Annotated in this window: 52 protein-coding genes and 9 pseudogenes (2 of these 61 cut by a window edge); 39 read left to right on the top strand and 22 right to left on the bottom strand. The window is 63.2% G+C overall.

Annotated elements, in window-relative coordinates; translation table 11 throughout:
- The 3 genes in view from OKW40_RS20480 to OKW40_RS20470 are tightly spaced (at most 21 nt apart) and all read right to left on the bottom strand, a layout consistent with a single transcriptional unit that may run on beyond the window.
- Window positions 1-538, bottom strand: the 5' portion of a protein-coding gene (locus tag OKW40_RS20480; protein WP_184059665.1) for a phosphoadenylyl-sulfate reductase. The gene continues 209 nt to the left of window position 1, outside the view; the window shows 538 of its 747 coding nt (coding positions 1-538); it begins with the start codon at window positions 536-538; the stop codon falls past the left edge of the window.
- Window positions 535-1,077: a DUF934 domain-containing protein gene (locus tag OKW40_RS20475; protein WP_429491246.1), complete on the bottom strand. Its 543-nt coding sequence runs from the start codon at window positions 1,075-1,077 to the stop codon at window positions 535-537. Before OKW40_RS20475 ends, OKW40_RS20480 begins: the two co-directional genes overlap by 4 nt.
- A 21-nt stretch (window positions 1,078-1,098) precedes the next feature.
- Window positions 1,099-2,778 carry a nitrite/sulfite reductase gene (locus tag OKW40_RS20470; RefSeq protein ID WP_429356746.1) on the bottom strand — a complete coding sequence of 560 codons (1,680 nt, stop codon included), beginning with the start codon at window positions 2,776-2,778 and terminating at the stop codon, window positions 1,099-1,101.
- A 226-nt stretch (window positions 2,779-3,004) separates the two neighbouring features.
- Between OKW40_RS20470 and OKW40_RS20465 the strand changes: the two genes are divergently transcribed.
- The 6 genes from OKW40_RS20465 to OKW40_RS20440 all read left to right on the top strand — a co-directional run bounded on the left by OKW40_RS20465 (window position 3,005) and on the right by OKW40_RS20440 (window position 8,162).
- On the top strand, window positions 3,005-3,946 hold the full coding sequence (locus OKW40_RS20465; RefSeq protein WP_429491243.1) for a CysB family HTH-type transcriptional regulator: 942 nt from the start codon (window positions 3,005-3,007) through the stop codon (window positions 3,944-3,946).
- Window positions 3,947-3,985: 39 nt separating this feature from the next.
- On the top strand, window positions 3,986-5,155 hold the full coding sequence (locus tag OKW40_RS20460) for an ABC transporter substrate-binding protein (protein ID WP_429491241.1): 1,170 nt from the start codon (window positions 3,986-3,988) through the stop codon (window positions 5,153-5,155).
- Window positions 5,156-5,356: 201 nt separating this feature from the next.
- The gene (locus tag OKW40_RS20455; protein ID WP_429491239.1) at window positions 5,357-5,863 is read left to right on the top strand and encodes a DUF302 domain-containing protein; all 507 of its coding nucleotides are present in this window, start codon (window positions 5,357-5,359) and stop codon (window positions 5,861-5,863) included.
- 23 nt (window positions 5,864-5,886) lie between these two features.
- Window positions 5,887-6,885, top strand: a complete 999-nt coding sequence (locus OKW40_RS20450) for a zinc-dependent alcohol dehydrogenase family protein (RefSeq protein WP_429491237.1) — start codon at window positions 5,887-5,889, stop codon at window positions 6,883-6,885.
- Window positions 6,886-6,975: 90 nt separating this feature from the next.
- Entirely contained in the window at window positions 6,976-7,740 is a 765-nt protein-coding gene (locus OKW40_RS20445) for a ParA family protein (RefSeq protein ID WP_090803391.1), read from the top strand.
- 161 nt (window positions 7,741-7,901) lie between these two features.
- A complete protein-coding gene (locus OKW40_RS20440) occupies window positions 7,902-8,162 on the top strand; it encodes a hypothetical protein (RefSeq protein ID WP_062127059.1) in 261 nt (86 codons plus the stop codon).
- Between the two features lie 42 nt (window positions 8,163-8,204).
- Here OKW40_RS20440 and OKW40_RS20435 read toward each other — a convergent pair whose 3' ends face one another.
- The 6 genes from OKW40_RS20435 to OKW40_RS20410 form a co-directional block, all read right to left on the bottom strand.
- Window positions 8,205-9,356: a Gfo/Idh/MocA family protein gene (locus OKW40_RS20435; protein WP_184059680.1), complete on the bottom strand. Its 1,152-nt coding sequence runs from the start codon at window positions 9,354-9,356 to the stop codon at window positions 8,205-8,207.
- 44 nt (window positions 9,357-9,400) lie between these two features.
- Complete coding sequence (locus tag OKW40_RS20430; RefSeq protein ID WP_429491234.1) at window positions 9,401-10,450, bottom strand: sugar phosphate isomerase/epimerase family protein; 1,050 nt, start codon at window positions 10,448-10,450, stop codon at window positions 9,401-9,403.
- A 67-nt stretch (window positions 10,451-10,517) separates the two neighbouring features.
- Window positions 10,518-11,480 carry a substrate-binding domain-containing protein gene (locus tag OKW40_RS20425; protein ID WP_018419664.1) on the bottom strand — a complete coding sequence of 321 codons (963 nt, stop codon included), beginning with the start codon at window positions 11,478-11,480 and terminating at the stop codon, window positions 10,518-10,520.
- Window positions 11,481-11,627: 147 nt separating this feature from the next.
- Window positions 11,628-12,641 carry an ABC transporter permease gene (locus OKW40_RS20420; protein WP_429491232.1) on the bottom strand — a complete coding sequence of 338 codons (1,014 nt, stop codon included), beginning with the start codon at window positions 12,639-12,641 and terminating at the stop codon, window positions 11,628-11,630.
- On the bottom strand, window positions 12,622-14,109 hold the full coding sequence (locus tag OKW40_RS20415) for a sugar ABC transporter ATP-binding protein (RefSeq protein WP_429491230.1): 1,488 nt from the start codon (window positions 14,107-14,109) through the stop codon (window positions 12,622-12,624). Before OKW40_RS20415 ends, OKW40_RS20420 begins: the two co-directional genes overlap by 20 nt.
- Window positions 14,110-14,112: 3 nt before the next feature.
- A complete protein-coding gene (locus OKW40_RS20410) occupies window positions 14,113-15,201 on the bottom strand; it encodes a LacI family DNA-binding transcriptional regulator (protein ID WP_184059686.1) in 1,089 nt (362 codons plus the stop codon).
- Between the two features lie 289 nt (window positions 15,202-15,490).
- Here OKW40_RS20410 and OKW40_RS20405 point away from each other — a divergent pair, with 289 nt between their 5' ends.
- The 19 genes from OKW40_RS20405 to ureG all read left to right on the top strand — a co-directional run bounded on the left by OKW40_RS20405 (window position 15,491) and on the right by ureG (window position 31,799).
- On the top strand, window positions 15,491-16,144 hold the full coding sequence (locus tag OKW40_RS20405; protein WP_090805605.1) for a protein-L-isoaspartate O-methyltransferase family protein: 654 nt from the start codon (window positions 15,491-15,493) through the stop codon (window positions 16,142-16,144).
- A gap of 89 nt (window positions 16,145-16,233) precedes the next feature.
- Window positions 16,234-16,557, top strand: a complete 324-nt coding sequence (locus OKW40_RS20400; protein ID WP_429491229.1) for a rhodanese-like domain-containing protein — start codon at window positions 16,234-16,236, stop codon at window positions 16,555-16,557.
- A gap of 48 nt (window positions 16,558-16,605) precedes the next feature.
- A complete protein-coding gene (locus tag OKW40_RS20395) occupies window positions 16,606-17,472 on the top strand; it encodes a hypothetical protein (RefSeq protein ID WP_429491227.1) in 867 nt (288 codons plus the stop codon).
- Window positions 17,473-17,619: 147 nt separating this feature from the next.
- Complete coding sequence (locus OKW40_RS20390; RefSeq protein WP_429491225.1) at window positions 17,620-17,991, top strand: hypothetical protein; 372 nt, start codon at window positions 17,620-17,622, stop codon at window positions 17,989-17,991.
- A 533-nt stretch (window positions 17,992-18,524) separates the two neighbouring features.
- Window positions 18,525-19,823, top strand: coding sequence for an urea ABC transporter substrate-binding protein (gene urtA, locus OKW40_RS20385; protein WP_184020929.1), 1,299 nt, complete (start codon window positions 18,525-18,527; stop codon window positions 19,821-19,823).
- Window positions 19,824-20,114: 291 nt separating this feature from the next.
- Window positions 20,115-21,749 carry an urea ABC transporter permease subunit UrtB gene (gene urtB / locus OKW40_RS20380; protein WP_429407176.1) on the top strand — a complete coding sequence of 545 codons (1,635 nt, stop codon included), beginning with the start codon at window positions 20,115-20,117 and terminating at the stop codon, window positions 21,747-21,749.
- A gap of 1 nt (window position 21,750) precedes the next feature.
- Window positions 21,751-22,950: an urea ABC transporter permease subunit UrtC gene (urtC, locus tag OKW40_RS20375; RefSeq protein ID WP_184059694.1), complete on the top strand. Its 1,200-nt coding sequence runs from the start codon at window positions 21,751-21,753 to the stop codon at window positions 22,948-22,950.
- Window positions 22,950-23,813, top strand: coding sequence for an urea ABC transporter ATP-binding protein UrtD (gene urtD, locus OKW40_RS20370; RefSeq protein WP_187611808.1), 864 nt, complete (start codon window positions 22,950-22,952; stop codon window positions 23,811-23,813). The genes urtC and urtD overlap by 1 nt, the downstream gene beginning before the upstream one ends.
- A gap of 50 nt (window positions 23,814-23,863) precedes the next feature.
- Window positions 23,864-24,556, top strand: coding sequence for an urea ABC transporter ATP-binding subunit UrtE (gene urtE, locus OKW40_RS20365; RefSeq protein ID WP_429407179.1), 693 nt, complete (start codon window positions 23,864-23,866; stop codon window positions 24,554-24,556).
- Window positions 24,557-24,629: 73 nt separating this feature from the next.
- The gene (locus tag OKW40_RS20360) at window positions 24,630-24,989 is read left to right on the top strand and encodes a hypothetical protein (protein ID WP_429407181.1); all 360 of its coding nucleotides are present in this window, start codon (window positions 24,630-24,632) and stop codon (window positions 24,987-24,989) included.
- 58 nt (window positions 24,990-25,047) lie between these two features.
- On the top strand, window positions 25,048-25,245 hold the full coding sequence (locus tag OKW40_RS20355) for a hypothetical protein (RefSeq protein ID WP_184059700.1): 198 nt from the start codon (window positions 25,048-25,050) through the stop codon (window positions 25,243-25,245).
- A gap of 80 nt (window positions 25,246-25,325) precedes the next feature.
- Window positions 25,326-26,195, top strand: coding sequence for an urease accessory protein UreD (locus tag OKW40_RS20350; RefSeq protein ID WP_429491223.1), 870 nt, complete (start codon window positions 25,326-25,328; stop codon window positions 26,193-26,195).
- A gap of 214 nt (window positions 26,196-26,409) precedes the next feature.
- Window positions 26,410-27,222 carry a transporter substrate-binding domain-containing protein gene (locus tag OKW40_RS20345; RefSeq protein WP_090803364.1) on the top strand — a complete coding sequence of 271 codons (813 nt, stop codon included), beginning with the start codon at window positions 26,410-26,412 and terminating at the stop codon, window positions 27,220-27,222.
- 161 nt (window positions 27,223-27,383) lie between these two features.
- A complete protein-coding gene (gene ureA / locus OKW40_RS20340) occupies window positions 27,384-27,686 on the top strand; it encodes an urease subunit gamma (RefSeq protein WP_008923043.1) in 303 nt (100 codons plus the stop codon).
- A 25-nt stretch (window positions 27,687-27,711) separates the two neighbouring features.
- Window positions 27,712-28,017 (top strand): urease subunit beta, encoded by a 306-nt coding sequence (locus OKW40_RS20335; protein WP_018419648.1) that lies wholly within the window; start codon window positions 27,712-27,714, stop codon window positions 28,015-28,017.
- 87 nt (window positions 28,018-28,104) lie between these two features.
- Complete coding sequence (gene ureC / locus OKW40_RS20330; RefSeq protein ID WP_429491221.1) at window positions 28,105-29,811, top strand: urease subunit alpha; 1,707 nt, start codon at window positions 28,105-28,107, stop codon at window positions 29,809-29,811.
- Between the two features lie 2 nt (window positions 29,812-29,813).
- Complete coding sequence (gene ureE / locus OKW40_RS20325; RefSeq protein WP_429407189.1) at window positions 29,814-30,449, top strand: urease accessory protein UreE; 636 nt, start codon at window positions 29,814-29,816, stop codon at window positions 30,447-30,449.
- Window positions 30,436-31,116, top strand: a complete 681-nt coding sequence (locus tag OKW40_RS20320; protein ID WP_429492008.1) for an urease accessory protein UreF — start codon at window positions 30,436-30,438, stop codon at window positions 31,114-31,116. The genes ureE and OKW40_RS20320 overlap by 14 nt, the downstream gene beginning before the upstream one ends.
- Before the next feature lie 20 nt (window positions 31,117-31,136).
- Entirely contained in the window at window positions 31,137-31,799 is a 663-nt protein-coding gene (gene ureG, locus OKW40_RS20315) for an urease accessory protein UreG (RefSeq protein WP_184020910.1), read from the top strand.
- A gap of 168 nt (window positions 31,800-31,967) precedes the next feature.
- Here the strand turns inward: ureG and OKW40_RS20310 are convergent.
- A pseudogene (locus OKW40_RS20310) lies at window positions 31,968-32,033 on the bottom strand (4Fe-4S binding protein); the annotation flags it as partial.
- Between the two features lie 186 nt (window positions 32,034-32,219).
- On the opposite strand from OKW40_RS20310, the pseudogene OKW40_RS20305 reads away from it, so the two are divergent.
- Window positions 32,220-32,530, top strand: a pseudogene (locus OKW40_RS20305) (DUF4148 domain-containing protein).
- Between the two features lie 260 nt (window positions 32,531-32,790).
- Window positions 32,791-34,722: an acyltransferase family protein gene (locus OKW40_RS20300; protein WP_184059711.1), complete on the top strand. Its 1,932-nt coding sequence runs from the start codon at window positions 32,791-32,793 to the stop codon at window positions 34,720-34,722.
- 239 nt (window positions 34,723-34,961) lie between these two features.
- On the opposite strand, the gene OKW40_RS20295 is transcribed toward OKW40_RS20300, so the two are convergent.
- From OKW40_RS20295 to OKW40_RS20285, 3 genes are read right to left on the bottom strand one after another with little or no spacing between them, the layout of a single operon-like run.
- Window positions 34,962-35,312 (bottom strand): VOC family protein, encoded by a 351-nt coding sequence (locus OKW40_RS20295; RefSeq protein WP_184059713.1) that lies wholly within the window; start codon window positions 35,310-35,312, stop codon window positions 34,962-34,964.
- Window positions 35,309-35,524 (bottom strand): hypothetical protein, encoded by a 216-nt coding sequence (locus tag OKW40_RS20290; RefSeq protein WP_184059715.1) that lies wholly within the window; start codon window positions 35,522-35,524, stop codon window positions 35,309-35,311. Before OKW40_RS20290 ends, OKW40_RS20295 begins: the two co-directional genes overlap by 4 nt.
- Before the next feature lie 58 nt (window positions 35,525-35,582).
- Window positions 35,583-36,935 carry a serine hydrolase gene (locus tag OKW40_RS20285; RefSeq protein WP_429491218.1) on the bottom strand — a complete coding sequence of 451 codons (1,353 nt, stop codon included), beginning with the start codon at window positions 36,933-36,935 and terminating at the stop codon, window positions 35,583-35,585.
- A 240-nt stretch (window positions 36,936-37,175) separates the two neighbouring features.
- Between OKW40_RS20285 and OKW40_RS20280 the strand changes: the two genes are divergently transcribed.
- On the top strand, window positions 37,176-37,730 hold the full coding sequence (locus OKW40_RS20280) for a chloramphenicol phosphotransferase CPT family protein (protein WP_429491216.1): 555 nt from the start codon (window positions 37,176-37,178) through the stop codon (window positions 37,728-37,730).
- 332 nt (window positions 37,731-38,062) lie between these two features.
- On the opposite strand, the gene waaA is transcribed toward OKW40_RS20280, so the two are convergent.
- From waaA to OKW40_RS20260, 4 genes are all read right to left on the bottom strand, one after another.
- Window positions 38,063-39,376, bottom strand: a complete 1,314-nt coding sequence (gene waaA, locus OKW40_RS20275) for a lipid IV(A) 3-deoxy-D-manno-octulosonic acid transferase (RefSeq protein ID WP_187611817.1) — start codon at window positions 39,374-39,376, stop codon at window positions 38,063-38,065.
- An 88-nt stretch (window positions 39,377-39,464) separates the two neighbouring features.
- Window positions 39,465-40,349 carry a Kdo hydroxylase family protein gene (locus tag OKW40_RS20270; RefSeq protein ID WP_184020906.1) on the bottom strand — a complete coding sequence of 295 codons (885 nt, stop codon included), beginning with the start codon at window positions 40,347-40,349 and terminating at the stop codon, window positions 39,465-39,467.
- 80 nt (window positions 40,350-40,429) lie between these two features.
- Complete coding sequence (gene waaC, locus OKW40_RS20265; RefSeq protein WP_187611818.1) at window positions 40,430-41,431, bottom strand: lipopolysaccharide heptosyltransferase I; 1,002 nt, start codon at window positions 41,429-41,431, stop codon at window positions 40,430-40,432.
- A 175-nt stretch (window positions 41,432-41,606) separates the two neighbouring features.
- Window positions 41,607-43,001: a phosphomannomutase/phosphoglucomutase gene (locus OKW40_RS20260; protein ID WP_184045478.1), complete on the bottom strand. Its 1,395-nt coding sequence runs from the start codon at window positions 42,999-43,001 to the stop codon at window positions 41,607-41,609.
- Window positions 43,002-43,343: 342 nt separating this feature from the next.
- Here OKW40_RS20260 and OKW40_RS20255 point away from each other — a divergent pair, with 342 nt between their 5' ends.
- From OKW40_RS20255 to OKW40_RS20235, 5 genes and pseudogenes are all read left to right on the top strand, one after another.
- On the top strand, window positions 43,344-44,606 hold the full coding sequence (locus tag OKW40_RS20255) for an oligosaccharide flippase family protein (protein ID WP_429491213.1): 1,263 nt from the start codon (window positions 43,344-43,346) through the stop codon (window positions 44,604-44,606).
- A pseudogene (locus OKW40_RS20250) lies at window positions 44,603-45,434 on the top strand (glycosyltransferase). The gene OKW40_RS20255 and the pseudogene OKW40_RS20250 overlap by 4 nt, the downstream one beginning before the upstream one ends.
- A 137-nt stretch (window positions 45,435-45,571) precedes the next feature.
- Window positions 45,572-46,720: a glycosyltransferase family 4 protein gene (locus tag OKW40_RS20245; protein ID WP_184059731.1), complete on the top strand. Its 1,149-nt coding sequence runs from the start codon at window positions 45,572-45,574 to the stop codon at window positions 46,718-46,720.
- A 13-nt stretch (window positions 46,721-46,733) separates the two neighbouring features.
- Window positions 46,734-47,756 (top strand): UDP-glucose 4-epimerase GalE, encoded by a 1,023-nt coding sequence (gene galE, locus OKW40_RS20240; RefSeq protein WP_429491211.1) that lies wholly within the window; start codon window positions 46,734-46,736, stop codon window positions 47,754-47,756.
- Window positions 47,757-48,070: 314 nt separating this feature from the next.
- A complete protein-coding gene (locus OKW40_RS20235; protein ID WP_429491209.1) occupies window positions 48,071-49,108 on the top strand; it encodes a GSU2403 family nucleotidyltransferase fold protein in 1,038 nt (345 codons plus the stop codon).
- A 320-nt stretch (window positions 49,109-49,428) separates the two neighbouring features.
- On the opposite strand, the gene OKW40_RS20230 is transcribed toward OKW40_RS20235, so the two are convergent.
- Both OKW40_RS20230 and OKW40_RS20225 read right to left on the bottom strand, forming a co-directional pair.
- Window positions 49,429-49,890 carry a GNAT family N-acetyltransferase gene (locus OKW40_RS20230; RefSeq protein ID WP_429491207.1) on the bottom strand — a complete coding sequence of 154 codons (462 nt, stop codon included), beginning with the start codon at window positions 49,888-49,890 and terminating at the stop codon, window positions 49,429-49,431.
- A gap of 340 nt (window positions 49,891-50,230) precedes the next feature.
- Window positions 50,231-50,410 (bottom strand): annotated as a pseudogene (locus OKW40_RS20225) (ATP-binding protein); the annotation flags it as partial.
- A gap of 3 nt (window positions 50,411-50,413) precedes the next feature.
- Between OKW40_RS20225 and OKW40_RS20220 the strand changes: the two are divergent.
- Window positions 50,414-50,587, top strand: a pseudogene (locus OKW40_RS20220) (ATP-binding protein); the annotation flags it as partial.
- Window positions 50,588-50,697: 110 nt separating this feature from the next.
- Here OKW40_RS20220 and OKW40_RS20215 read toward each other — a convergent pair.
- Window positions 50,698-50,865, bottom strand: a pseudogene (locus tag OKW40_RS20215) (RNA-guided endonuclease InsQ/TnpB family protein); the annotation flags it as partial.
- Between OKW40_RS20215 and OKW40_RS20210 the strand changes: the two are divergent.
- Window positions 50,859-51,312 (top strand): annotated as a pseudogene (locus OKW40_RS20210) (ABC transporter ATP-binding protein); the annotation flags it as partial. The pseudogenes OKW40_RS20215 and OKW40_RS20210 overlap by 7 nt on opposite strands.
- 86 nt (window positions 51,313-51,398) lie before the next feature.
- Here the strand turns inward: OKW40_RS20210 and OKW40_RS20205 are convergent.
- Window positions 51,399-51,749 (bottom strand): annotated as a pseudogene (locus OKW40_RS20205) (methyl-accepting chemotaxis protein); the annotation flags it as partial.
- A 215-nt stretch (window positions 51,750-51,964) separates the two neighbouring features.
- Window positions 51,965-52,180, bottom strand: a complete 216-nt coding sequence (locus OKW40_RS20200; protein WP_429491206.1) for a hypothetical protein — start codon at window positions 52,178-52,180, stop codon at window positions 51,965-51,967.
- A 164-nt stretch (window positions 52,181-52,344) separates the two neighbouring features.
- Here OKW40_RS20200 and OKW40_RS20195 point away from each other — a divergent pair.
- The 4 genes and pseudogenes from OKW40_RS20195 to OKW40_RS20180 form a co-directional block, all read left to right on the top strand.
- Window positions 52,345-52,595, top strand: a pseudogene (locus OKW40_RS20195) (IS481 family transposase); the annotation flags it as partial.
- A 933-nt stretch (window positions 52,596-53,528) separates the two neighbouring features.
- Window positions 53,529-54,347 (top strand): integrase domain-containing protein, encoded by an 819-nt coding sequence (locus OKW40_RS20190; RefSeq protein ID WP_429491205.1) that lies wholly within the window; start codon window positions 53,529-53,531, stop codon window positions 54,345-54,347.
- 311 nt (window positions 54,348-54,658) lie between these two features.
- Complete coding sequence (locus OKW40_RS20185; RefSeq protein WP_429491203.1) at window positions 54,659-55,099, top strand: hypothetical protein; 441 nt, start codon at window positions 54,659-54,661, stop codon at window positions 55,097-55,099.
- A 106-nt stretch (window positions 55,100-55,205) separates the two neighbouring features.
- On the top strand, window positions 55,206-55,819 hold the 5' portion of the coding sequence (locus OKW40_RS20180) for a hypothetical protein (protein WP_429491201.1). 169 nt of this gene lie beyond the right edge of the window; the window shows 614 of its 783 coding nt (coding positions 1-614); it begins with the start codon at window positions 55,206-55,208; the stop codon falls past the right edge of the window.

Here is a 55,819-nt window from a genome sequence, read left to right as displayed (position 1 = left end):
GATAATCCCAGACTTCGGCTTCGGTCCAGTCCGCGAGTGGATTGAACTTGGCGATGTTGCGCGCGTCGTCGTGCTCTTCCTCGTGCAGCTCGGCACGCGTGACCGATTGCTCGCGACGCTGCCCGGTCACCCAGGCGCTGACCTCGGCAAGCGCGCGATTGAGCGGCTCGACCTTGCGGATCTCGCAGCAGCGCTTGCGCAGCTCGACGCTTTCATAGAATGCGTTCAGGCCGTGCCCGTTCACATACTGCTCGACCGCGGCCGCCTGCGGATGAAACTGCTCGATGTCGTAGCCGTAGCGCTCTTTCACGCGGTCGAGCATGCCGAGCGTTTCCGCATGCAGACGCCCCGTGTTCAGCGAAAAGATGCCGATCTTCACGCCGCGCGACAGGATCGCATGCGTGAGCAGCATGTCTTCGGCCGCGAGGCTGCTCGCGAGCTTCACGTTCGCGTGACGCGCGGCGATCGAGTCGAGCAGCGCGTCGAGACGCTCGACCTTCGCTGCGAGCTCCGGGCTCAACGATTGGGCGGCGCTCATGCCGGGACCTTGGCGGCGCCAGCCTGCGCGGCACGGCGGCGGAACAGCGGCGACGTGTCCACGGCGCCCTGGTACTGCACGCTAAAGTCGTCGAACGCTTTCAACGCGTCGTTGATGTCCTTGTCGGCGCGCAGTGCATACGCGTCGAAGCCGCAGCGGAACATGAACGTGATCTGGTCGCGCAGCACGTCGCCGATCGCGCGCAGTTCGCCCTTGTAGCCATAGCGCTCGCGCAGCAGACGGCCGATGCTGTAGCCACGGCCGTCGCGGAACACCGGGAAGTCCACGGCGATCAGCGCGAGCTTGTCGAAGTCGCCGACGATGTCCGCCGGTTCGTTATCCGGCGCGAGCCACACGCCGATGTCGGCGGCTTGACGCGCGGCCACGAGCGCTTCACGCTCGGCCTGCCACAGCGCCAGCGGCACGATGACCTTGCCGGCCGGCAGTTCGGCCACTGCCGGCAAAGCGCCGTCTTCCGCGGCACGCACGACGCTCCAGTCGTCGTTGACGATCGCGCGGTTCTTGATGATAGAAGCCATCTGTTCAGTATCCTTTCGCGCTTACGCGTGAGCCGGTTGACGCGCGGCGTACACGCGCTCCTTGAACGGCGCGATGCCGATGCGGGTGTACGTGTCGATGAAACGCTCGCCTTCCTGGCGGTTTTCCACGAACGTATCGATCACCTTCGTCATCACGTCGGGCATTTCCTCGGCCGAGAACGACGGGCCGATCACACGGCCAAGGTGAGCGCCGGTCGCGCCGGTGCCCTGCTCGCCGCCGAGCGTCACCTGGTACCACTCGGAGCCGTCCTTGTCGACGCCCAGAATGCCGATGTTGCCGACGTGATGGTGACCGCACGCGTTGATGCAGCCCGAGATGTTCAGCGACACGTCGCCGAGGTCGTACACGTAGTCGAGATCGTTGAAACGTTCCTGGATCGCGAGCGCGATCGGAATCGACTTCGCATTCGCGAGCGAGCAGAAGTCACCGCCCGGGCACGAGATGATGTCGGTCAACAAGCCGATGTTCGGCGTCGCGAAACCCTGCGCCCTGGCCTTTTCCCACAGCGCGAACAGGTCGCGCTTCTTGACGTCGGCGAGGATCAGGTTCTGTTCGTGCGACACGCGGACCTTGCCGAACGAGTATTCGTCGGCCCAGTCGGCGACCGCGTCCATCTGCACGTCCGTCGCGTCGCCCGGCGCAACCGTGGTCGGCTTCAGCGACAGCGTGACCGACGCGTAGCCCGACACCTTGTGCGGACGCACGTTACGCTCGACCCAGCGCGCGAACGCGCGGTTTTCCAGCAGATGCTTTTCGAACGACGTATCGGTGTCCGGCAGCTTGTCGTAAGCGGGCGGCGCGAAGTATTGCGTCACGCGATCGACTTCGGCCTGCGTGAGCGTCGACGGGCCGTCCTTCAGGTGCTGCCACTCTTCTTCGACCTGCGCGGCGAACTTCTCCGGCGAGAGCGCCTTCACCAGAATCTTGATACGCGCCTTGTACATGTTGTCGCGGCGGCCGTAGCGGTTGTACACACGCAACACGGCTTCGCTATAGGTCAGCAGGTGCTGCCACGGCAGATCGCGGCGGATCACCGCGCCGACGATCGGCGTGCGGCCCAGACCACCACCGGCGAGGATGTCGGCCACCAGTTCGCCCTGTTCGTTCTTGCGCAGATACACGCCCATGTCGTGGATCTGCACAGCCGCGCGGTCTTCCTTCGAACCCGACACCGCGATCTTGAACTTGCGCGGCAGCCACGCGAATTCGGGGTGGAACGTCGACCATTGACGCAGGATTTCGGCCCACGGACGCGGATCGACGACTTCGTCGGGCGCGACGCCGGCGAATTGATCGGCGGTGATGTTGCGGATGCAGTTGCCCGAGGTCTGAATGCCGTGCATCTGCACGGCGGCGAGCTTGCGCAGAATCTCCGGCGTTTCTTCGAGCTTGATCCAGTTGTACTGGATGTTCGAACGCGTCGAGAAATGGCCGTAGCCGCGGTCGTGTTCGCGCGCGATCTGCGCGAGCACGCGCATCTGGTCGCTGCGCAAGTTGCCGTACGGAATCGCGATGCGGTGCATGTACGCGTGGCGCTGGTAATACAGACCGTTCTGCAGGCGCAGCGGACGGAATTCCTCTTCGCTCAATTCGCCCGACAAGCGGCGGCGAACCTGATCGGCGTACTGCGCGACCCGTTCATCGACGATGGTCTGGTCGTACTGATCGTATTGGTACATTCGGGGCCCCAATTTTTTCGAAACTTGCGTGACACGCGACCGTCCCGGATCGGCCGCGGCTTGAATACCGGCTTTGTCAGCTATCGCAAGCGAGCGTTTAGACCCATCGCTCATTTGCTTATAACAAATACAGATATCCATATTGAAAAAGATGGACAGATCGTAATAAACTCGCCTTATATTTCAAACGACTAAAAAATTCTTTTTATATGCGGCGAGGTTATATATGAACCTGCACCAATTCCGCTTCGTCCGCGAGGCTGTGCGGCAGAACTTCAACCTCACCGAAGCGGCCAAGGCGTTGTTTACCAGCCAGCCGGGCGTCTCGAAGGCGATCATCGAGCTGGAGGACGAACTTGGCGTCGAAATCTTCACCCGCCACGGCAAGCGCGTGCGCTCGCTGACCGAGCCGGGCCGCATCATATTGCAATCGGTCGAAAAAATCCTGCAGGAAGTGGAAAGCCTGAGGCGGGTCGGCAAGGACTTCGCGGCGCAGGACCAGGGCAATCTGACGATCGCCGCCACCCACACGCAGGCGCGCTACTCGCTGCCCGCGGCGATCGCGGAGTTCAAGAAGCGCTTTCCGAAGGTTCACCTTTCAATTCTGCAAGGCAGCCCGACCCAGGTCGCCGAAATGGTGCTGCACGACCAGGCCGACCTCGCGATCGCGACCGAGGCGATCTCGAACTACAAGGATCTGGTGTCGCTGCCCTGCTTCCAGTGGCACCACGTCGCGGTGATGCAGCCCGACCATCCGCTGCTCGAGCGCAAGCTGCTGTCGCTCGACGACCTGACCCAGTACCCGCTGATTACGTACGACAACGCGTTCGCCGGCCGCACCAAGATCAACGAAGCGTTCCGCCTGCGCGGGGTGCATCCGGACATCGTGCTCGAGGCGATCGACGCCGACGTGATCAAGACCTACGTCGAGCTGGGCCTCGGCGTCGGCATCATGGCCGACATCGCGTTCAACGCCGAGCGCGACCGCCATTTGCGCGCGATGCCGGTCGGCCATCTGTTCGGCAGCAACGTGACGCGCGTCGCGCTGAAACAGGGCGCGTATCTGCGCAGCTACGTGTACACGCTCGTCGAGCTGCTGTCGCCGAGCCTGAACCGCAAGCTGATCGAGCAGGCGCTGACGGGCGAACACGAAACCTATGAGCTTTGAACCGCGTCCATACCGCTCTCTCGCTACGGAGACCTTCCGATGAAGTTGCATAACAATAAAGTACGCAACACCCTGCGCGGCCTCGCGGCCGCGGCGCTGCTCGTCGCCGGCGCGGCGCACGCCGACCTGAAAGTCGGCATCGATCTGTCGTACACCGGACCGGCCGCCGTGATCGGCATCACGAGCAAGAACGCGATGCTGATGTGGCCGCAGACGATCGCCGGCCAGAAAGCCGACTACATCTTCCTCGACGACGCGTCCGACCCCGGCAACGCCGTGCGCAACATCCGCAAGCTGATCGACGAGGACCACGTCGACGTGATCGTCGGCCCGAACATCACGCCGGCCGCGATGGCCGCGCTCGATCCGGTCGCCGACAGCCAGACGCCGATGATCACGCTGATCGGCTCGGCCATCGTCGTCGAGCCGCAGGAAGGCAAAAAAATCTGGGCCTACAAGATGGCGCAGACCGATAGCGCGATGGCCGACGTGATGACGCGCTACATGTCGAACCACGGCGTGAGGACGGTCGGTTTCATCGGTTTCACGGACGGCTACGGCGAAAGCTGGCTCAACGAGTTCAGCAAGTTCGCTGCGCTGCGCCATATCCAGCTGGCCGCGACCGAGCGCTACAACCGCACCGACGCGAGCGTGACCGGCCAGATCCTGAAGCTGATGGCCGCGAAGCCCGACGCGATCCTGATCGCCGGCGCGGGCACCCCAACGGTACTGCCGCAGCGCACGCTGATCGAGCGCGGCTACAAGGGCCCGATCTATCAGACGCATGGCATCGCGACGCCGGAGTTCATCAAGCTCGGCGGTAAAGACGTGGAAGGCACGCTGTTCCCGACGCAACCGGTCGTCGTCGCGCGCACGCTGCCGGCCGATCATCCGTCGAAGAAGGCGGCGCTCGCGTTCGTCGACGCGTACGAGGCGAAGTACGGCCCCGGCAGCGTCACGCAGTTCGCGGGCGACGCGGCCGGCGTGTACCCGCGCCTGCAGGACGCCGTCGCGCGTGCGTTGAAGACCGCGCAGCCGGGTACGCCGGCGTTTCGCGTCGCATTGCGCGACGAGCTCGAACACGCGCATGAGCTGGTGGTGCCGAACGGGGTCGTCAATACGAGCCCGAAGGATCACGTCGGCCTCGATCAGCGGGCGAGCGTGATGGGCACCATCAAGAATGGCAAATTTGTTTACCTGAGCCAGTAATCTGGCATCGGGGCGCCGATCAGGCGCCCCTGACGGCGGCTTCGCGAATGTGGAAGCCGCCGTTCGTTCAGCGGGCACCCCATCCGCTTTCATTCGCCTTTCGGCAGAACGTCCCTCACAGCGCGTCCGCACGTTCGGCCACACCGCACCAGCGAACGCCTACACTGCATGGATCCGCTTCTCCGTTGGCGCATTGCACGCATGCGACGCATGCTGCGTCACGGTCAACGCGTTGCCCGTCCGGCAGACCTGATCACGCGAACGCTGCCGGAGCACAACATCCGCACGGGAGCCATGATGGCCACCGCTTCGATCGCAGAGAACGCCAGCGCTGGCATCGTCACCGTTGCAAGCACCCGTGCGGGCGACGCGACCGCCGAGCGTCTTCAAACCTTGATTCTGGAGCGCGGGCTGACGGTTTTCGCGTGCATCGATTTCAGCGGTGACGCTGGGCGCGAGGGACTGGCGATGCCGTTCAGCCGGCTCCTGATCTTCGGCAATCCCAAAGCCGGTACACCGCTGATGCAACTCGCGCCGACCGCCGCGCTCGATCTTCCTTTGAAAGTGCTCGTCTGGGAGGACGCGGACGGCCGTGCGTGGCTATCGTTCAACTCGACGGCCTATCTTCGTGAGCGGCATGGTCTGCCGGACGACTTGATGAAGCCGGTGAGCGGTGTGGCCGCCCTCGTCGATGCGGCCGCGCGGTAACGCGTCGAACCAAGGAGACCGCCATGTCCATGCACGCTCTGATCCTCAGCCAATACAACGGCCCGCTCGAATACACGCCGCTGCCCCGCCCGGAACCCGCTGCCGGCCAGGTCCTGGTGCGCGTCGCCGCGAGCGGCCTCAATCCGCTCGACATCAAGATTCGCGCGGGCGAGGCCGCGCACGCGCAACACCCGTTGCCGCTCGTCCTCGGTATCGACCTCGCGGGCACGGTGGAGGCGCTCGGCGATGGCGTCGGCGGGTTCGCTGTCGGCGACAACGTGTATGGCATGACCGGCGGCGTCGGCGGCATCCAGGGGTCACTCGCCGAGTACGCTGCGGTCGATGCCGCCCTGCTCGCCCATGCGCCGCGCAGTCTGTCGATGCGCGAGGCCGCCGCGTTGCCGCTCGCGTTCATCACGTCGTATGCGGGTATCGTCGATCGCGCGCATCTGCAAGGCGGAGCCAAGGTGCTGGTCCAGGGTGGCGCCGGAGGGGTCGGCCACATCGCCGTGCAACTGGCGCGCGCGCTCGGCGCCGACGTCTATGCAACCGCAAGCGCACACAATGCCGAGCTGGTGCGGCGGCTCGGCGCGACACCGATCGACTACCGCGCGCAGACGGTCGAACAGTATGTGGCGAGTTTGACCGATGGCGAAGGCTTCGATCTGGTCGTCGATACGGTAGGGGGGGCCTCGCTCGATGCGTCGTTCGCCGCGGTCCGGCATTTTGGGCACGTGGTCAGTGCGCTTGGCTGGGGGACGCATGCGCTTGCGCCGCTGTCGTTTCGTGAAGCCAGCTATTCAGGGATCTTTACCCTGTATCCGTTGCTGACCGGTCGATATCGCGCGCACCTCGGCGAGATGATGCGCGAAGCGACGCGGCTCGTGGAAAGCGGCGCGCTCGCGCCCGTGGTCGATCAGACACGGTTCGATTTGCGCAGCGCGGACGAGGCCTATCAGCTCGTTGCCAGTGGGACTGGACGTGTGAAGGTGGTGGTCGACGTGGATACCGCGCAACGCTGACCCGGTCACGAACAACCCATCGAAATCAGCGCCGTCACCCGACTCAGGTATGCTGGGCCCTTTGTAACCGCTTCCGTTCAAGGGGAGACCATGCGGCGCGTTGTATTCAATCAGAAAGGTGGCGTAGGCAAATCGACCATCGTCTGCAACCTGGCGGCCATCAGCGCGAGCGAAGGGCTGCGTACGCTGGTGATCGACCTCGACGCTCAGGCGAATTCGACCCAGTACCTGCTCGGCGCCCAGGCGAGCGAGGTCAACCCCACCGTCGCAGGCTTCTTCGAAACCGCGCTCGGCTTCAGCTTCAAACCCGTGGAAGCGACCTCGTTCATCCATCCGACGCGCTTCGAGAATCTCGACGTGATGCCCGCCCATCCCGACCTCGACACGCTGCACGGCAAGCTCGAATCGCGCTACAAGATCTACAAGCTGCGCGACGCGCTGAACGAACTCGACATGTACGACGCGATTTACATCGACACGCCGCCCGCGCTGAACTTCTACACGCGCTCGGCGCTGATCGCCGTCGAGCGTTGTCTGATTCCGTTCGACTGCGACGACTTCTCGCGTCGCGCGCTCTACACGCTGCTCGAAAACGTCAAGGAGATCCAGCAGGATCACAACGACGCACTGCAGGTGGAGGGCATCGTCATCAACCAGTTCCAGCCTCGCGCGAGCCTGCCGCAAAAGCTCGTCGACGAACTGATCGGCGAAGGCTTGCCGGTGCTGGGGTCGCGCTTGTCATCGTCGGTGAAGATCCGTGAGTCGCATCAGCTGGCGACACCCGTCATTCATCTCGATCCGGGGCATAAGCTGGCGCAGGAGTATCGGGCGTTGCATCGGGAGCTGAGCGAGTAAGCCGGAGCGCGGCGCCGAAGCGCGAGCGCGAGCCACCCTTCTCCGCTGTCGCTGAGCGGGTCGTGGTTCATCGCGTGTTTTCGTGCTTAGTCCCCAACCGCATACCGTCAGCATAATTGTTAAAGTAACGCTCTCGTCAATCAGCCGCCGCAGTCCCCATCATGCGCACCACCCGAGCCATCCACGCCGTCGAGCGCCTGAAAACGCGCAGCGGCAACCCGCGCTTCGCCGCGATCAGTCTGTCCGGCGGCCTGTTCTATCTGGTCGACAAATCGAGCGGAGTCGACAAGAAAGTGTCCGACCCGCTGACGCTCGACGACTTCGTCAAGTTCGTCGACGCGTACGGCCCGCAGAAGCCGCGCAAGGCCAGCAAGCTCGATATCGCGTTCGAAGCGCAGATCAAGAAAAGCAAGGGCGGTTGACGCTTCGGCAGCTTCGCCGACCTGGCGTTTTGTTGCAACGCTTCACGCCTCTTCGATCTCCACCCACCGCCCATCCGCCGCACTGCTTTTCAGCACCGCGTCGATAAACCGCAAACCGTCGACGCCATCATCGACCGTCGTCAATAGCAGGCTCTCGGCTGGCGGCGCGCGACCATCGTTCAACGCATCGATCTGCAACGCCGCATCCTGGTATAACTGCGCGAACGCTTCCAGATAGCCTTCCGGATGCCCGGCCGGCACGCGGGTCGCATGCGCGGCAACCTGACTATTCACCCGAGCGCGCGTCAATCGTTCGGCAGCGCCGCCCAACGGCGTGAACCACAAGGCGTTCGGCTCCTCCTGATCGAACGCGAGTCCCGCCTTCGTGCCATACACGCGCAAGCGCAGCGCGTTCTCCGCGCCGCTCGCCACCTGGCTCGCCCACAACATGCCGCGCGCGCCGTTCGCATAACGCAGCATCGCCTGCACGTGATCGTCGACACGACGCCCCGCTACGAACGTGTGCAACTCGGCCGACAGCGCGCGCGGCATCATCCCCGTCACGAAAGCGGCCAGTTGATACGCGTGCGTGCCGATATCGCCGAGGCACCCGGCCGGTCCCGCCAACGCCGGATCGGTGCGCCAGCTTGCCTGCCTGTTCGCGCCGCCTGTTTCGACCGGCTCGGCGAGCCAGTCCTGCGCATACTCGACCTGCACGACGCGAATCTCGCCCAGTTCGCCACGTTCGACCAGCTCGCGCGCATGCCGCACGAGCGGGTAGCCCGAATAGGTATGCGTCAATGCAAACAGCCGCTTTTTTGACTGCGCGAGCTTCGCGAGCGCTTCGCCTTCGGCGAGCGAAACCGCGAGCGGCTTGTCGCAGATCACGTGGATGCCGGCTTCGAGAAACGCCGTCGCGACCGGCGCGTGCAGATGATTCGGCGTGACGATCGCGACCGCGTCGATGCCGTCCTCGCGCGCGGCCTCGGCGCGCGCCATCTCGCGCCAATCCGCGTAGCTGCGCGCGATGCCCGCTTCGACGGCGCTCGCCCGCGCCCGCTCGGAATCGGACGACAACGCGCCCGCCACCAGTTCGAAACGATCGTCGAGCCGCGCGGCGATCCGATGCACGGCGCCAATGAACGCGCCCTGCCCGCCGCCGACCATCCCCAGCCTGAGCCTTCTTCGCTGCATTGTTTGCGCTCCCATGTGTTGCGTCGGCTGTCACCGCCCGGCCGTCAGATGCCGAGCACGCTTTTTAACTGCGCGGTATCGACACCGCTTCCCGCGAAGTCATCGAACGCACGCTCGGCCACGCGGATGATGTGCCGGCGAATGAACTCCGCGCCTTCGCGCGCGCCGTCGTGCGGATGCTTCAATGCGCATTCCCATTCGAGCACGGCCCAGCCCGGAAAATCGAACTGCGCCAGCTTCGAGAAGATCGCGCCGAAGTCGATCTGCCCATCGCCGAGCGAGCGAAACCGCCCCGCGCGTTCGACCCAGCCGCTGTAGCCGCCGTACACGCCCTGCTTGCCGGTCGGACGAAACTCCGCGTCCTTCACATGAAACGCCTTGATGCGCTCGTGGTAGATATCGATGAACGCGAGATAGTCGAGCTGTTGCAGCACGAAGTGGCTCGGGTCGTACAGGATGTTCGCGCGCGGATGCTGATCGACCGCCGCGAGAAAGCGCTCGAACGTCACGCCGTCGTGCAGGTCTTCGCCCGGATGCAGTTCGTAGCAGACATCGACGCCGGCCGCGTCGAACGCATCGAGAATCGGCGTCCAGCGGCGCGCGAGCTCTTCGAACGCGGCTTCGACGAGACCGGCCGGCCGCTGCGGCCACGGGTACAGATACGGCCACGCGAGCGCGCCCGAAAACGACACGTGCGTGCTCAGGCCCAAACGACGCGACGCCTGCGCCGCGAGCTTCATCTGCGCGATCGCCCATTCGGTGCGCGCCGCCGGATTGCCGCGCACCTGCGGCGCGGCGAAGCCGTCGAACAGCGTGTCGTAAGCCGGATGCACGGCGACCAGTTGCCCTTGCAGATGGGTCGATAGTTCGGTGATCGCGACGCCCGCGTTGTCGACGCTCTCGCGCAGTTCGTCGCAATACGCGTCGCTCGCGGCCGCCTTGTCGAGATCGATCAGGCGCGGATCGCACGGCACCTGGATGCCCTTGAAGCCGAGACCCGCGGCCCAATCCGCGAGATGCGCGAGGTTGTCGAACGGCACGTCGTCGCCCACGAACTGCGCGAGAAAAATCGCCGGCCCTTTGATGGTTTTCATCGTACGGTTCCTCGAACTTTGCGCGCGGGCCGCGCCCGCGCGTGCTAGACGATGCTCGGCGCGCCGCTCAGAACGGCGAGTCGGGGAAATAGAACTGCTGGGCGTTTTCCTTCGTGATCAGCACCGACGGAATGATCGTGGTGGCCGGCAGCTTGTCGCCCTTCAGCCGCGCTTCGGCCGTCAGCTTGATCGCGTCGTAGATGAATTTCGGCGAGTACGACACGTCGGCCTTGATCATCGGCGCGCCGTCCATCACGTTCTTCACCATGCCCTTCGAGCCCGCGCCGCCGAACACGATCTTGATGTCGTTGCGCTTCGCCTGATCGATCGCCTTCAGCACGCCGACCGCCATGTCGTCGTCGGCGGCCCATACGGCGTCGATATGCTTGAAGCGCGTCAGGTAGTCCTGCATCACCTTGAACGCGTCGTCGCGATTCCAGTTCGCGTACTTGGCGTCGAGAATCTTGATGTCCGGATAGTTTTTCATCACGCCGGTGAAGGCGGTCCAGCGCTCGTTGTCGAGCGTGGTCGGAATGCCGCGCAGCGCGACGACGTTGCCCTTGCCGTCGAGTGCCTTCGCCAAGTACTCGGCCGGAATCTTGCCGAACGCGGTGTTGTCGCCGGCCACGTAGGCGTCCTGCGCGCTCGTGTTCGTCAGGCCGCGATCGACCACCGTCACGTACACGCCTTTCTTCTTCACCTGCTCGACCGGCTGTGTCAGCGTCGCCGATTCGTACGGGAAGATCACGAGCGCGTTGATCTTGTTGACCGTCACGAGATCCTGCAACTGGTTCGCCTGCTCGGGCGCGTTGGCGGCCGTTTTCACGATCACTTTCAGATCGGGATGCGCCTTCTCGAGATCCGCCTTCGCCTTGTTCGCCCACCAGACGATGCCGCCGGTGAAGCCGTGATCGGCCGTCGGAATCGCGACGCCCAGCGTGACCTTGTCGTCGGCGCGCGCCGCGCCGCTCGTGCCCAGTATCCCCAACGCCAGCACGCCGGCGCCGATCGCTCGAATGACTTGCTTCATGGTGTGTGTCTCCAATCATGAGGCGTTCGCTCGCCTCGATTTTTCGGACCTGCCGTTGGTTTACCGCGCCTGCCTTGCTACGCCTGCTTCGCTGCGATTTGTTCAGCGCGCTTTGTTCACTGCGCTCGCGCCGCTGGAAGTGCGCGGCTAGCGCCGCCCACGCTGCACGAACGCGACGAAAATAATCACGACGCCCTGCACCGCCGCGTTCAGATACACGCTGATGATGCTGGTCAGGTTCAGGATGTTCGCGATCACCGACAGCAGGATCGCGCCGATCACGGTGCCGATCACGCGCCCCTCGCCGCCCTTGAGCGCGGTGCCGCCGACCACCACCGACGCAATCGCTTCGAGCTCCCACAACAGGCCCGTGGTCGGCGTGGCGGAGCCGAGGCGCGGCACGTAGAGCACGGTGGCCACGCCCACGCAAATCCCCAGCAGCACATAAGTGACGATCTTCACCTTATCGACGCGAATCGCCGCATAACGCGCGACCTGTTCGTTCGAGCCGATCGCCTGCACGTGCCGGCCGAACGCGGTGCGATTGAGGATCAGCGCGCCGCCGGCCGCGACCACGAGAAACACCCAGATCGGCACCGGCACGCCGAACAGGCTCGCGTAATAGACGGGACCGTAGAGGTCCGATAGCGAATCATTGAGCGTCAGCGCGCCGCCATCGGCGAGCCATGTCAGCACCGCGCGAAAAATCCCGAGCGTGCCCAGGGTGACGATGAACGGCTCGATGCGCCCTTTGGTGATCAGCAGCCCATGCGCGCAGCCGAACAGCGCGCCGAGCACGAACGCCGCGACGATGCCGATCGTCACGATCACGAGCGGCGGCAACGCATGACCGGCGGCGCCCGCCGCGAGCCCGTTCATCAGCCAGATCATGATGCCCGCGATCAGCGCGGCCATCGAGCCGACCGACAGATCGATGCCGCCCGAGATGATCACGAAGGTCATGCCGACCGCGATGATGCCGATGAACGACGTGCGCGTGAGCACGTTCATCAGGTTGTCGAGCGTCGCGAAGTCGCGATTGAGCAGCGTGCCGACGATGCACAGCACGATCAGCCCGGCGAGCGGCCCGAGCGTGTAGAGCCGCTGCGCGACGCGCAGCGCGCGCCGTGATTGCACGGCTTCAGTGGGTGCCGGTCGCATGAGCGATCAACTCCTGTTCAGTCAGACGCTCGAGCGTCAGCGTCGCTTGCAGATGTCCCGCGCGCATGACGGCGACGCGATGGCACAAGCCGATCAGCTCGACCAGTTCGGATGAAATGACGATCACCGCGCGGCCCTGCGCGGCGAGACGATGAATCAGGAAGTAGATGTCGCGTTTCGCGCCGACGTCGACGCCGCGCGTCGGCTCGTCGAGCACGATCACGTTCGGGTCGGGCTGCAGGAACTTCGCAAGCGCGAGCTTCTGCTGGTTGCCGCCCGACAGCATGCGCGCGCGGCTCGACAGGTCGCCGGTACGAATGCCGAATTCGCCGACGGCCTTCTGCAAGGCCGCGCGCCCCGCTTTCATGTCGAGCAGCGGATGCGCGTAGCGTTCGAGCGTCATCAGCGTGACGTTGTCCTGCAGGCTCAGGTCGACGTGCAGACCCTTGCCCTTACGGTCCTCGCTCAGATACGTGAGACCGTGGCGCATCGCGTCGCGCGGGTTCTTCAGATCGACTGCCCGGCCGGCGATTTCAATCGTGCCGCCCGTGCGTTTGCGCAAGCCGATGATCGCCTCGAACGCCTCGGTGCGGCCCGCGCCGACGAGGCCCGCGAAGCCGAGCACTTCGCCCGCGCGCACCTCGAAGCTCAGATCCTCGACCCAGGCGGGCACCGTCAGGCCGTTCACACGCAACGCGATCGGCGTGTCGGCGGGCACCGTCTGCTTGTCGGGGAACATGTCGGACACGTCGCGCCCGACCATCAGGTTCGCCATCTGCTGACGCGCGAGCCCCGCGGTTTCACCGCGCGCGACGAAGCGGCCATCGCGCATCACGATCACTTCGTCGGTGATGCGCTCCACTTCATCGAGCTTGTGCGAGATGTAGACGATCGTCACGCCATCGGCCTTGAGCTTCAGCATCAGCGCGAAGAGCCGTTCGGTCTCGGCGGGCGTCAGCGTCGCGGTCGGCTCGTCCATGATCAGGAGACGCGCGCGGCGCGACAGCGCCTTCGCGATCTCGACCATCTGCTTTTCCGCGACGATCAGCTCGCGCACCTTCGTGTCCGGCGCGCGCTCGAGCCCGACCTGCGCGAGATAGCGCGCGGCGTCGCTGCGCATCGCGGCATCGTCGACTAACCAGCCGCGGCGCTTCTCGTGACCGAGGTACATGTTCTGCGCGATCGTCAGATGCTCGGCGAGGTTGAACTCCTGGTGGATCAGCACGATGCCCTGCGCCTCGGCGTCGCGTGAGCCGGCGAAGCGCTGCGCGTGGCCATCGACCAGCACGCTGCCTGACGTTGCCGTTTCATAGCCGGCGAGGATTTTCATCAGCGTCGACTTGCCCGCGCCGTTCTCGCCGAGCAGACCGTAGATGCGGCCGGGTGCGAGTTCGAAGCTCACGCCGTGCAGCACGCGCACGGGCCCGAAGTCCTTGCGGATGTCGTCGAAACGGATCGCGAGGCTCATGGCTCACGCACTCCCGCGGATCACGAGGCGATGCGGCAGCAGCACGCCCGGCACGTTGGCCTGCGGATTCGCGAGGCGCTGCAGCAGCAGACGCGCGGCGGTCTCGCCGAGCTCGCGCATCGGCTGCGCGATCGTCGTGAGCGGCGGATCGATCTGCGCGGCGAGCGAGATGTCGTCGAAGCCGGCCACGGCGACGTCGTCGGGCACGCGCTTGCCGACGCTGCGCAAGCCGTGGATCACGCCGATCGCGAGCGTGTCCGACACCGCGAAAATCGCGCTCGGCGCGTCGGGCTGCCGCATCAAGCCAGCCGCGGCCGAGGCACCCGCCTCGTAATCGAGGCTGTTCAGATTCATGCGCCAGCGCGGGTCGGGCGCGATACCCGCGTCGCTCAATGCGTCGAGGTAGCCCTGCTGACGCTGGCGCGCATACAGATAGTCGACGTCGGAATTGATCAAGCCGATGCGCCGGTGGCCGCGCGTGAGCAGGTGGCGCACCGCGTCGCCGGCCGCGCGGTAGTTGTCGATGCCGACGTAGGGCACGCCCATCTGCGGATCGAACTCGCAGCACGCGACCCACGGCAGCGCCTGCGACGCCTCGCCGAGCGCCTGCTGGATGGTCGCCGGATCGAGGCAGATCGCGCCGTCCGCGCGGCGCCGCCGCAGCATGTCGAAGTAGCTGCGCTCACGCCCCGGGTCCGCGCCGGTGTCGCATAGCAGCATGAAATAGCCGTGCCGACGCGCGACGCTGTCGATACCGCGCACGATCTCCGCGTAAAACGGATTGCCGAAGTCCGGCACCATCGTCAGCAGCAGGCGGCTTTCGGCGGTGCGCAGATTGCGCGCAAGTTCGTTGACGCGGTAGCCGCTCGCGTCGATCGCGGCGAGCACCCTGTCGCGGGTAGCGGTCCGCACGTTCTCGTGGCCGTTCAGCACGCGCGACACCGTCGCGACCGACACGCCCGCCTGCTCGGCCACGCCGGCGATCGACGGCCCGTCGGCCGCGCGCGGCGAGCGCCTCTGCGGCTGAGGTTGCGGTTGACTGCTCGCGCCTGACACCACGGCCGGCGACGATCGGGACGGCGTTCGGGACACACGACCTCGCAGCAAAAATGTAATCGATTACATTTTGTGGCGATGGCGATGCGAATCGCAAGGACGGATCGCTAGGGATTAACACGGGGGCCGCCCGGCCTGGCGCTTGCCCGCGAGCGGCCGGCGCGAGTCCGCCATTTGATACAATCCCGCCGTTCCCCTGACGCGGCTTGCGATGCGAATGCCTTGCTCCGAAGCCGCGGCCGCCGGCAATCCGCCGGGGCCGGGTCAGGACAAAAGTCTGCGGCAGCCGCCGCCCGCTCGCCAAACCAAAACCGCCGAATCCACCATGAACATCGAGCAAGCGCGTTTCAACATGATCGAACAGCAGATCCGCCCCTGGGAAGTGCTCGACCAGGACGTGCTGAATCTGCTGTCGATCGTCAAACGTGAGAATTTCGTGCCCGCCGCTTACCGCGACCTGGCTTTTGCGGACTTCGAAGTGCCGCTGCCGGCCGGCCAGCACATGCTGGCGCCGCGCGTCGAGGCGCGCGTGCTGCAGGAACTCGCGGTGAAGAAGCACGAAAGCGTGCTGGAAATCGGCGCGGGCTCGGGTTACATGGCGGCGCTGCTCGCGCATCGCGCGCAACACGTGTTGAGCGTCGACATCGAACCGGAACTGGCCGAGTTCGCGAAGAGCAACCTGATCGCCAACGGCGTGCTGAACGTCGAAGTCGCGACCGGCGACGCCGCGCGCGGCTGGACCGGCGCGGCACCGTACGACGTGATCTGCGTGTCGGGCGGTCTGCCGGTGCTGCCGCAGGAAATCCTCGAACAGCTGAAGGTCGGCGGCCGTCTCGCGGCGTTCGTCGGCAGCGCGCCGGTGATGAAGGCGCAAATCATCACGCGCATCGACGAGAAGCAATACCGCATCTCCGACGTGTTCGAAACCTATGTCGAGCCGCTCGCCAACGCGGTGCAGCCGGCGCGGTTCAGGTTCTAAGCGGCACTTTTTCGCTGCGCTTCGCGCTGTATTATTGATCTGGACGGGCGGCGAGTAAGCCGCCGTCCCACGAACTGGATGTCTCGCTGATGCAAAACCTGACCGCTCCCGCACTCGCCGAATGGCTCGCCGATACCTCGCGCCCCGCACCCGTGCTGCTCGACGTACGCGAGCCGTGGGAACTGCAAACGGCGTCGATCGCCGGCATCGTGTCGATTCCGATGCGCGAGATTCCCGCGCGCAGCGAAGAACTCGATGACGACGCGCCGATCGTCTGCATCTGCCATCACGGTGCGCGCAGCGCGCAGGTCGCGATGTTCCTCGAATCGCGCGGACACACCAACGTGTTCAATCTGCAAGGCGGGATCGACGCGTGGTCGCGTCAGGTCGATCCGTCGGTTCCGACTTATTGAGATTTACCGCGCGGTAGCGCATTGAAGCGGCGCAAGGGCTGATGGTCCTTGCGCCGTTTGTCTTTGGTGCTGCGCACGCTCGCTAGAGCAGCCAAAATTTTGGGCCGTCGCCCATGTACGGACAACCTGTCGCACGGTGATTATCTGATCGCTGCCGATCCGGGCAGCGACTTCGTATCGATCGTCGACATACCTATGTCCTTGTCCGTGTTTGAGATGCACTCCGTGGAGCTGCGCTGTCAGAGGCCCTTGGGTGCTTGTTATGTAATCTGTGATGAGTGGCATTTCAAGGCGTGCCTGAGGAAGGCCGCCGACCTCGAGAGGGCCAAAGCAGATACCAGGGAATTTCTCGGTATCGCCGGACTGAACCATAGCGAGTGGGAACGGGACCAGGATCTGATCAAAAGCATTGGGCGGCGTCTGTCCCTACCGTTTCAAGCTTTCCGAGACCGTGACCCTGACACCGATGGCTGGTGGGTCATCAATGCGCTTCTCGCAGAGGTGCGGCGGGGAGGCCTGCTTGCCGTCAAAGGCCGTCGTGCTGACCTGTTTCCGCAAACCCATAGCACGCCGCTGACGAATTTTGCGGTGAGGGCAGCCGATCTCCCGAACGACAGACTCATACGGTCCGGCCCGTACGAGCAGGTCACGCGGCAAGTCCGGTTGTTTGCCGCACCTGCCGCCGCGTCTGGTCGCAGTAGCGACGGCAGTCTGCTCGATGTCGCTGTCGCCGTGATCGGTGCGCGAGCCGGCGATGGAGACGCATCGACGCTGCTTGGTGACGCGCAGCCGTTCGAATACCAGTCGGGTATCGCTGATGTTGACTCATTCGACATTGCCAAAACTCCAAACGAGGGCGAGCCGGGAACGTGGTACGAATCCGGGCAGTGGGCAGATGCGGCTATTCGGAGATGATGGGAAACCTGTTGTAGACCTGGATTTCGACCATTTTCACAATGGCATGAAACCGCACGCACATAACTGGAATGGCAGCGCGCGAGACGGTGGGGGCTTGGTTGTACCCTTCAGTCCTTGGAACCCCTGATGGATGGATGACCCAAGATGAAAATCATTGAACAGTACGTATCATTTCACGACTGGTACCTGCTCGGTATAGCAGCGGACATGGACAAGGAGGTTGTCGAACTTCGTCTGATGTTCGATAACAAGAAAGACCGAGTACGGCTGTTGTTCGGCGGGGCCACCCGATGTTGGGCCAACGACTTTCTGATACAGAACATCGTCTACTCAATCAAGGTGCTAACCGATTTCAATTCGGATGAGTACCGGAAGGCACTAGCCTCGCTGGACAAAGCTTACTCGTGGGGGACAGGGAAGCCGTTGAAAAACATTGCGGTTCTTGAGGCCTCACTAGGCGCTGAATTACTTATAGAGTTTGATTCCCTTGAAGTAGAACCCGAATCATCGGTTTAGGACACTGGCACGATAGCAGGCACTGGCATCGTGCTTACAAGGCAACTATCCGCTTCCTATAAAGAATGCCGGCTTGTCTATGGCCCCGGTGGAATCGTCAAGCAGATTAGCTGCGACTAGCAAGTCCCCCTGAAGGCTGACATATCGGATGGGCTGTCGGGGGCGCGTTCTGTCGTCATGCACAAAGACGCGGCGCCCCGATGCCGCCGATGCACCGCCCATGCACCGCCGATGCCCCACGCGCGCCAGCGGCGCTTCGCTGGCGGCAAAGTGCGCTTCGTCGCGGCGCGACACGCACCCGAACGAGGCGCGGCGCGCGCGACTGCACCACTTTCGCGCCGCGGCATCGATGGCTCGACGCGCCGCCCTCGCGCCGATAGCCGCGCCGCAACGGGCATCGCACGCGCATCGCACCGAATATGTCACATGGCATGTGCCTTGCAGTAGACGATCGGCTAGTCGTGCGAGCTCAGCCAGGCTGGCTGAAATCGACGCTCATAAAACAGTGACCATCAATGACAAGGGGAAAGCACATGAAACGTCGCAGTCTGTTGAAGTTCGGCTCCATGTCCGGCGCGCTCGCGCTCGCGGGCCGCGTGCCGTTCGCGCACGCGCAGTCCGATAGCGGCCCGATCAAGGTGGGCATCCTGCATTCGCTGTCCGGCACGATGGCGATCTCCGAAACGTCGCTGAAAGACACCGCGTTGATGACGATCGCCGACATCAACAAGAACGGCGGTGTGATGGGCCGTCAGATCCAGCCGGTGGTCGTCGACCCCGCGTCGAACTGGCCGCTGTTCGCCGAGAAAGCGCGCCAGCTTCTGACGCAGGACAAGTGCGCGGTCGTGTTCGGCTGCTGGACCTCGGTGTCGCGCAAGTCGGTGCTGCCGGTGTTCGAGGAGCTGAACGGCCTGCTGTTCTATCCGGTGCAGTACGAAGGCGAGGAAATGTCGCGCAACGTGTTCTATACGGGCGCCGCGCCGAACCAGCAGGCGATTCCCGCGACCGAATACCTGATGAGCGCCGAAGGCGGCGGCGCGAAGCGCTTCTTCCTGCTCGGCACCGACTATGTGTATCCGCGCACGACCAACAAGATCCTGCGCGCGTTCCTCAAATCGAAGGGCGTGCAGGAAGCCGACATTCAGGAGGTCTATACACCGTTCGGTCACAGCGACTATCAGACCATCGTCGCGAACATCAAGACCTTCTCGCAAGGCGGCAAGACCGCGGTGATTTCGACCGTGAACGGCGATTCGAACGTGCCGTTCTACAAGGAGCTCGGCAACCAGGGGCTGAAGGCGTCGGATGTGCCGGTCGTCGCGTTCTCGGTCGGCGAAGAGGAGCTGCGCGGCATCGATACGAAGCCGCTCGTCGGCAATCTCGCGGCCTGGAACTACTTCATGTCGTTGCGCAACCCGACCAACGAGAAGTTCAAGAAGCAATGGGCCACGTGGGTCAAGGACAACAACCTGCCGGGCGGCACGAAGCGCGTGACCAACGATCCGATGGAAGCGACCTTCGTCGGCATGCATATGTGGAAGCAGGCGGTCGAGAAAGCAAAGAGCACCGAGGTCGACAAGGTGCGCGTCGCGATGGTCGGCCAGACTTTCGCCGCACCGTCGGGCTTCACGCTGGAGATGGACGGCAACCACCATCTGCACAAGCCGGTGATGATCGGCGAGGTACGCGCGGATGGCCAGTTCAACGTCGTGTGGCACACCAAGGGACCGATTCGCGCGCAACCGTGGAGCCCGTTCATCGCCGGCAATGCTGGCAAGCCGGATGTGGTCAGCTCGATTCCGGCGTTCCTGCGGCGCTCGCGCGTCGCATGACGTGTCGGCTTGAGCCTCGTTGCGGCTCGCGACGGCGGTGGGGCGCGCGGGTCACCGCGCGGGTATCGCCGCTCCGGTCGCGACGCGCGACCTGCGTGCCGACGCGCGCGCGGCTCGCGCGTGACCCGGACGCCCTGCGCTTCGCGCCGCCGCCGCGCGTTCGCTGCGTCGCGCGGCGTGACCGCGCACGCCAATGCGCGGCAACGTCCCGCTGAAGCGGCGGCGACGTCTGACGCGACGCCCTCGCGCTCTCGAGCGGCTCATCGATTCAACCCAGTGCAAAAGGCCATCATGGCGTTTTCATTTCCGACTTCCGTACGACGACGCGGCGCGACGCTCCTGCTGCCGCTCGCGGTCCTTCTCGCCGCCGCGCCGGGCGCCGCATTCGCGCTGACCCAGGCCGACGTCGCGCCGCTCGCGGGCGACGACTTCGAGGCGAAGTCCGCCGCGATCGACAAGCTGATCTCGACGCACGATGCCGCGTCGCTCGCGGTGCTCAAGGCGCTCGCCGACGACAACGCGCTCGCCACCGACGCAGGCGCGGTACTGCTGCAGGACGGCGACGCCACCCGCGATGCCGTCACCGGCCAGCCCGTCGCCACGAGCGACGCGCAACCGGTCACGCTGAACAACCTGCTGCGCTCGAAAGTGGCGGGCGCGCTGTCGGGTCTGCAACTCGCCTCGCCCGATCAGGCGACGCGCGCAGCCGCCGTCGATGCGCTGCTGCAAAACCCCGATCCGTCGATCAAGCCACTCGTCGACGCGGCGCGCGCAAAAGAAACCGATCCCGCTCTGAAGAAACGTCTCGACACGCTGTGGGCGATGAGCGCATTGCACGACCCGGATCCGGCCAAGCGCCTCGATGCGGTGCAACTGGTCGCCGCGCGCCACGACCTCGACATGAACGAACTGCTGCGCCCGTTGGTCGCGAAGAAAGCCGACGGCACGTTTGCCGAAGCCGACGAACGCGTGCGCGCGGCCGCGCAAAGCGGCATCGATGAGCTCGATGCGATCCAGCGCCGCAGCCAGATCGCGGGCACGCTGTTCGCGGGGCTGTCGCTCGGCAGCGTGCTGCTGCTCGCCGCGCTCGGCCTCGCCATCACATATGGCCTGATCGGCGTGATCAACATGGCGCACGGCGAATTCCTGATGATCGGCGCGTACGCGACCTATGTCGTGCAGAACCTCGTTCAGCGCTTCGCGCCTAACGCGTTCGACTGGTATCCGCTACTCGCGATACCGGCCGCGTTCGTCGCGGCGGCGCTGGTCGGCATCGTGCTCGAACGGCTCGTGCTGAAGCACCTGTACGGCCGCCCGCTCGAAACGCTGCTGACCACCTTCGGCGTGAGCCTGATCCTGATTCAGGCCACCCGCATGCTGTTCGGCGCGCAGAACGTCCAGGTCGTCAATCCGTCGTGGATGAGCGGCGGCGTCACCGTGCTGCCGAATCTGATCCTGCCGTACAACCGGCTCGCGATTCTCGCGTTCTCGCTGATCGTCGTCGCGATCGCGTGGGCCGTGCTCACGCGCACGCGGCTGGGTCTGTTCGTGCGCGCAGTCACGCAGAACCGTCGCATGGCCGCGTGCGTCGGCGTGAAGACCGCGCGCGTCGATTCGTATGCGTTCGCGTTCGGCGCGGGCATCGCGGGGCTCGGCGGCTGCGCGCTGTCGCAGATCGGCAATGTCGGGCCGGACCTCGGCCAGAGCTACATCATCGATTCGTTCATGGCGGTCGTGCTCGGCGGCGTCGGCCAGCTCGCGGGCACCGTGCTCGGCGGCTTCGGGCTGGGACTCGTCAGCAAGGCGATCGAACCGTTCTGGGGCGCGGTGCTCGCGAAGATCGCGGTGCTCGTGCTGATCGTGCTGTTCATCCAGAAGCGTCCGCAGGGCATGTTCGCCTTGAAGGGCCGTAGCGCGGAGGCATGAGATGACATCGGCTACTTCATCGGCAGACCCCGCTTCCGCTTCGTCGTCGCGCGCCGGCGCCGCCGGCGCTGGCGGCGCGCGCGAGTCCAACACCGGCTTCGCGCTCGGCCTGCCACCGCGGCCCGCGCTGTTGTCGCGTCGCGCGTGGCTCGCGCTGATCGCGCTGATCATCGTGTTCGGCCTCGGCGTGCCGTTCGCCGCGCTGGTGATTCCGGAGACGAGCGCCTTGCATCTGTCCGCGTATGCGATGACGCTGACCGGCAAGTTCATGTGCTATGCGATCGCCGCGCTCGCACTCGATCTGGTGTGGGGCTACTGCGGCATCCTGAGTTTGGGTCACGCTTTGTTCTTCGCGCTCGGCGGCTACGCGATCGGCATGTACCTGATGCGCGCGATCGGCCACGACGGCAAGTACGGCAGCGATCTGCCCGACTTCATGGTGTTTCTCGACTGGCACCAGTTGCCGTGGTACTGGCAGGGCACGCAACATCTCGGCTACGCGCTCTTGCTCGTCGTGCTGGTACCCGCCGTGCTCGCGTGGGTGTTCGGCTTCTTCACGTTCCGCTCGCGCGTGAAGGGTGTCTATCTGTCGATCATCACGCAGGCCATGACCTTCGCCGCGATGCTGCTGTTCTTTCGCAACGAGACGGGCTTCGGCGGCAATAACGGCTTTACCGACTTCAAGCGCATCGGCGGTTTTCCGATCACGCATCAGGGCACGCGCGCCGCCTTGCTGCTCATTACGTTCGCGGTGCTGATCGCCGCGTTCATCGGCGCGCGCGCGATCGTCACGTCGAAGCTCGGCCGCGTGGTGAGCGCGGTGCGCGACGGCGAAACGCGGCTGATGTTCCTCGGCTACAGCCCGCTCGCGTACAAGCTGTTCGTGTGGACCGTGTCGGCGGTGCTGTGCGGCATCGCGGGCGCGTTGTACGTGCCGCAGGTCGGCATCATCAATCCGGGCGAGATGTCGCCGGGCAACTCGATCGAAATGGCGATCTGGGTGGCGGTCGGCGGACGCGGCACGCTGATCGGCCCCATCATCGGCGCGTTCGCCGTGAACGGTGCGAAGAGTTTCTTCACGGCGAACTTCCCCGAATACTGGCTGTTCTTTCTCGGCCTGATCTTCGTGCTGGTGCCGCTGCTGCTGCCGAACGGCATCATGGGGCTCGCCGATCTGCTGACGCGTAAAAGGGACCGCTGATGAACGAAAACCCGATGGTTCCCGATCTGGATTTACCCGAAGCACCACCGGAACGCTCGCTGAGCGGCGTCGCGAGCATGGGACACGCGGTCGTGCCCGGCGAGATCGACGTATCGCACGGCACGATCCTCTACCTCGAAGACGTGACGGTCAGCTTCGACGGCTTTCGCGCGCTGAACGCGCTGTCGCTCGCGATCGACGCGGGCGAACTGCGCTGCATCATCGGCCCGAACGGCGCGGGCAAGACGACGATGATGGACGTGATCACGGGCAAGACCGCGCCCGATCACGGCAAGGTGTTTCTCGGCCAGTCGATCGATCTCACGCGCATGAACGAACCGGCGATCGCGCGCGCCGGCATCGGCCGCAAGTTCCAGAAGCCGACCGTGTTCGAGCAGCATCCGGTGTGGGAAAACCTCGAACTCGCGATGAAGACCGACAAGGGCTGGTGGGCGTCGCTGCGCGCGCGGCTCGATGGCGACGCGCAGGCCCGCATCGAGGAAACGCTCGCGCTGATCGGGCTGGAAAGCGAAGCGCGAAGGCTCGCCGGCGAGCTATCGCACGGCCAGAAGCAGCGCCTCGAAATCGGCATGCTGCTGATGCAGCAACCGGCGCTGCTGCTGCTCGACGAACCCGCGGCCGGCATGACCGACGACGAAACGATGCAACTCGCCGAATTGCTCAACCACCTGCGTGGCACCTGCTCGATGATGGTCGTCGAGCACGACATGGAGTTCGTTGCGGCGCTCGCGGGCGACACAGGCAAGGTGACGGTGATGGCCGAAGGCCGCGTGCTCGCGCACGGCACGCTCGACGAAGTCAAGCGCGACGAGACGGTGATCGAGTCTTATCTAGGCCGCTGATTGCTGCTGGAAGCGGCACCGCATCGTCAACCCGACAGGACGACTGAACAATGCTCGAAGTAGACCGACTGAACCAATACTACGGCGGCAGCCATATTCTGCGCGACGTGAAGCTCACGGTGCCCGACGGCAAGCTGACGGTGCTGCTCGGGCGCAACGGCGTCGGCAAGACCACGCTGCTGCGCTGCCTGATGGGCGTCGTGCCCGCGAAAAGCGGCGCGATCGCATGGCGCGGCGAACAGTTGATGAAACTGCCGACCCATGCCCGCGTCGCTCAGGGGCTCGCCTACGTGCCGCAGGGCCGCGATATCTTTCCGCGCCTCACCGTCGAGGAAAATCTGCTGGTGGGCGCCGCGAGCAGAAAGGCGCCGAAGAAAATCCCCGAGCGCATCTACGAGCTTTTCCCGGTACTGAAGGACATGCGCAACCGGCGCGGCGGCGATCTCTCCGGCGGTCAGCAGCAACAGCTCGCGATCGGCCGCGCGCTGATGAGCGAGCCGCAACTGCTGATCCTCGATGAGCCGACCGAGGGCATCCAGCCGTCGATCATTCAGGACATCGGCCGCACGCTGCGGCAGCTCGTCGAGGACATGGGCATGACGGTGCTGCTGGTCGAGCAGTACTACGACTTCGCCAAAGCGATCGCCGATCGTTACTGGGTGATGAGTCGCGGCGAAATCGTCGCGGGCGGCGACGGCGCGAACATGGATGCGGATGGGGTAAGGGGGTTGATTGCCGTGTAAGCGAGCTCAAGTTATCCGCCGCGCAACCGTTACACAGGCTAGGCAACCGCAACGGTTCGACGAGGTGGACACCATGGACGACAACAAGCAGGCCAGACGCGAGTTTTACAGAAACCCAGCCTCCTATTGCAGGGTGATGAACGTCGTGTCGGCGGTCACTTTTGGTCTATTCGAAGTGGACAGCGGCGGTACGGTCGGCATGCTGTCGGTGCGCTGGGAGAAGCTCGGCAACGAACTCGCGCCGCAGCTGCACGCGTATTACGACAGCTGGCACGTGCTCGCGTCGTTCCCCGACGTTCTCGCGAGAATGGCCGGGACGACCGGGCCGTCGTGTTCGCCGGAAGCTTTCTGTCAGCTATTGCTCGACTGCGGATTCATCAATCGCGCGGAACGGGGCGTGGACGATCACGCCGAGCCGACACTCGTACGCTAGACGCCGCCGCGATACGGCCTGGGTCGGCGACACAACATCGATATAGAGGGAGAAAAGCATGTCCGTGACGGTTCACGTCGAATATCAGTATTGCCAACATGGCAAGAAAGCAATCCAGACAGGCAGCGACTCGTTGACCGTCCAGGAAAACACCCCCCGCGCGATCCTTGCGTTGCTGCGACTGTTGCATCCGCAGTGGGAGGGCATCAAGGTGCTGTCGGTGACCGAAGCCTCGCCCGAGAGTACCGCGTCGTAGCCGCTGCCGCGGCTTCCGCGGCTTCCGCGCTTCGACACGCGTGCTATCCTCGTCGCACGCCGATTCCCCCATCCATCCGCATGTCGCTTCACGAAAACCACGCCACGCTCGCCGCCGCGCACCCGCCGTGGCGCGCGCGACTCGAACTCGGCTTCGTCGGCGGCGACGCTCGCACGACGCTCGCGCACCGGCTGCACGACGGACCGCTGCGCGTGCAACGGCCGCTCTATCCGGAAGGCCCGTCGATCTGTCACGCGGTGATCGTGCATCCGCCCGGCGGCGTCGCGGGTGGCGATCAGCTCGACATCGACATCACGCTCGCCGCGCAAACGCATGCGGTGCTGACGACGCCGGGCGCAACCAAGTGGTACAAGTCGAACGGCCGCGCGGCGCGGCAGCGCATCGCGCTGCGTGTCGGTGAGCACGCGAAGCTCGACTGGCTGCCGCAGAACAACATCGTGTTCGATCACGCGAACGCGCACCTCGATTTTTCGCTGACGCTCGCCGACGGCGCGAGCGCAATCGGCTGGGACGCGACCCAGCTCGGACGCCAGGCGGCCGGCGAACGCTGGTCGGCGGGTAGCTTGCGCGCGGTGTCGCGCATCGTCGGCGCGAATGGCGAGCTGCTGTGGTTCGAACGCGCGAGCCTCACCGCCGACGATCCGCTGCGCGACGCGCCGCAGGGGCTCGCCGGCTTTCCGGCCTACGGCACGCTGTGGGCCGTAGGCGCCGCTTGCGACGACGCGCTCGCCGAATCGCTGAGCGCGCAACTGCCGTTCGACGACACGTTGCGAGCAGCCGCCTCGTGCGTGACGAACGGCGTGCTGCTCGTGCGCGCGGTGTCGCGCTCGATGGAAACGCTGCAGCACGCGCTCACGCGCTGTTGGCTGCAATTGCGGCCGGTCGTGCATGGTGTCGCGGCGGTGCCGTTGCGGATCTGGTCGACCTGACAGCGCGGCTTCCCGCTTTCGTCTTCATCACGCTCTTTGCGCACCAAGACGGCGCACGCGCACGCCCCAACCATGTGCGCGAACCGGCGTAGCACGCCGCCCCGCCACGCCGCATAGGGATGGCACACAGCTTGCATGCACTCGCCACTTCGCGGCCGGCCACGATGAAGCCAGCGACGACCCGACACCCACGACACCACCACTGCTCACGCCCATGACCCGCACTCTCTCCCGCTCCGCGCGCCGCGCCTTGCTAGCCGCATTGCTCGCCTTGCCCATCGTCGCCGATCTCGCGTTTCATGCGGGCCCCGCGCACGCCGACACGCTCGACAACATCGCCAAGGCCGGCGTGCTGAAGGTCGCCGTGCCCGAGGACTATCCGCCGTTCGGCTCGGTCGGCCCCGACATGAAGCCGCAGGGCTATGACATCGACACGGCCGCGCTGCTCGCCAAAGCGATGAACGTGAAGCTCGAACTCGTGCCGGTCAACAGCGCGAACCGCATTCCGTATCTGCAAACGGGCAAGGTCGACCTCGTGATCTCGTCGCTCGGCAAAACGCCCGAGCGCGAGAAGGTGATCGACTTTTCGAGCGCGTACGCGCCGTACTACCAGGGCGTGTTCGGTCCCGCCGACATCAAGGTGAGCGGTCCCGCCGATCTCACCGGCAAGACCGTCGGCGCGACGCGCGGCGCGCTCGAGGAAATCGGTCTCACGCAGATGGCGCCGAACGCGACGATCAAGCGCTTCGAGGACAACAACGCGACGATCGCCGCGTTCCTGTCCGGCCAGGTGCAGTTGATCGCGGCCGGCAACATCGTCGCGGCCGCGATCCTCGCGAAGAATCCGCCGCGCCGTCCGGAGCCGAAGTTCGTGATCAAGAACTCGCCGTGCTTCGTCGGCATGAACAAGAACGAGCCGCGCCTGCAACAGAAGGTCGATGCCGCGATCGCCCAGGCCAAACACGACGGCACGCTCGGTGCGATGTCGAAAAAGTGGTTCGGCGCACCGCTGCCCGCCGATCTGTAATTTTGCAGACGCGGTGGCATGCGCGGTCGCAAACGTAGTTGTAAGCGCGCCGTTAGCCGGACTTGATACCGTGACCGGATGATCGCGCGACGCCAGGCCCCCGTCACCGCGACGCGACCACGACGCCGCCACGACACATCAAACGCCGAGACCCACACCCGATGAAGCTGACACCTCGCGAGAAGGACAAGCTGCTGATCTTCACCGCCGCGCTGCTCGCCGAACGGCGCCGCGCGCGCGGCCTCAAGCTGAACTATCCGGAGGCGGTCGCCTTCATCACCGCCGCGCTGATGGAAGCCGCGCGCGACGGCAAGAGCGTCGCCGAGGTGATGCACTATGGCACCACGCTGCTCACGCGCGCCGACGTGATGGAGGGCGTGCCCGAGATGATCCCCGACATCCAGGTCGAAGCGACGTTTCCCGACGGCACCAAGCTCGTCACCGTCCATCACCCGATTCCCTGAACTCCTCTTCGTCAAGGCAGGCCCCATGATTCCCGGCGAACTCCTCATCGACGACGGCGAGCACGAACTGAACGCGGGCCGCGCGACGGTCACGGTGGTCGTGTCGAATACCGGCGACCGTCCCGTGCAGATCGGCTCGCATTATCATTTCTACGAGGTGAACGACGCGCTGTCGTTCGATCGCGAAGCGGCGCGCGGCTTTCGCCTGAATATCGCGGCGGGCACCGCGGTGCGCTTCGAGCCCGGTCAGGAGCGCACGGTCGAACTCGTCGCGCTGGCCGGCGAGCGCATCGTCTACGGCTTCAACGGCAAGGTGATGGGCAAGCTGTGATGCGCTGCCCGCGCCCTGGCGTTTCGACCGCCCTGCTCCGCCTTGCCTTGCCTGTCGCTCGCTTGTAGCTCATTCCGGACCCACACCATGACACTACGCATTGGCCGCCGCGCATACGCGGAGATGTTCGGCCCTACCACCGGCGACCGCGTGCGCCTCGCCGACACCGAACTGCTGATCGAGATCGAGCGCGACTTCACGACCTACGGCGAAGAGGTCAAGTTCGGCGGCGGCAAGGTGATTCGCGACGGCATGGGCCAGTCGCAGCGCGTGCATGCCGAGGTCGTCGATACCGTCGTGACGAACGCGGTGATCCTCGATCACTGGGGCATCGTGAAGGCCGACATCGGCATCAAGGACGGCCGCATCGCGGCGATCGGCAAGGCCGGCAATCCCGACATCCAGCCGAACGTGACGATCGCGATTGGCGCGGCCACCGAAGTGATCGCGGGCGAAGGGCTGATCGTGACCGCGGGCGGCATCGATACGCACATCCACTTCATCAGCCCGCAGCAGATCGAGGAAGCGCTCGCGAGCGGCGTGACGACGATGCTCGGCGGCGGCACCGGCCCCGCGACCGGCACCAATGCGACCACCTGCACGCCGGGGCCGTGGCATCTCGAACGCATGCTGCAAGCGGCCGACGGCTATCCGATGAACCTCGGCTTTCTCGGCAAGGGCAACGTGAGCCAGCCGGCACCGCTGACCGAACAGATCGCCGCGGGCGCGATCGGTTTGAAGCTGCACGAAGACTGGGGCACGACGCCCGCGGCGATCGACAACTGCCTTGGCGTCGCCGACGATACCGACACGCAGGTCGCGATCCACACCGATACGCTAAACGAAGCGGGCTTCGTCGAAGCGACCGTCGCCGCGTTCAAGGGCCGCACGATCCACACGTATCACACCGAAGGCGCGGGCGGCGGCCACGCCCCGGACATCATCAAGGTGTGCGGCGAAGCGAACGTGCTGCCGTCGTCGACGAATCCGACGCGGCCCTACACGGTCAACACGCTCGACGAGCATCTCGACATGCTGATGGTGTGCCATCACCTCGATCCGTCGATTGCCGAAGACATCGCGTTCGCCGAATCGCGGATTCGCCGCGAGACGATCGCCGCCGAGGACATCCTGCACGATCTCGGCGCGCTGTCGATGCTTTCTTCGGATTCGCAGGCGATGGGCCGCGTCGGCGAAGTGATCATCCGCACGTGGCAGACCGCGCACAAGATGAAGGTGCAACGCGGCGCGCTGCCCGAGGACAACGCGCGCCACGACAATTTCCGCGCGAAACGCTATGTCGCGAAGTACACGATCAATCCGGCGATTACGCACGGCATCGCGCATGAAGTCGGTTCGATCGAACCGGGCAAGTGGGCCGACCTCGTGTTCTGGGAGCCGGCGTTCTTTGGCATCAAGCCGTCGCTGATCCTGAAGGGCGGCATGATCGCGATGGCGCAGATGGGCGATCCGAATGCATCGATTCCGACGCCGCAGCCCGTGCACTATCGCGAGATGTTCGCGACGCGCGGGGGAGCGCTGGGCCGCACGTCGCTGACCTTCGTGTCGCAACTCGCCGCCGATGCGAATGTGGCCGAACGCTATGGTTTGCACAAGCGCATCGTCGCGGTGAAAAACTGCCGCAACGTGACGAAGGCCGACATGATTCACAACGCGTGGCGCCCGAACATCAGCGTCGATCCGGAAACCTATCAGGTGATCGCCGACGGCCAGTTGCTGACCTGCGATCCGGCCTCCGTGCTGCCGATGGCGCAACGCTATTTCCTGTTCTGATCATGCGTACACTGAACAAACTTCTCGCGCCGCATCTGAAGATCGCGCCGGTACTCGTCAAGCGCGCGCCGACCTTGACGCTCGCGTTCGATGAACGTCGCAAGAGCCGTCTCGCCGCGACGCTCGATGACGGCGAGGAAGTCGCATTGCTGTTGCCGCGCGGCACCGTGCTGCGCGATGGCGACGTGCTCGTCGCCGATGATGGCGGGCTCGTGCGTGTCGTTGCGGCTGATGAAGCCGTGCTTGTCGTACGCGCATCGGACGCGTTGACGTTGACGCGCGCCGCCTATCACCTCGGCAATCGTCATACGCCGGTCGAAGTGGGCGCCGATTATCTGAAGCTCGAATACGATCCGGTGCTCGCCGACATGCTCAAGCGCATCGGCGCGACGGTCGAGCAGGTGTCGCTGCCGTTTCAGCCTGAGGCCGGGGCGTATGGCGGTGGACATAAGCATGGGCACGACGAGACGTTCGCCGAGGACTATGCGATCGCGCAGCAGGTGTTTGGTGAGCATCATGGGCATGAGCATGCTCATGCCCATGAGGGCTCTTCGCACTCGCACGATCACGACCATGACCACGTGCACGACGAATCGTGCGGACATGGACACCACCCGCATCGTCATGCGCATCGCTGAATTCACCGCGCTGCTGCATCTCGCGTCGCCAGCACTGCCGATCGGCGCGTTCAGCTATTCGCAGGGTCTCGAAGCGGCGATTGAAGTGCAGCTCATCACCGATGCCGACTCCGCGCGCACGTGGATTGAACGCGGCCTGACCGACGTGCTCGCGCGCGGCGAGTTGCCGTTCCTCGCGCAGCAGATCGAACGCTGGCGCACGCACGACGCCGTGGAACTCGTCGACGCCAACGCCGAATTCCTCGCGAGTCGCGAGTCCGCCGAACTGCGCCGCGAAACGGAGCAGATGGGCTGGTCGCTGCGACAGCTGTGCGTGTCGCTCGAATGGGGCGACGTGGCGAGGCGCGAAACGCTCGCGTCGCTGACGCCACTCGCGCAGCCGAGCGCGTTCGCATTCGCCGCTCACGCGCACAATGCTCCGGTCGATGCCGCGCTCGCCGCCTATGCGTTCAGCTGGGTCGAGAACCAGGCCGCCGCCGCGTTGAAGGCGGTGCCGCTCGGCCAGCTCGCGGGGCAACGCATCATCGTCGCGCTGCGTGAGCCGATCGAGGCGGCCGTCGCGCGCGCGCTCGCGACCTCGCGTGACGACCTCAACACGTTCGCGCCGCAGCTCGGCATTCTGTCGGCGCGCCACGAGTCGCAGTATTCGCGGCTCTTCCGCTCGTAGCACGATTCCCACGATCCATCATGAACGCATCTCATCATTCCGCTTCCCATACCGCGAGCCAGATCCGCACGAAGAAGCTGCCGCCGCTGCGCGTGGGCGTCGGCGGCCCGGTCGGCTCGGGCAAGACCACGCTGCTCGAAATGCTGTGCAAGGCGATGCGCGACCAGTACGACCTCGTCGCGATCACGAACGACATCTATACGAAAGAGGATCAGCGTCTGCTGACCGTCGCGGGCGCGCTGCCGGCCGAGCGCATCATGGGCGTCGAGACGGGTGGCTGCCCGCACACCGCGATCCGCGAGGACGCATCGATCAACCTCGAAGCGGTCGACCGCATGCTCACGCGTTTTCCGGATGCGGACATCGTGTTCATCGAATCGGGCGGCGACAACCTCGCGGCGACTTTCAGCCCGGAGCTGTCGGACCTGACGATCTACGTGATCGACGTCGCGGGCGGCGAGAAGATTCCGCGCAAGGGAGGACCTGGGATCACGAAGTCGGATCTGCTCGTGATCAACAAGACGGATCTCGCGCCGCTGGTGGGCGCGAACCTCGACGTGATGGCATCGGACGCGAAGAAGATGCGCGGCGAGCGGCCGTTTGTGATGTGCAATCTGAAGGCGCTCGAGGGTCTTGATGACGTGGTGAAGTTTATTGAAAAGAAGGGGTTGTTGAAGGTGTGAACAAGTAGCGCTGGCGCGTGCACAGCAAACAGCGACGATCGGCTCCCGCCAGACCTTCGCATCTTCGATCACCGCACCATAGGCGGTGATGAACGTCATCCACACCGACGCAACGCGAAAAGCCCGTCATCAGCTTAAGAAACGACGACTGTAAATTCGACCCCTGATTCAAAGTCCAGCGCGTTCAGGGCACGCCATCACGCAAAGACCGCACGAGCGGCAGGCGTGCGCGTTCGGTGTCCAGCGTCTTTCTTGGACGCTCGTTCAGACGTCTGGCATCTACAAGGTGGTGAGAGAGGGCGACGCCGGCTCCGGCTTCGAAGTGACATGCGTCGAAGGCGAGCATTTTCCGCCCACACGCAGCGGCAAGCGTGCGCATTATGAGTTGGTTCACGGCGCGCGCAGGGAAGGAAACGTACTATGAGAAATCGGCCTGGAACACGGTCAATACTTCCCGCTCTGGTGAGTTTGCTCGCCGGCTGTGTCGCTAGTGGCTTGCCGTATACCGGGCCGCACCTCACTCCGACAGAGTGCCGCGACCTGCCGGCGCTCAAGACAAACGCGCCCCTACGATGGCGCAGCACCAAAGCGAACTCGCTGCCTTGAGGAAAGCGGGCTACGACCCGTCACCGTGGTTTGATGATCCGTATTACCCGGATGATCTACAAGCGGCACAGCGCCTGGTCGACTATTGGTTCCAAACGGAGTGCCAACACCCTCGACCCGGCTGAGATAGAGAGATCGAGGACTGACTTGGATGTCACCGCGCGGCCAGGAGCGGCCAGTCGACATAGCAGCTCGAATCGCTAACAATCTGGGCTGAATATCGAGGCAACGCAATGCGGTTTTGATGCAGCAGAACGGTGGGGCTACCCGGGAAGCCGTTAAACTGTTGGGTTTTGTCGAGCGCGTGACGGCATGAGGGAGCGCCCTGCGCAACTACTTAGAATGCATTCAGTTCGGGCGGCACTAGCTGGCCCAACCGCCAAGTATGGAATTTAGAAAAGACATAAACGGCCTGCGCGCGATTGCGGTTATAGCAGTTGTTCTCTTTCACTATGGCGTCAGGTATTTCGACGGTGGATATGTCGGCGTAGACGTGTTTTTCGTCATCTCGGGCTTCCTGCTAACGTCGATCGCGCATGGCAGGCTCCAAAAGCGCCAATACTCCGCCGTTCAATTCATGTTGAACCGTCTTCGCCGGATATTTCCTGCCCTTCTGGTGACGGTGATCGGATCCTGGATATGGGCGACGCTGTTCTACCTGCCCGATGACTTCAGCAGGCTTGTTCGGAACGGCACGGCGGCGCTTTTGTTCCGGTCGAACTACGCGTTCCTCGGCGACGCGGGTGGATATTTCGCGCCCGATGCGCGTTCGAACATTCTTTTGCATACGTGGTCGCTCGCTGTTGAGTCTCAGTTCTACCTCATGTTCGCGATCACATGCGCGCTGTTCTGGCCAGCGGCCGGGGCGCGGCGGAAGGTGGCGGGATGGCTGCTGTTTGGCGTTGTCGCTCTATCGTCGCTGGCATGGTGTGTCGTCCATACGCCTGCGCATCAGCCGAGCGCCTTTTACCTGCTATGGGGCCGCGCGTGGGAGTTCATGGCTGGTTCGGTGGTGGCTCTGCTCCCGGCCAGACCGCGTCGCGGCGCTGCAAACGTCGTGGCGGTTGCGGGCGCGGCCCTGTTGTTGGCCGCGGTATTCGATCTTCGCGCGGACGATCCCTATCCCGGTTGGCGAGCGATCCTTCCTGTCGCGGGAACTGCGCTCATCATCTATGCGGGTGAAGGTTTCCTGACGACGGTTCTTTCTAGCGGGCCGCTTCAGTTTCTCGGCGCAATTTCCTATTCGGTTTATCTATGGCACTGGCCGATCCTGCTCATGTTTCGAGAGCGTGCGGGTGCCGAGCCGTCGCCCCTTCAGGTGGCGCTTCTGATTCTTGTTTCGATCGCGGCTGGATGGCTTTCCTACGCATGTGTCGAGCAACCGGGGCGAAAGCGGTTGGGCAATGTTCCCATCACTGTCTTGCTGGCGGCTTGCGTCGCCTCGGGCTTCGCCTTCACTGCGGTTCTCAACAAAACGGACGGCCTGCAAGGCAGGCTACCGCCGTACCTCCGCGCCGCGTCGACGGCCATGAAGAGCGAGGGACCGCGCTCGTATGAGTGTCAAAGAGACGTGGATGGCACCAAGCATTCGCCAGGCGATTTTTGTAGTTTGGGCGGCATGCCGTCGGGCGCTAATCCGACGATCATGCTGTGGGGCGACTCGTTCTCCAACATGGTCCAGCCAATTGTAGACGGTGTCTCAGCTGAGACGCATGTTCCCGGCATAGTTGCTACGCTGGGTGGGTGTCCTCCGTTCAGGGGGAAGGTATTTCCGGGTTCCGGGGCAGAGATTTTTCCGGGGTGTGAGCGATACGCAAACTTCGCCTTTGATCACTTCATGGATACACCGTCGATCAAGCTCGTCGTGGTGGCGGGTGACTGGCAACGATATGAGCCGATCTACGAAGGGAACGTGTTGAAGGGTATCGCAAAGGTTCTAGCAGCCCGTGGTGGAAAGATGGTGCTTGTCACTGCGGTGCCGAATCCTCGGGGCGATTCGCCACGCGATTGGGCTCGTATCCAGGTTGCGGCCGGTCACGAGATATCCGACGTGACTATTTCACGACCGTGGCAAGCGGATATCGTTCAACGGGGCAATCAGATTGCCGACATTGCGAAGCAGGTTGGCAATGTAACCCTCGTTGACCCATTCGACGCGCTTTGCAATCAGCAAGTGTGCTTTACAGTCAAGGACGGAGTAGGGCTGTACAAAGACACCGACCATCTGACACAAGACGGCGTGAGGCTGCTGGCTCCGCGTCTATCGTCAACGATACGACAGGCTCTGGTGGACATCGGCGCGGTCAAGAAGCCGTGAGCAAGTGCTTTGAAGAATGACAGCAACAAGTTTGCCCTAAAGGAGCCTAACTTGGTTCTCAGACGGAATGTGCCCCGGCTTGAATAAGCGTCTTGGTCTGGCGTGCTAGATGGTTTGAGTGTCTGCTATCAAGAAACGCTACCGTCCCTTGTGGGTCGGGTTCAGCCGACCGCGTCGGACGGCAGCCGGCCACGAGCAGCCTGTCGAAATGGCCACGCAGATCATCGAGAATATTTAGGTTAGCCGTAGAGCCCAACGCAATTTTCCCACGGGTCGCGCAGCATACACATCCGCTTTCCATCTTCCACTTGGCTTGGCCCACGATAAAGCGTGGCACCTATGTTCAAGAAATGCTTTAGCGATTCATCGAAGTCATCGACGGTCCAGTAGACGACTGTGCCCGCCGATCCCGCCGATAATTTTGCATCGGCGGGAACAATTTCAAGTCTGATGCCATTGAATTTGAGGTATGCCAGATTGAACTCTTCAAGAAAGCGCCTCTCAGCGCCTCGAAAAGCTGACTGGTACCAGTCCAATGCGGCCGGCACATCTGGCACATACACAAGCACTGCACATATTTGCGAGTTCATGCGGGAGCTCTTCTGTATCGTCGCTGAACGAGGTGGAGGAAGATCGCGATCGCGATATTGGTCGAAAAACCTGCTTTAGCAAAGGGTCCCTCGGCGATTTGCTCGCGCGGGATGCACACGACGCCCTCTTCGTCACCAACGATCAGGTCACCTGGCGTTGACAATTGCCTTGCAGACTCCTCGCTTGCTTCGCGGGTGAACATTGCGGTCATTGAGAATCGTGATGTGCGCCGACAATCGAGCCAATATCGATACGAGGAATTAGCGTCCTCAAGAATCGATTTTGCGCGCGACCAGATCGTATCCGTTCTGATGCAGCGTCAGCTTTTCGGCGATCCCCTGATCGTCCATTTCGAAGGTGATCTGCGCGTCAATCGACTTTGCAAAAAATCGGTGTTCGGCCTCGGGATACAGCGCGATTCTCGGTTGCCCAATACCTTGGGTGAAAAGTTGTCCATTATCGACCGTCATCGTCAGGATGAAGTCCGGACGTAGCCAGAAACGCCCTGCATAGGACTGCAGGCGGACAGGATCGACGTCGATCTCGTTTCGAATCTTGACCTGTTGCCGTAGGGGTTTTTCGGGTCTCAACAGATGCAGGCCAATGTCGCCGACGTCGAACGCCGCGTTCGCCAACACCACGACGCCTCGTGATGCGCGACGATCGAACCCGATGAACGACCGGCACCCCAGTGTTCCTCCGGTATGGCCGAACCATTCTGGTTCGCCATCTGTGCTGCCGGCGCCCATTGCCCAACAAAGTGGAATGACCTGGTCTCCAAGCTGCCGACGTATGTCGAGCGTATCGCCAATTGCTCTATCGAGCGCGGACGGCCGGTAGCCCATCACCGCTTCGAGAAATTGCAGTTGATCATCTACCGTGGACACCAACGCCCCTGCCGCTTCAAATACCTGACCAAGCTCCATCCGCTGCGCGAAACGCAGGTCGAGGTCGTGACCAGGGATGCACCTCCTTTCTATCTCGTGAGGCAGTGCGATGGCCGTACTCGCCAGTTGCAGCGGTGTGAGGATGCGAGCCCTCAGCACGGTTTCATAATCCGTTCCTGCCCGACATGCAAGCGCATAGCCCAGCAGGCCAACGCCGAGGTTCGAATACTCGAACTCCGAGCCGATGTCACGGGTCAGTTCATAGCGGGCCAGGAACGCGTAAAGAAGATCGATCGTGTAACCCGAGAACGGGTCGGGTGAACCGTTCCCGACCATGTTGTCGGGATGACGGGGCAACGCGGATGTATGCGTCGCAAGGTCATGTAGAGTGATAGTCCTGCCGTTGCGTTCTGGCACGGCCGGATTGCCGGGCAAAAGACGCTGAACTGGTTCATCAAGCGAGACTTCGCCACTCGCGATCATGTCCGCGAGCAGGATTGCGGTATACACTTTCGTCACTGATCCAATTTCGAACGCAGTGTGCTGGTCGGGGATACGGGCGTCGTTCTGACCGAATCGGCCATAGCCGACGACGCGCCGCTCGCCATCGCCCACCATTCCAACGACGATTCCCACGCCTTCGCGGCGGGTATCGATCCGGTCCGAAAGGATGCGTCGGATTGCGTTCTCATCGAGGAAGCGATTGCTGGGTGTAAGGGGCGCTCTCGCTGGCATGGGGCTCCTCTGGCGTAGGTCGGATTAATCACGTCGCAGCTGAAGTAGGTGGCAACTTGCGAGCACGTGGTCGTCAAATGGAAGACTGAACCTCACTTTCATTCGCTTGGGCTAGGCGGCGAAAAATGGATAAGGGGCGAGTTGGAGGCGGTGTGCAGCAATGAACTCTCTGCGACTACGCGGCGACAGTTGACAGTGCTGCCCCGTATCATTGCCCAATTGAATCATACGCGGACGTCAATGCAGACACCGAAAATCATCTTGCTAAACGGTGTGGGCAGCTCAGGCAAGACCTGTCTGGCCCGCGCTCTGCAGGCAGCGGCCGAGGACGCGTTTTTGCATGTCCAGATGGACGCGTTTCTAGCGATGCTACCGACTCGTTATCTGGACGATCCCGATGGATTCACCTTTGCATCGTCGACCGTGGAAGGACACAAGGTCGTATCAATACACAGCGGTCCGGTTGCCCGACGCGCCATGCTGGGTATGCGACACGCTATCGTTGCACTGGCATATAACGGCAACAATCTTATAGTTGATGAGGTTCTTCTTGGCGAAGAAAAAAATGACTATGCTCGTCTGTTCGAGACATTCCAGCTAATCACTGTCGGCGTCCTCTGTCCACTCCACTTGCTTGAGGAACGAGAACGGCAGCGGGGTGATCGGCTTGTCGGTTTAGCTAGATGGCAATACGACAAGGTGCATACGGGAATGAACTACACCGTTACGGTCGACACCAGCGAAGCTACGCCAGGGGAGTGCGCGCAAGTCATACTGCGAGCGCTTTCATCCTGAATTTGCGGTAAGTTTCGGCTCCGGCTGGGTACTAAAACTCCGCGTCCGCTCACGTGAACGTCCGCTTCGTAGAAAAGCGAGCGTCTCTTCAGGGTCGACAGCCGCCCGACGACTGCGAAGACACAGCGGCCACCGCTGTCCTTGCACCGCGCAATGAGCTTTTTTAAACTGCGCATCAAAAACAAGAGCCGGGATTCCGGGCGCTTCTTTTCAAGCGCTACCCAGTTTTTTTTCACTACCTGCGGCTGCACGTTCACATTAACCAGCACGGTCTGCACTTTCCGCGTCATCCGACAAAGCACCACGCCGCGTTGCACGGCATCCGCTCATCCCTACTCCGGCAACAACGCCGCCAACACATCCACCGTCCTCGCCGTCGCCCCGCGATGCCTCGCCGCAAACGCGGCAGCCGCACCGCCCATCGCGAGCCGCCGCGACTTGTCGCCGAACAGCTCGCGCAGCGCGCGCGCCAGATCGGCCGGGTCCTGCACCTGCACGGCGGCGCCGGCCGCGACCGCATCGGCGGTGGCTTGCGTGAAGTTGAAAACGTGCGGCCCGATCAGCACCGGCACGCCAACCGCGCACGCTTCGATCAGGTTCTGTCCGCCAAGCGGCAACAGACTGCCGCCGATAAACGCAAGATCCGACGCCGCGTAGTAAGCGCCCAACTCGCCCATCGAATCGCCGAGAAGCACGTTCACGTCGCGAGGCAGCGGCGCCACGCCATCGTCGGCGGTGCGCGCCGCCGACGCGACCTTCGCATCGGGCGCCCAACTCGATCGCCGTTCGAGCCGCAACCCCGCTTTCTCGACGAGCGCCGCGATTTCATTGAAGCGCTGCGGATGACGCGGCACCAGAATCAGCAGCGCATCGTCGATGCCGAGCGCCGCGAACGCCTCGAGCACGAGCGCTTCTTCGCCCTCGCGCGTGCTCGCCGCGACCCACACGGGCCGCGTGCCGATCGCCGCGCGCCACGCGTGGCCGCGGGCCGCGAGTTCGGGCGGCGTGCTCATGTCGAACTTCAGATTGCCGAGCACCGCGACATTGCGCGCGCCGAGCGAGGTCAACCGCTCGGCATCGGACGGACTCTGCGCGAGCACGCGCGCGAAGCCGCCGAACACGTCCTTCGTCGCACCGCCGAATTTCGCCGCGCGCTTGAACGAACGTGCCGACATCCGCGCGTTGGTCAGCACGAGCGGCACGTCGGCGCGACGGCACTCGTCGATCAGGGTCGGCCACACCTCGGTTTCCATCACGAGACCGAGCGACGGCCGCCACCCGCGCAAGAAGCGCCGTACCGCATGCGGCATGTCGTACGGTAGATAACTGCGCAACACGCGGTCGCCGAAAATCTCGATGCCGGTCGCGCGGCCGCTCGGCGTCATGTGCGTAAGCAGAATGCGCGCGTCGGGGCGCGCCTTCATCAGCGCATCGATCAGCGGCTGCGCGGCGCGCGTCTCGCCGACCGACACCGCATGCACCCAGATCAACGGCGCGCTGTCCTCCAACAAGCGCCCGCGCGAATAACCGAAGCGCTCGCCGATATGCTCGCGATAACCGCGCTCCTTACGCGAACGGATCAACAGACGCAGCACCGCAAGCGGCGCGATGAGCCACCAGAGCGCGCGATAGATCGCCCTTAGCATCGGCGCCCCGCGTGATTCGGAAAGCGCAGCGCGCTCACGCGCGCGATGCGGGCCGGCATCTGCCCGGCCCTCGAATCGACCGCCGCGCTCAAACCAGCGCCCTGCCCTTCAGGCGCTCGAGAATGCCGAGCGGCGCGCATTCCGGCTGCGCCATCGCCTTCACTGGCAGGAAGAAAGTCTGCTCCAGCATGAACTGGCCGGACATCACCGCATGCGAGGTCTGGTCGGAGAAGCACACCCACACGCTGCCCGGTGGAAACGGCATGGTCTGTTGCGGGCTCGTCTTCTGATAGTCGAGGTCGGCCTTCATGCCGTCGTGCAGACTGAGCATCAGATGATCGTATTCGCTGCGCAGCGATTTGGTCACGTGCAGCAGGTTCAGCAGCCACGCGGAGCCGGGCATCTGCGGCTTGATACGCGGCAGGAAGCGCTGCGCCATATCCTCGAACGGCTCGCCGACGCGCCATACGCGCGGCACGCCATGGGGATTGACGTTGGTGAACACGCGCAGGATGCGCTCGCCGTAATTCGGCCGCGACGGAAACGCGTCGACGTGCAGACGGCTATCGTCCTTGCGCCACGAGGTTTCGCGAGTCTCGACCTGATGCAGCCGCAGGCTCGTCGGCGCGACCCGCAGCTTGCCGCTGTACTCGGGAAAGAGCCCGTCGACGAGCGTGCGCGCGTTCGCCTGATAACGCGCGATCAACGCGCGCACCGCCGATTGCGTGACCGCATCGCCGGCCACGCCATGCAACGCGCCGCCATTCGGTTCGAGGCTGATGTTCTTGCGGTTCGGATCGGCGAGCGCCGGGTCGAGCAGCGCCTGCTCGCCGCCGTCGATCGCGAAGCGCAGGTTCGGGAAGTACAGCACCTTGCCGCGCTCGACGCCGGCGAGCAGCGTCTCTCGAGGCACGGACAGGTTGCAGCCGTGCCAGTCGGCGTTCGCTACTTCGATGATCTGGGTTTCGTTCATGGTCGCCCTTTGGAACGGAGGGTGCGCAAGGCGAAGCGCACCGACAGGATGCAGCAGGTGCTGATGCCGGCCGGCCCGGGTTACAACAGCCCGAAGCCGGCAAGCACCGACTTCACCTGCTGCAGCGTAGGCGGCTGCCCCGCCGCGCCGAGATTGACGACGTTCGGCGACCAGTAGCCGCCGGTGCGCCACGCGGTCGAGAAATTGTACAACTCGACCGTGGGCCGCTTCAGCGCCGCCGCGATATGGACCAGACCTGTGTCAACCCCGACCGTCGCGGCCGCGCCATCGATCAGCCCCACCACCGCCGCCAGCGACAGCTTCGGCGGCACGATCGCGGCCGCGCCGAACTCCTTCGCGAGCCGCTCGCTGGTCGCGCGCTCGGCGTCGCTGCCCCACGGCAGCACGATCGACGCGCCGCGCCGCACCAGCGCCTGCCCGAGTTCGATCCACGCGGCATCGGGCCACTGCTTGTCGGCGCGCGAAGTCGCGTGCACGAACACCACGTACGGCACCGGCAGATTCAGATTCGCCTGCGACAGCGCGAGCGCGGCACGGCCCGTGTCGAGACCGAAGTCGATGTCGTCGGTGGGTTGCGGCGGCGGATCGTTCAGCGCCGCGGCCACCAGTTGACGCGTGCGTTCGACCACGTGCGTGCGCGGCGCGATCGGCACGCGCCGCCCGTAGAAAAAGCGCACCGGCCATTCGTAGCCGGCGCCTTCGGTACGGTTGCCGAGGCCGACGAGCGGTCCGCGCGCCATGTTCGCGAGCCACGCGGTCTTGATTAGGCCCTGGCAGTCGATCACCAGATCGTAGTGCTCGGCGGCGAGCGCGCGGCGAAACGCGCCGATCTCGCGCCAGTTGTCGACGGACAGGATGCGCTTGCGCCAGCGCCGCAGCGACACCGGAATCGCGCGCCGCACACCGCTCACGAGTTCCACGAGCCCGACGAAGCTTTCCTCGACGAGCCAGTCGATCTGCGCGTCGGGATGGCGGCGCCGGATGTCGGCGATCACGGGCATGTTGTGAACGACGTCGCCCAGCGACGACACCCTCACGATCAGTATCTTTTGCGCGCTCAAGAGTGGGAAAACCGGCTATCCGGCTCGAAGATGCGTTGAAAGGACCGCAATTCTAGCGCGCCGTCCATGAAAGACATGAAAAACGCGGCGCGGTAAGGCAACCCGCGCCGCGTTCGGTAGGGGCGACGCTTCGAGCCGTCTTGACGAACTTCGAAGCGCAGCGCCGCATCAGCCGTCAGAACGGCAGTTTCGCATCGGCCTTCTCCGCGAGAATCACGCGGCGGAAGTCGTCCTGGATGCGTTTGAGCGCCGCGTCGTTGTCGGCCTCGAAACGCATCACCACGACCGGCGTCGTGTTCGACGAACGCGCGAGGCCGAAGCCGTCCGGATACTCGACGCGCAGACCGTCGATCTTCACGACGTTGTCCGCGCCGGTGAACTTCGCGTTCTGCTGCATACGCGCGATCAGCTCGAAGTTCTCGCCTTCCTCGAGTTTCAGCTGCAGCTCGGGCGTGGAGTGCGAGTTCGGCAGCGAGTTCAGCAGCTTGCTCGGGTCGGCGACACGCGTGAGGATCTCGAGCAGACGCGCTCCCGTGTACAGGCCGTCGTCGAAACCATACCAGCGGTCCTTGAAGAACACGTGGCCGCTCATTTCGCCAGCCAGCGGCGCGCCGGTTTCGCGCAGCTTCGCCTTCACGAGCGAGTGGCCGGTCTTCCACATCAGCGGCTCGCCGCCCTTGTCCTTGACCCACTTCGCGAGATTGCGCGTGCACTTCACGTCGTAAATGATCTGCGCGCCCTTGTTGCGCGACAGCACTTCTTCGGCGAACAGCATCAGTTGACGGTCCGGGTAGATGATCTGGCCGTCTTTGGTGACGACGCCGAGGCGGTCGCCGTCGCCGTCGAACGCGAAGCCGATTTCCGCATCCGTTTCCTTCAGCGCACGAATCACGTCTTCGAGGTTCTCCGGGTGCGCCGGGTCCGGGTGGTGATTCGGGAAGTTGCCGTCGACTTCGGTGAACAGTTCGACGAGTTCGCAGCCGAGCTTCCTGAACAGCTTCGGCGCGAGCCCACCGGCCACGCCGTTGCCGGTATCGACGACGATCTTGATCGGACGCGCAAGCTTCACGTCGCTCGCGATGCGCTCGAGATACGCGTCGGCGATGTCGTACTCGGCGTAGCTGCCGCTGCCGTCGGCGAAGTTCTCGTCGACGATGCGCTGATGCAGCGCGAGAATCTGCTCGCCGTAAATGGCCGCGCCGCGCAGCACCATCTTGAAGCCGTTGTAGTCCGGCGGATTATGGCTACCCGTCACGACGATGCACGAGTCGACGCGCCGCTCGCCGCCCGCCAGTTTCAACGGTACGCTCGCCGCGAAGTAGCCGACCGGCGTGGGCACCATGCCCACGTTCACGACATCGACGCCGGCCGCACGCAGGCCGTCGGACAGCGCCCCGATCAGCTCGGGGCCCGACAGGCGTCCGTCGCGCGCGACCACGACCGCGTCGCCGCCCTGCGCGCGCACTTCGCTGCCGAATGCGCGACCGATGGAACGCGCGGCGTCGGCGTCGAGCGTCTTGCCAATGACGCCACGAATGTCATACGCCTTGAAAATGGATTTGGAGATCATGTTGGCTCACTTGCGTGCAATGGAAAATTTTGACCTGCGCACCGACCTCGACCGGTAACAATCGCCGGTTAAAACGCGGAAAAAATTCGCGTTAAAAACCACGGTAATACTCACGTTAAAAACACCTGTTACCGCGCCTCGATGCGCCCTTGCCGGAAGCGGTCCGGTTCCAACTTATAATTGCGTTTTTCTGACCAGCCTGAATACCGCCATTCTAATGCTTAGACGCCCTCCATTTGTAAAGTTGCCGTGGCTGCCGGCCGGGCGGGCGAATGCGCATAGCGCCGCATGCATGGCCGTACGAGGCGGCTTGACCGACGCGCAGCGGCGAGCGGCCAACGGATGCTGACGGTCAAGCGCTTCGCCAATCCCGACGTCACCCGAGCGTTTACGAACATCGTCTGGCTGGGTCTCGAGCGGCTCACGCAGATCGGCGTCGCAATCGTGATCAGCGGCATGCTCGCGCGTTACTTCGGGCCCGAAACGTTCGGCAAATGGCAGTACGCGAATACGCTGCTGCTGGTGCTGTCGCCGATCACCTGGGTCTGCGGCGCGGAAATCCTCGTACCGACCATCGTCAACCGGCCGCCCGGACAACTCGGTACCGTCCTCGGCAGCGCGTTCGCGTTGCGCATCTCCGTCTCGGCGGTTGCGCTGCTGCTTACGTGGCTCGGCATTGCGCTGCACTTCTTCGAACCGCTCGTCGGTGCGATGCTCGCCGGCCTCGCGGTGACGATGTTGTTTCGCGAGCCGTTCGTCGGCGTGATCAACGCGTGGCTGCAAAGCATGACCTACAGCAAGCCGCAATTGCTGACTAGCATGAGCACCGCGGTGATCAAGGCGGCTCTCGTCTATCTGCTGGTGCGCGCGACGGCCGCGCCCGCGCGTTTCGGCTGGCTGTGGGCGCTCGAATCGGCGGCGATCGGCGCGGTGCTGTTGCTCTACTTCATGCGCCGGCATGACGGCAAGCTGGGCTGGCATGTCGAACGTTCGCTCTTCAGGCACTTCGCGAGCGCGGGCACCGTGTTCTGGCTCGGGCTCATCTGTATGTATCTGTTTCTGAAACTGGACCGGCTGATGCTCGAGCGCGCGATTTCGTTCGCCGACCTCGGTCGCTACTCGGCCGCCCAGCAGTTGAATGAAAACTGGATCACGCTCGCGCTGATGCTCGCGCAAACCATTGCGCCCGCCTTCGTCTACCGCGTGCAAGGCATCGCGCAACTGCGCCGCAACATGTGGCGGCTCACCGCGCTGACCGCCGTGCTGATGGTGTGCGGCGCGTTCGTGCTCGATCTGCTCGCGGGCTTCATCATCCGCCGTGTGTTCGGGCCGGACTTCGAAGGCGCGATCGAAATCTTCCGCTGGGCCGTGTGGCTGTCGGTGCCCGCCGGCGTCGAGGCGATCGGCAATCTGGTCGTGCTCAAATATCAGGCCAAGTTCGTGTTGCTCGCCAAGTGGCTGCTCGCGCTCGCCGTCGCGTTCGCGGTCAATCTGCTGGCGATCCCGCGGCTCGGCGCGTATGGCGCGCTCGTCGGCCTCGCGGCCGGCTATCTGGCGGCCGCCTCGGTCAATCTTTATTACATCCGTTTCAAATTGCGCCCATGACGAATTCATCCGCCACCGCGCAAACCACGCTCGACGACGTCGCGGTGCTGATACCCGCCTATAACGGTCAGGCGGACGTCGATTCTACGCTCGCGTCGTTCGAAGAAAGTGCGCTGGTGCACGTACTGATCGTCGATGACGGCAGCACGCCGCCGATCGTCGCGCCCACGCTGCCGAACCTGAAGATCGAAGTGCTGCGCATGGCGCAGAACGGGGGCATCGAGCGTGCGCTGCGAACCGGCGTCGACGCGCTCGCGCAGCGCGGCTTTCGCTATGCGGCGCGCATCGACGCGGGCGATCGCGCGGTGCCACAGCGGCTCGCGAAGCAGCGCGCGTTCATGCAAGCGCATCCGAACGTGGCGGGCCTCGGCATGTGGACCCAGGTCGTCACGCGCGCGGGCGAGCCGCTTTTCATGCTGACTCCGCCAGCCGAGCCGAACGTGATCCGGCGCCAGCGCTTTTTCCGCTCGTGCCTCGCGCATCCGTCGATGATGCTGCGTATCGATGCCGTCCGCACAGTCGGCAACTACCGCGCCGCGTATCGTTCGGCGGAGGACCTCGATCTGTTCGTACGTCTGATGGAACGCTATGACTGCGCGAATCTGCCGGAACTCGGCCTTTTCTATGAGCTGAACGAAGGCGGCATCAGCGCGACGAAACGGCGCCGGCAGATCGGTTCGACGCTGCGTTTGCAGTTGCGCTACTTCAACGTGGCCCAATCCTTACGACTGGTTGGGCCTCGCGAAGAATCTGTTGCATCTGATGCTGCCTTATCGCACGTTACAGCGGGTCAAGCGCGCGCTGCTCACGCCGCGCGCGAACCGTTGAGTCGCGCCGCGTGTGAGCGCTGTCGTTGTCGTTGTCGCTGTCGTTGTCGCTTCATTCGCTGAGGTTCGCGCCGCATCGTAGGGCGCTGTCTTCGTATCAATGGTCCACACTTCATTCAACGCCCGGCATTTCTTCGCATGAAGCCCTCTTTCAAGTCGACGCCCGCGCTACGCATTACACTCGTTTGCAACACGGCCTGGGCAATCTATACCTATCGGCAAGGGCTGATCCGCACGCTGATCGGGCGCGGCGTCGACGTAACGGTGCTCGCGCCGCGCGACCGCACGTTCGAGTTGCTCGCCGCGATGGGCTGCCGTTGCATCGAGCTGCCGATGGCGTCGAAAGGCACGAGTCCGGGCGAAGATCTGCGCACGCTCGTCGCGCTGTATCGGCAGTACAGGACCATCCGTCCGCATGTCGTGTTTCACTACACGATCAAGCCGAACATCTACGGCTCGATCGCGGCGAAGCTGGCTGGCGTGCAGTCGGTGGCGGTCACCACCGGGCTCGGCTACGTGTTCATCCAGCACAGCCGCGCCGCGCAGATCGCCAAAAGGCTGTATCGTTTTGCGTTCCGCTTTCCGCGTGAAGTGTGGTTCCTGAATCGCGACGATCAGGCCGCGTTCATCGACGGCAAGCTGCTCGTGCATCCGGAGCGCGCGCGGCTGTTGCACGGCGAGGGCGTCGATCTCGAGCAGTTCGCGTTCACGCCGCTGCGCGAGCGCGCGGAGTTTCGCTTCGTGCTGATCGGGCGGCTGCTGTGGGACAAAGGCGTCGGCGAATACGTCGAGGCCGCGCGGCAATTGCGCGCGCGCTACCGCCACGCGCGCTTTCAGCTGCTCGGGCCGGTCGGCGTCGACAATCCGAGCGCGATCACGCGCGACGAAGTCGCCGCGTGGGAACAGGAAGGCGTGATCGAATATCTGGGCGAGGCGCACGACGTGCGGCCGTTCATCGCCGATGCCGATTGCGTGGTGCTGCCGTCGTATCGCGAAGGCGTGCCGCGCACGCTGATGGAAGCGTCGGCGATGGGCCGGCCGATCGTCGCGACCGACGTGCCCGGCTGCCGCGAGGTGGTGGCCGACGGCGTCAACGGCTTGTTGTGCGAAGCGCGCAATGCGCAGAGCCTTGCCGCGAGTCTCGCACGCATGCTCGACATGAGCGGCGCGGAGCGGCGCGCGATGGCGGAACGCGGCCGGCAGAAAGTCGCGACCGAATTCGACGAACGCATGGTCGTCGAAACCTATAAAGACCTGGTGCAAAAAATCACGGGTGTTTTACTTTAATGGGAGCAACAGCATGACCACGAAGGGCACGATTCTGGTAACGGGCGGCGCGGGTTTCATCGGCTCGCACACCTGCGTCGAACTGCTGAACGGCGGCTACGACGTCGTGGTGATCGACAACCTCGTGAACAGCAAGCGCGAAGCGGTGCGGCGCGTCGAGAAAATAACCGGCCGTGCGGTGAGCTTCTACGACGACGACGCGCGCGACGCAGCCGCGCTGCAGCGGATTTTCGATGTGCATCCGATCACCGGCGCGATCCATTTCGCGGCGCTGAAAGCGGTCGGCGAGTCGGTCGCGAAGCCGATCGAGTACTACGCGAACAACGTCGGCAGCCTGCTGACGCTACTCGGCGTGATGCGCGATCGCAACGTCAAGCAGTTCGTGTTCAGTTCGTCGGCAACGGTGTACGGCGTGCCGAAGAGCTCGCCTATCGACGAATCGTTCCCGCTGTCGGCGACCAATCCGTATGGTCAATCGAAGCTGATCGCCGAGCAGATCCTGCGCGATCTCGAAGTGTCGGACCCATCGTGGCGCATCGCGACGCTGCGCTACTTCAATCCGGTCGGCGCGCACGAAAGTGGCCTGATCGGCGAAGATCCGGCCGGCATTCCGAACAACCTGATGCCGTACGTCGCACAGGTCGCGGTCGGCAAGCTCGACAAGCTGCGCGTGTTCGGCGGCGACTACGAGACGCCCGACGGCACCGGCGTGCGCGACTACATCCACGTGGTCGATCTCGCGCGCGGGCATCTCGCCGCGCTCGATGCGCTCGTCGAGCGCGATGCGAGCTTCGTCGTCAATCTCGGCACGGGCCAGGGCTATAGCGTGCTCGACGTGGTGCGCTCGTTCGAGAAGGCGTCGGGGCGGCCGGTGCCGTACGAGATCGTCGCGCGCCGCCCGGGCGATGTGGCTTCGTGTTTTGCGGATCCTGCTGCGGCGGAGAAAATCATCGGCTGGCGCGCTGAGTTCGGCATCGAGCGGATGTGCGCGGATCATTGGCGCTGGCAATCGACGAATCCGCGAGGCTTTGCGTAGACGTAGCGTCGAATAAACTCTCGTTGACCGGCGGCCCCGTCTTGCACGGCGTCCGTCGGGTGAGTCGCTCCGTGCGATCACGCCCACGCGGCACCCACGTCGCGTGCCGTGCTGACTGCATTTGTTGTGTTCATGCGCATATATGCCAACAACATGTTCGCCCACTGCGCAATCTCGGACATCTTTCACATGATGATCTGATCTGGCCGAAGCAGCGATGGAGGTTATACCTCGCAACGCAATAGCAAGGTATAAATTTGACACGCCGCCACTTATACCCTACGATCCTGTCATAGGGTATAAGGAGCAGCCATATGGCCAATCTCCATAACGAAGCACTGCAAACGCTGTATTCCTCGGTCACCGAACGGGCCAGTGCGCAACAGCTCATTCCGTTGCATTCCCCGGGCTCTGCTGCACAAAAGACAGTCGACGGGAAGACCTACACCTATTGGCGGGTGTATCTCGCTTCAGGAAAGCACAAGGAAACCTCGCTGGGCCGTACTGGCGAACCGGCTACCGACGCCGCGCTTGAGGCGAAAATGCTCGAGAGCGCGGAGATGCGTATGCTTGCCACTGACGCCCAGGTTTTGCGTAAGGCAGGCTTTGCTGCCGCCGACAATTCATCGGCGCTGACTATCGCAACGCTCTTTAACGCTGGCATCTTCAGTCACGGTGGGGTGCTCGTCGGCTCTCACGCGTTTGGCGCGCTCCTGAACGGTCTCGGCGTTCGTCTTTCCGCAAACTACAGGACCGAGGATATCGACATCGGAAGCGCGGGCTCTATTACGGTGGCGATCCCGGAAGACCGCAGCTTTCTCGACGTCCTGCGTGACAGCGGCATTCCCTTTCTCGAGGTGCCGGAACTCGACTCGCGAAAGCCTTCAACCTCATTCAAGGCTCGTGGACAGCCCTTAAAGGTCGACTTGCTCGTACCGGGTACCGAGGCGTACGAGACGAAAGCCATTCCCCAGTTGCGCGCACACGCGACCGGGCTCCCGTACTTCGCGTATCTGGTATCGAATCCGTCGCGCGGCTTTATCCTCGGGAAGGAACATGTGGTCCCCGTCATGCTGCCGGACCCTGCGAGATTTGCTCTTCACAAGCTTATCGTAAGCACGCTTCGCGACCCGTCGCGCGCTCTTAAGGCGGAGAAGGACCGACGGCAGGCCGCAGCGCTGATTGATGCGCTGACGGAGCGGTTTCCAGACTGGTTGATGACAGCTGCAAATGAACTGGAGAAGACCGCACGTACACGGGTTGGTGCAGCAGCCGCCCAAACCCTGACTCTTGCACCTAACCTGTCAGAGCGCGCCAGGGACTTTCTGACTGATTTGGGTACACAGACGTGATCCGGTTCTCGCGATATTTGAGCGAACGCCTGTTGAGGCATCCGGCACTCGGACGAACCTCAAAAATCCTCCCAAGCAGGCTCATGATGCAAACCAGTATGGATGAATCGAATAAAGTGTTGCTCCCTGAATTCGTCAACCAGCAATGAGCAAAGTGAAGAGCACGGACAAGCTATTCTCAGGCCGTCACTTCAACCTCAAAGATGCCACTGCGCCAGCCGTCTGGAACGCTATCCTGTCTACGCGATAAGGAATCCTTTCTAGATGAGCCTTTTCTTCCAGACCGCCTATTTGCACCAGGGCTCCTGGAAAGCTACGTGTTACGCCACATGACCCGATGACAACGACGGAGCAAGCACCAATGTAGAGACCTTGCCATCGTTCTCGATTTCGACAAAACCAATTCGCCTGTACCACTTATAGGCCACCTGGTTGCATACGAAGACATGCAAGTACAGCGGTTTTTGCAAGCAACTGGACAACGACCTGACCTTGGCAAGCGCTTCACTGCCGATCGATTTGTTTTGCATCTCGGGCACGATGCAAAGCATCCTCAGCCATACGAGATCTGGTTCGACGTCCCAGTGAACAAACCCGCATCGGTTGCCGTCCCGCATAACTATCTGACAAGAACCCTGGCGAAGGCTTTTTGCAAACCCCGCTCGTTGCAAGCCCTCATCCCAGCCGTGCGCTGAGGTAACAAAACCCTTCATCGTTCGCTGGTACGTGTCATATAGCCATTCCGAGTCGCCGGATACGGCCTGCCGAAAATCCAGATTCATAACAGCGGCACGACGGCGCGATGGTCGATCATGACTTTCCATTGCGGATGAAAACTGGCAGCCGTCCTCATGTCCGCCCCGATGTTCTTTCAGATACCGAAGACGTGCCGGAGTTCACGTGCGCGAGCGACACGGCACACTCAGCGCAGTGCGTACAAACTTCAGTTTAGGCAATGGCGGCGCGCGCATGGTGCCTGTTCCTCGGTTGGTCAATCAGACCCACCGAGATAGCCATGAATATGGACACCTCATTTTCGCAATGCAGCACTGGGCTCCTGCGCTGAGCTGCATGGCAAGTTGACGAAACCCGACGCGGGGATTCAGCGCGTCAAATGTGTCATCAATGTTCGCGCGACCGGATGCGTTTCTTTGCACTGGCGCTGCTATGCCGGAAACGATAGCTTTCGTTGCCGTTCTCGACGATGTGGTAGTGGTGCGTCAGCCGATCCAGCAACGCCGTGGTCATCTTCGCGTCGCCGAACACACTTGACCATTCGGCGAAGTTCAGATTCGTTGCAATACCAACCAACCCTTCTCGGGCTGGAACGATGTCTTCCCCGACCCCGGCATGACGATCATCGCTATCGACCGGCTCGTGCATCACTCGATGATCTTCGAACTGAACGTTGAGAGCTATCGCCGCCGTAAGGCTAGCGACAAACAGAGCGTGCCGGTCGTGCTGTTTGACGCCGTCTAGGCCTCCTTCGGGACCCACGAGACTCACAGGAACAGACATGCTATCGTTGACATCCTCCCCTGCCTAAAGGCGGCAGGGGATTCCTACAGCGACTGAAACAATGGACAGTCTCAGATCGCCTCGGCGGGTTCCTGCTTCACAGAGCGGCCTGACTGCACCGGCTCTCCACAGGCTGCAACGCGGCGTCCCCGCGCCAAAACATTGATCGCGCCGACCATATCGGCGTTGTCCTCGAAGCAGCACCCGACGCCCACGAATTTCGCCTGCGTCAGACGTGACCGACAACCTGATTCTGGGCGCCTTTGCGCGCCTGCCTCACGTGGGCGCGGCCGCGCGGCGATGTGAACACCGATCTGGGGCGCGCGATCGAACTGTTTCCGCGTCTGAAGGAACAGCGCCACCAACTGGCCGGCACGCTCTCCGGCGGCGAGCAGCAGATGCTGGCGATGGCGCGCGCGATCATGCTGAACCCGGAACTGGTGCTGCTCGACGAACCGTCGATGGGGCTCGCGCCAATTCTTGTCGATGAGGTGTTTCGCATCATCGAGAACCTGAAGGGACAGGGCGTGACGATGCTGCTGGTCGAGCAGTTCGCCGCGTCGGCACTCAATGTGGCCGATTATTGCCACGTGCTGGAAAACGGCCGGATCGCCGCGCACGGGCTGGCGCTGCAATTGCGCAACGATCCGTCGGTGAAGGCCGCTTATCTGGGTACGAGTCACTGAGGCGACGGACCGGGTCGGTCATCGCCGAAGCGCACTTTGCGCGGCTGTGGCGCCTCTGCACCGGGCCGCGTGAGCAACGGTCCCGCCTACGCCGCCTTTGCGTCGAGCCGAAACACCGCCACTGCATCACGCAGCGCCACCGCGTGCTCTTCCAGCGACTTCGCCGCGGCTTCGGCCTCCTCGACGAGCGCCGTCGATTCGCCGATCAGTTCCTTGATCTCCGTGGCCGCGGCGCCCGAGCGCTGCGCGAGACTGCGCACTTCCGAGGCCACCACCGCGAAGCCGCGTCCCTGCTCGCCGGCGCGCGCCGCTTCGACCGCCGCGTTCAACGCGAGGATGTTGGTCTGAAACGCGATCCCCTCGATCATGCCGATGATCTCCGTCACCTTGCGCGATGACTCGCTGATGCCGTCCATCGCTTCGGTCACGCGCGACACTGATCTGCTGCAGAAAGCCTGGACAGAAATGAATGTTGGTGTTTCGATGCACGTTTCCCTTTGAGGGAGGTGGCGATGAAACGCCAACAGTAAGCGATGGTGCAGATCGTATCCGCGCTCTAACCACGGCCGGCACGGTACGTCACGCTTCGGACCGGTTCAACACCGCCTTGGCACGAAGCTGAAGCACGGCTGAAACACGGAACGAAGCTGCGTCATTTTCCGGCGCTACTGTCGTACGTGTATTCGCCGAGCTGCGCCTGACCGAGGCCTCCCTGACTGTCCCGCAAAACGAGATCGATCCGGCACGTGCCGCCCGCCTGCCCTGCGGCACGCGCGGACGACAGAGCCCCTGGCTCGCCGGCCGCGAGCGTTACGGCGCCACGCTGGCTGATGCGCGACGTCCCCGCGCTGTCTGCAGTGATGACCACCTTCGGGTCGTACTCGATACGCAGCGCATGCGCGGCGCGCACGTAATCGACGACATAGCCCGGCCCTGGTTCGTATGCGCGTCGAACCAGACCTGCAGATCCACTGCGTTCATCATTGCGGCTCCCCTGTTGCGCGCCACGCCGATGGCGGCGCAAACACCGGAGAGCATCCCTGGACAAAACGGTCAGATCGAGAGAATGAACCGCATCATCAAGGAAGCGACCGTCAAGCGCTACCACTGCGAGACCCATAGCCGCCTTGAAACCTATTTTCACGACTTCATTGGGGCATACAGATTCGCGCGGCGCCTGGAGACTCTCAAGAGACTCCGCCAAATACAAGATCTCGACAGCAGAACCAGAAAGGTTCATCCTTGACCCGTTCGATCAAATGCCGGGACAAAATACTTGGTAATTTCCCTAATTTTACGCCTGTGATTTCCATGCGTTAATTAGCGCCAGTGTCGGCTGGACTTCGGGTCGACCGTGTTTCAAACAAGCCGCTGGCCGGCATGACGTACGTCACTCTGTGACATCTATAAAGTCGGCGTCCAGGACGCCGCAATTGCAAGAAAAGAGGTCTTCCGTTATCCGTCGGTGTCATTGTGCCGATGGAAAGGCAACCTCCAACGCGGCCTGTATTCGAAGGGCCATCAAGCAAGCAGTTCGGAACGACACCCGCAAGGGTCGTCGTCAGTGGCGTATCCGCGCCGAAAAGACTTCATGCAGTTTTCAGACCGCAGCGCGCGTCGCATTGCATTGGCGAACGCCTGATCGGCGTTTGCGCTGTCACGAACAGCGTCTGACCTGCTGCAGTCGTTCAAGCCGCCCCTTGGGCGAATCAAAGGCCCGACCGCACGAGCAACTGCTTGTCGTGCGTCCGTGCAAGCGCACGCACCCCTCCCGGGCCGCTCGACACCACGAAAGAGTCGCACCTTTTAGCCGTAGCGCCTCACCGCGCATACGGTTCCACAGCTGAACAGGGCTCTCCTGCGTCGACTCGTCACCAATTCAATCCGCGAACTCATGTCGGACAGGCGCAGCCCGCTTCGCAGCAGCGGCTCGACTTGTCACCGGACTTCTGCCCCGACCGGAAATGCGTCATGCCCGAAGGGCCGCCAGGATTGCTGCGTCCTGGCACCCTAACTCAACCTGCTTGCCTGTCCTCTTCAGGAGTCTTGCATGCGTGGCCTCACACCCGCGAGGGACATCGTGTTACACCGCACCGACCATGTGTCCGGCAAACCAGAATCTTCCGGTGCCGATTGCACGCCGCTTCGCAAACGTTCTTTTCGCCGCACCCACACTAAACGTGGATGGCACGTCGTCATTCAGGAAGGAGACCGCAATGAGCAAAACCGGTGACCTCATCCACGAAGCCTGTGTTGCGCGCGAGAACTCATCGAAGGGCGCGAAAGAGAGCGCGCAGAACTCGCTCGACATCTGGCGACCCTACGCGCGCTTCCTTAAACAAATCAACTGTCTTCCGAGAAAGGTGAAGGATATTCCTCCAGCCGCCTTCATGCTCTATGTCCACTACGAACTTAGCAAGGGAATCGTCGTTTCAACGATGAAAAATCGAACAACGGACATCCGCGTCGTCAGCGGTCGCTGTGGCAAAAACATCGACCACTTCACAAACAGGTTCCTGGGGATTCCAAATCGGTCACTCCACGGTAAAAAACAGGCAATTCCGGACGACGAGTACAAACGCGCTCTCGATTTTGCCGCCAGAACCAACAGGGGTTTCGAGTTCATTCTCCGGTTCCAGCGACTTCTCGGGCTCCGCCGACGAGAAGCAATCCAATGCGCAGAGTCGCTTCCTGAGTGGCTTGCCAGCCTCGAAAACGGAGGGAACACCGTCTACGTGACCAGAGGCACCAAGAACGGCCGCCACCGAACCGTGTCTGTGCTCGCCGCGCATCGGACGGCGACAATCCAGGTCATCAAGGCAGCGCTCGACTACAGCCATCAGTTCAACCCTCCACGCTTTCTTACGAATCGTGGCATGAAGCGCGTCCTCAATTCCGTTTCAGCAAGGTACAGGCGTGCTGGTCTGAAGGGGAAATTTTCCTCCCATGCATGCAGGTACGCGTTTGCAGAGGATACCGCTACGGTTAACCTCGACAGCGGCATTTCACCCCGAAGCAACTCTCGTCGCCGTTAGCGCGGTGCTCGGCCACGGCCCCACCCGAATTCATTTCACCAAAAATACCTACCTGAGGTCGCTCGCCCATCGCTTCGTCAACATTCCTCGCCGTCGCGACGTGAAGGAAGCATTTCCCCGGGTTCGGCGACGCCGCATAACGACCTCCATCGAAATCGAGCCCCCCGTCACGCGCCGCAACGAAGACAAGCCAAATCGCCGCGCTCCCCAAAGACGGAAGGCGAGAAACACACGCGGAATGCAGAAGTCCTGGCCAGGTCGTCCTGGCAACGGATCGTAGACCCCAAACCATATTACCTGGAGACCAGATAGTGAACGATTCTCTTCTAGTTGATCAAGCCACACGTCTGCTGGCAGGGGTGGAAGGCGGCAGCGCCATTGCTCCGGTCGTACTTCCACGACTGCCTGTCTTCTTTACCCATCTGGATTCGGCGGGGGTTATTTCCCAACGTCTGGAATCCATCCCTGCCTGCACCTTCAGCGGTTTCGTGGAATATCTGGAGGCCTCGACTCTTCCGGACGACGAAATACATCTGACGTTGGCAAGCGTGCGCATGGTCCTGTGTCTCGCAGGAGCGAAGGATACCGACCTTCAAATCCTGACAGCGCCGAGAGTACGGAAGCGCCAAAAGAATCAGGGGGGAAAATACCAATTCGCAACGGAAAAGCGCTCGCTCGTGGTAGTTGCGGATTCTCCCCTCCCTCCGACGCAAACCACCCTGGAAAACAAACCTGATGGATCAAATGGATAGCAACGTCTCCTGCGCGGCAGCTTCCGCCGGCAGTCGATGAAAGCTGGAAATGCACAGTCGAACAGAGTCTTCCATCAAAAACCCGATGAACGAAAGGAGCAACCGAATGAGCCACAATCCGATTCTTCTCATCAACAGTGGTAACGACGCGGCCGAGATCAATATGGGCGAGGTCATCACCACTCATTCAGACGGCCTGTTATTCCGTCTGGAGCCTCGCGCCCGCCACTCGACCCCGCCCCGCGATGTCGTCGTGCGCTTTCCGCCTGAGAAAGTGAGTGAGTGTTACTGCATGCAAATGGCCGGGCGTGGAACGACCATCCTTCATGTGCCGTCAGCCTACCGCGCGCAGTTGCTCAGGTTTCTGGACGAGCACCCACAGACTCTCCTCGATTTCAAGGCTCTCATCCTCACCGCTACCCCCGAGGACGAAAGCCAACACGCGGCGGTCGACACAATCCAGGCGCTTGAACGGCTTGGCATGAGTCGCACCCAGCCGAGAATTGCATTTCTTCAGTGCGACGAAGGGGAGTCAGTCGAAAGTACATTCAAGTCAGTCTGCGAAAGCCTGCCGTCCGGCTCCTATCCGAATGTCACCGTCGAGGCACGGCTGCGTGCGACACCCATCTTTGAGAAGGCAAAAAGAGCCCAGATCTCGGTCTCAAACATCCTTTCCGGCAAGGACGATTACCTGAGCGCGATTGACAGGGCGCGTCGGGA

Source organism: Paraburkholderia sp. RAU6.4a (assembly GCF_050435625.1).
Classification (GTDB): domain Bacteria; phylum Pseudomonadota; class Gammaproteobacteria; order Burkholderiales; family Burkholderiaceae; genus Paraburkholderia; species Paraburkholderia tuberum.
The sequence above is the reverse complement of the archived record's forward strand: the minus strand, read 5'-3'. Positions and strand labels throughout refer to the sequence as shown.

What these genes read in the sequence shown, in the direction of transcription:
- OKW40_RS20475 (WP_429491246.1), bottom strand. Translation starts at nt 1,077, where the DNA reads ATGGCTTCTATCATCAAGAACCGCGCGATCGTCAACGACGACTGGAGC.
- OKW40_RS20470 (WP_429356746.1), bottom strand. Translation starts at nt 2,778, where the DNA reads ATGTACCAATACGATCAGTACGACCAGACCATCGTCGATGAACGGGTC.
- OKW40_RS20465 (WP_429491243.1), top strand. Translation starts at nt 3,005, where the DNA reads ATGAACCTGCACCAATTCCGCTTCGTCCGCGAGGCTGTGCGGCAGAAC.
- OKW40_RS20460 (WP_429491241.1), top strand. Translation starts at nt 3,986, where the DNA reads ATGAAGTTGCATAACAATAAAGTACGCAACACCCTGCGCGGCCTCGCG.
- OKW40_RS20455 (WP_429491239.1), top strand. Translation starts at nt 5,357, where the DNA reads ATGCGACGCATGCTGCGTCACGGTCAACGCGTTGCCCGTCCGGCAGAC.
- OKW40_RS20450 (WP_429491237.1), top strand. Translation starts at nt 5,887, where the DNA reads ATGTCCATGCACGCTCTGATCCTCAGCCAATACAACGGCCCGCTCGAA.
- OKW40_RS20445 (WP_090803391.1), top strand. Translation starts at nt 6,976, where the DNA reads ATGCGGCGCGTTGTATTCAATCAGAAAGGTGGCGTAGGCAAATCGACC.
- OKW40_RS20440 (WP_062127059.1), top strand. Translation starts at nt 7,902, where the DNA reads ATGCGCACCACCCGAGCCATCCACGCCGTCGAGCGCCTGAAAACGCGC.
- OKW40_RS20435 (WP_184059680.1), bottom strand. Translation starts at nt 9,356, where the DNA reads ATGCAGCGAAGAAGGCTCAGGCTGGGGATGGTCGGCGGCGGGCAGGGC.
- OKW40_RS20430 (WP_429491234.1), bottom strand. Translation starts at nt 10,450, where the DNA reads ATGAAAACCATCAAAGGGCCGGCGATTTTTCTCGCGCAGTTCGTGGGC.
- OKW40_RS20425 (WP_018419664.1), bottom strand. Translation starts at nt 11,480, where the DNA reads ATGAAGCAAGTCATTCGAGCGATCGGCGCCGGCGTGCTGGCGTTGGGG.
- OKW40_RS20420 (WP_429491232.1), bottom strand. Translation starts at nt 12,641, where the DNA reads ATGCGACCGGCACCCACTGAAGCCGTGCAATCACGGCGCGCGCTGCGC.
- OKW40_RS20415 (WP_429491230.1), bottom strand. Translation starts at nt 14,109, where the DNA reads ATGAGCCTCGCGATCCGTTTCGACGACATCCGCAAGGACTTCGGGCCC.
- OKW40_RS20405 (WP_090805605.1), top strand. Translation starts at nt 15,491, where the DNA reads ATGAACATCGAGCAAGCGCGTTTCAACATGATCGAACAGCAGATCCGC.
- OKW40_RS20400 (WP_429491229.1), top strand. Translation starts at nt 16,234, where the DNA reads ATGCAAAACCTGACCGCTCCCGCACTCGCCGAATGGCTCGCCGATACC.
- OKW40_RS20390 (WP_429491225.1), top strand. Translation starts at nt 17,620, where the DNA reads ATGAAAATCATTGAACAGTACGTATCATTTCACGACTGGTACCTGCTC.
- urtA (WP_184020929.1), top strand. Translation starts at nt 18,525, where the DNA reads ATGAAACGTCGCAGTCTGTTGAAGTTCGGCTCCATGTCCGGCGCGCTC.
- urtB (WP_429407176.1), top strand. Translation starts at nt 20,115, where the DNA reads ATGGCGTTTTCATTTCCGACTTCCGTACGACGACGCGGCGCGACGCTC.
- urtC (WP_184059694.1), top strand. Translation starts at nt 21,751, where the DNA reads ATGACATCGGCTACTTCATCGGCAGACCCCGCTTCCGCTTCGTCGTCG.
- urtD (WP_187611808.1), top strand. Translation starts at nt 22,950, where the DNA reads ATGAACGAAAACCCGATGGTTCCCGATCTGGATTTACCCGAAGCACCA.
- urtE (WP_429407179.1), top strand. Translation starts at nt 23,864, where the DNA reads ATGCTCGAAGTAGACCGACTGAACCAATACTACGGCGGCAGCCATATT.
- OKW40_RS20360 (WP_429407181.1), top strand. Translation starts at nt 24,630, where the DNA reads ATGGACGACAACAAGCAGGCCAGACGCGAGTTTTACAGAAACCCAGCC.
- OKW40_RS20355 (WP_184059700.1), top strand. Translation starts at nt 25,048, where the DNA reads ATGTCCGTGACGGTTCACGTCGAATATCAGTATTGCCAACATGGCAAG.
- OKW40_RS20350 (WP_429491223.1), top strand. Translation starts at nt 25,326, where the DNA reads ATGTCGCTTCACGAAAACCACGCCACGCTCGCCGCCGCGCACCCGCCG.
- OKW40_RS20345 (WP_090803364.1), top strand. Translation starts at nt 26,410, where the DNA reads ATGACCCGCACTCTCTCCCGCTCCGCGCGCCGCGCCTTGCTAGCCGCA.
- ureA (WP_008923043.1), top strand. Translation starts at nt 27,384, where the DNA reads ATGAAGCTGACACCTCGCGAGAAGGACAAGCTGCTGATCTTCACCGCC.
- OKW40_RS20335 (WP_018419648.1), top strand. Translation starts at nt 27,712, where the DNA reads ATGATTCCCGGCGAACTCCTCATCGACGACGGCGAGCACGAACTGAAC.
- ureC (WP_429491221.1), top strand. Translation starts at nt 28,105, where the DNA reads ATGACACTACGCATTGGCCGCCGCGCATACGCGGAGATGTTCGGCCCT.
- ureE (WP_429407189.1), top strand. Translation starts at nt 29,814, where the DNA reads ATGCGTACACTGAACAAACTTCTCGCGCCGCATCTGAAGATCGCGCCG.
- OKW40_RS20320 (WP_429492008.1), top strand. Translation starts at nt 30,436, where the DNA reads ATGCGCATCGCTGAATTCACCGCGCTGCTGCATCTCGCGTCGCCAGCA.
- ureG (WP_184020910.1), top strand. Translation starts at nt 31,137, where the DNA reads ATGAACGCATCTCATCATTCCGCTTCCCATACCGCGAGCCAGATCCGC.
- OKW40_RS20300 (WP_184059711.1), top strand. Translation starts at nt 32,791, where the DNA reads ATGGAATTTAGAAAAGACATAAACGGCCTGCGCGCGATTGCGGTTATA.
- OKW40_RS20295 (WP_184059713.1), bottom strand. Translation starts at nt 35,312, where the DNA reads ATGAACTCGCAAATATGTGCAGTGCTTGTGTATGTGCCAGATGTGCCG.
- OKW40_RS20290 (WP_184059715.1), bottom strand. Translation starts at nt 35,524, where the DNA reads ATGACCGCAATGTTCACCCGCGAAGCAAGCGAGGAGTCTGCAAGGCAA.
- OKW40_RS20285 (WP_429491218.1), bottom strand. Translation starts at nt 36,935, where the DNA reads ATGCCAGCGAGAGCGCCCCTTACACCCAGCAATCGCTTCCTCGATGAG.
- OKW40_RS20280 (WP_429491216.1), top strand. Translation starts at nt 37,176, where the DNA reads ATGCAGACACCGAAAATCATCTTGCTAAACGGTGTGGGCAGCTCAGGC.
- waaA (WP_187611817.1), bottom strand. Translation starts at nt 39,376, where the DNA reads ATGCTAAGGGCGATCTATCGCGCGCTCTGGTGGCTCATCGCGCCGCTT.
- OKW40_RS20270 (WP_184020906.1), bottom strand. Translation starts at nt 40,349, where the DNA reads ATGAACGAAACCCAGATCATCGAAGTAGCGAACGCCGACTGGCACGGC.
- OKW40_RS20260 (WP_184045478.1), bottom strand. Translation starts at nt 43,001, where the DNA reads ATGATCTCCAAATCCATTTTCAAGGCGTATGACATTCGTGGCGTCATT.
- OKW40_RS20255 (WP_429491213.1), top strand. Translation starts at nt 43,344, where the DNA reads ATGCTGACGGTCAAGCGCTTCGCCAATCCCGACGTCACCCGAGCGTTT.
- OKW40_RS20245 (WP_184059731.1), top strand. Translation starts at nt 45,572, where the DNA reads ATGAAGCCCTCTTTCAAGTCGACGCCCGCGCTACGCATTACACTCGTT.
- galE (WP_429491211.1), top strand. Translation starts at nt 46,734, where the DNA reads ATGACCACGAAGGGCACGATTCTGGTAACGGGCGGCGCGGGTTTCATC.
- OKW40_RS20235 (WP_429491209.1), top strand. Translation starts at nt 48,071, where the DNA reads ATGGCCAATCTCCATAACGAAGCACTGCAAACGCTGTATTCCTCGGTC.
- OKW40_RS20230 (WP_429491207.1), bottom strand. Translation starts at nt 49,890, where the DNA reads ATGAATCTGGATTTTCGGCAGGCCGTATCCGGCGACTCGGAATGGCTA.
- OKW40_RS20190 (WP_429491205.1), top strand. Translation starts at nt 53,529, where the DNA reads ATGAGCAAAACCGGTGACCTCATCCACGAAGCCTGTGTTGCGCGCGAG.